Raw genomic sequence first — 42434 nt, forward strand, 5'->3', positions numbered from 1 at the left:
CCGCCCGACCCCGCCCAGCCGGCCTGGAACACCCAGCGCGGCTCGGCGATGCCGGCCTACCGGTACCGGCCGTTCGCCGAGGAGGTCGAGCCGATCCGGCTGCCCGACCGCACCTGGCCCGACACCGTGATCGAGCGCGCGCCGCTGTGGTGCGCGGTGGATCTGCGCGACGGCAACCAGGCGCTGATCGACCCGATGAGCCCGGCCCGCAAACGCCGGATGTTCGACCTGCTGGTCGCGATGGGTTACAAGGAGATCGAGGTCGGCTTCCCGTCGGCCAGCCAGACCGACTACGACTTCGTCCGCGAGATCATCGACGGTGACGCCATCCCCGCCGACGTCACCATCCAGGTGCTCACCCAGTGCCGCGACGAGCTGATCGAACGCACCTTCGCCGCGTGCGCCGGCGCGCCGAACGTCATCGTGCACTTCTACAACTCCACCTCGATCCTGCAGCGCCGCGTGGTGTTCCGCGCCGACCGGGCCGCGGTCACCGAGATCGCGGTGGCCGGGGCGCGAAAATGCCTGGTCGAGGCCGCCAAATATCCGCAGACGCGGTGGCGCTACGAGTACTCCCCGGAGTCCTACACCGGCACCGAACTCGAGTACGCCAAACAGGTGTGCGACGCGGTCGGCGAGGTGCTGCAGCCGAGCGTGGACAACCCGATGATCGTCAACCTGCCGGCCACGGTGGAGATGACCACCCCCAACGTCTACGCCGACTCGATCGAGTGGATGAGCCGCAACCTCGCCCGCCGCGAGGCGGTGATCTTGAGCCTGCACCCGCACAACGACCGCGGCACCGCGGTGGCCGCCGCCGAACTCGGCTACGCCGCCGGTGCGGACCGCATCGAGGGCTGCCTGTTCGGCAACGGTGAACGCACCGGCAACGTCTGCCTGGTCACCCTCGGGCTGAACCTGTTCTCCCGCGGGGTGGACCCGCAGATCGACTTCGCCAACATCGACGAGATCCGGCGCACCGTCGAATACTGCAACCAGCTGTCGGTGCCCGAACGGCACCCCTACGGCGGGGACCTGGTCTACACCGCGTTCTCCGGCAGCCACCAGGACGCCATCAACAAGGGCCTCGACCAGATGAAGGTCGATGCCGACGCCGCCGACGCCGACGTCGACGACATCCTGTGGCAGGTGCCCTACCTGCCGATCGACCCCCGCGACGTGGGCCGCACCTACGAGGCGGTGATCCGGGTCAACTCCCAGTCCGGCAAGGGCGGGGTGGCCTACATCATGAAGGCCGACCACGGGCTGGTGCTGCCGCGCCGCCTGCAGATCGAGTTCTCCCAAGTGATCCAGGCGCTCTCGGAGGGCACCGCCGGGGAAGGCGGGGAGGTCTCCCCGAAGGTCATGTGGGACGCCTTCGACCAGGAATACCTGGCACCGGTGACGCCGCTGGAGCGGATGCGCCAGAAGGTGGTCGCCGCGGAGACCGACGACGGCACCGACACCATCGAGGCGGTGGTCAAGGTCGACGGCGTCGAGACCACCATCACCGGGTCGGGCAACGGCCCGCTCGCGGCGTTCGTCGACGCGCTCACCGACGTCGGGTTCGACGTCGCGGTGCTCGACTACTCCGAGCACGCGATGAGCGCCGGGGAGGAGGCGCAGGCCGCCGCCTACGTGGAGGCCGACGTCGGCGGCGCCACCGTGTGGGGGGTCGGCATCGCCTCGTCGATCACCACCGCGTCGCTGCGCGCGGTCGTCTCGGCGGTCAACCGGGCCGCCCGCCGCTGAGCCGCGCCGGGACTGCTCAGAACAACGCGCCCTGCACCGCGGCGGGGGTGGTGTCGATGAACTCCTCGACCGCCACGCCGGGGCGCACCGCGGACAGCGCGGCGAGGAACTCCGCGTCGCCGAGCAGCGGCACACCGGACTCCACCGCGGTGAACCCCTTGCCCTGCGCGGGGCGCGGATCGTTGCACAGCACCAGCGAGGTCTGCGCGTCGACGGCGTCGCTGTAGGCCAGCCCGGCGTGCAACAGCCGTTCGACCAGCTCGTCGTGGCGGCGGGTGCACTCCGGCGCCAACGCCACCCGCATGCCCTGCACCAGCGGACGGCCCGGGACGTAGCGCCCCGGGTTGACGAACGGGCCGGGCTGGCGGGCCGCCCACTTCTTCAGCGGCTCCAACGCGGCGTGGGTGACGTGCCCGTTGGGCCAGCGCTGCCGGCTGACCGGCCGCACCGGCAGCCACACGTCGCGTTCGCGGGCACGGCGCAGCATCGGGTCGAGCACCCGGGAGAGCACCAGCGCGTCGTCCAGGGCGTCGTGCGCCTTGGACTGCGGCACCTGAAGGTGTGCGGCGAGGGTCTCCAACCGCAGGTTGTCGAGCCCCAGGTCCAGCCGACGCGCCAGGTCCACCGTGCACATCACCGTGTCGACCGGCAGCGCGGCGCCGACCAGTTCGGCCTCCGCGGTCACGAACGCGTAGTCGAACGCCGCATTGTGGGCGACCAGGGTGCGTCCGTGCAGCACCTCGGCGACCTCGCCGACGATGTCGGAGAACCGGGGCGCCCCGGCGAGCATCTCGGCGGTGAGCCCGTGCACGTGGGTGGGGCCGGGATCGACGCCGGGGTTGAGCAGGCTCACCACCGAGCGCTCCACCTGCCCGTCGACGTCGAGGGCGAGCACCGCGATGCTGAGCACCCGGGCCCGGTCCGGCCGGAACCCGGAGGTCTCCACGTCGAGAACCGCCCAGCCCGGCCAGCCCGCCGCGCTCTCGGACGGCGGACGGCCCCACCCGGTCACCGCGGCCACCTCATGGCTCGAGGATGGCACGCCCGGCCGACACCGGCCGGTATTACCGGTTCGTGCTCGGCTGTGTCGCGCCCTAAACTCAGCCGGGTGGTGAGCGTGCGTGGCCGACTGGCCCTGGCGGCCGGGTCGGCCGCCCGCTGGGCGTCGCGGGTCACCGGCCGCGGCGCCGGGTCGATGATCGGCGGACTCGTCGCGATGACGCTGGACCGCTCGCTGCTGGCGCAGCTGGGCCGTGACCGGCGCACCGTGATCATCACCGGAACCAACGGCAAATCCACCACCACCGGGATGGTGGCCGCCGCCCTGGCGGAACTCGGCGCGGTCGCCACCAACTCCGAGGGCGCCAACATGGACGCCGGGTTGATCGCGGCGCTGGCCGCCGAGCGCGCCGCCCCGGTCGCGGCCCTCGAGGTCGACGAGATGCACGTGCCGCACGTCGCCGACGCGGTGGACCCGGCGGTGATCGTGCTGCTCAACCTCTCCCGCGACCAACTCGACCGGGTGGGCGAGATCAACACCATCGAACGGGCCCTGCGGGCCGCGCTGGCCCGCCACCCCGACGCCGTGGTCGTCGCCAACTGCGACGACGTGCTGGTCACCTCCGCCGCCTACGACCACCCGCGGGTGGTGTGGGTGGCGGCCGGGGGCGCCTGGTCGGCCGATTCGGTGAGCTGCCCACGCAGCGGCGAGGTCATCGTGCGCGACACCGCCGGCTGGCACTCCACCGGTGCGGATTTCCGCCGGCCCGCCCCGCAGTGGTGGTTCGACGAGCAGAACCTGTACGGCCCGGGCGGCGTGGTGCTGCCGATGCGGCTGGCGCTGCCCGGCGCGGTCAACCGCGGCAACGCCGCGCAGGCGGTCGCCGCGGCGGTCGCCGTCGGGGCGCACGCCCCCGCCGCGGTCGCCGCGGCCGGCACCGTCGATCAGGTGGCCGGGCGCTACCGGAGCCTGCAGCGCGGCCCGCACACGGTGCGGATGCTGCTGGCGAAGAACCCGGCCGGCTGGCAGGAGGCACTGGCGATGGTCGACCCGCACGCCGTCGCGGTGGTGATCGCGGTCAACGGGCAGGTGCCCGACGGGGTCGACCTGTCCTGGCTGTGGGACGTGAACTTCGAACACTTCACCACCGCCGACACCACCGTGGTGGCCGCCGGGGAGCGCGGCACCGACCTGGCGGTGCGCCTCGGCTACGCGGAGGTCGCCCACACCCTGGTGCACGACCCGGTGGCCGCCATCGACTCCTGCCCGCCGGGAGCCGTCGAGGTCGTCGCCAACTACACCGCGTTCCTGCAACTCAACCGGGCCCTGGAGCGACATGGCTGACTCGACGACCGGGGCCGGCGGGCCCGACTCGACGGTGCGCATCGGGCTGGTGCTGCCCGACGTGATGGGCACCTACGGCGACAACGGCAACGCGGTGGTGCTGCGCCAGCGGCTGCGCCGCCGCGGCATCGCCGCGCAGATCGTGACGATCACCCTGGATGAGCCGGTCCCGGACTCGCTGGACCTCTACACCATCGGCGGCGCCGAGGATTATGCGCAGCGGCTGGCCACCCGCCATCTGCTGCGCCACCCCGGTCTGCAGCGCGCGGTCGCGCGGGGCGCACCGGTTCTGGCGATCTGCGCCGCCGTCCAGGTGCTGGGCCAGTGGTATGAGACCGCCGCCGGTGAGCGGGTCGACGGGGTGGGGCTGCTGGATCTGACCACCAGCCCGCAACCGGCCCGCAGCATCGGCGAGGTCCTCGCCCAACCACGCCTGCCGGGGCTCACCGAGACGCTCACCGGATTCGAAAACCACCGCGGCGGCACCGTGTTGGGCCCGCAGGCCACCGCCTTGGCCGCGGTGCTCCGCGGTGACGGCAACCGGGCGGGCCAGGGCGCCGAGGGCGTCGAAGGCGCGGTACAGGGCAGCGTCGTCGCCACCTATCTGCACGGTCCCTGCCTGGCCCGCAACCCGCAACTGGCCGACCTGCTGCTGAGCCGGGTGGTGGGGGAGTTGGCGCCGCTGAAGCTGCCGGAGGTGGCGTTGCTGCGCCAGGAACGGCTCAGCGCCCGCTAGCGATCGCCGTCGTCGTGCGCGGTGCGCTCGCCGGACACCGGAGCGAAACCCGCCGGGGGCGCAATCAAGGTGGCACCGAACAACTCCCGGGCCCGCTCGGCGAGGACGCGCACCTCGTCGAGTTGACGCTGCAGCAGCGAATCAGCCACGACGCCGACGCTACCGTCCGGGGCCGGGCGGAACAATTCAGCCGCGGTGGCGACCGGGCCGGGCGTGGGGGAAGAAAAGTCGCGGCGATGAATTGACGGCCCCGACCGGACGGTCGGATACTGAGACGATGCCGCGGCCGGCCAGGCGCACGCAGCTAGACGACACCGATCTCGTCGAGTCGGTTCTCCGCGACCTCCGCGACGCCGCCCACCGCTGGGAGGCGTTGGTCGCCGAGGCGCAAACCACCACCTACAGCGTCGATCTCGGGGACATCCAGGCCGTCGTCAACGCCGACGGCCGGCTGATCGACCTGACCCTGCATCCCGCGGTCACCACCACCTACACTCACACCGAACTCGCCGACCGCCTCAACGTCGCCTTCGACGCGCTGCGGCGCGAAGCCCAAGCCGACAACCGGGCACGCTACGGCGGGCCGCTGCGATGAGCACCGACCCGCTCAGCGAGGCGCTGGTGCTGCTCGCCCGCGGACACCGCCTCTACGCCGACCCGGTCGAGGCCGCTGAGCCCACCCTGCCCAACGTGCCCGCCGCGACCGCGCCGCCACCGGCGGTCGGCGAAACCCCGCGGCAGCGGCGACTGGCCGCGCTGGGAGCGCAGTCCCACGCCGCCGACCGGCGCCTGCGGACGCTGCTGCGTCGCGCGCACACCGAGCAGCGTGGCGGCTACCGCCAGAGCCGCGCGATGCTCGACGAGGCCCGCGGTGATGCGATGCCCGCCGTCGACACCCCGCTGGGGCGTCGGGAAGCGCTGCGCCGCATGGCCGCACGGCTACACGCCCAACGCCGGCGCATCGCAGCGTCGCGCCGCCGCGCCCACCGGCTGGCTCGTCATCTGCGGCGGCTGCACTACCCGGGAGGGCCGCGCCGCCGCACCGCGGCGCGCCGGCTGCCGACCTCGGCCGTCGACTACACCCGTCGGCCACGGCCCGGGCGCCTCGACCACCACATCGCGGCGGCACTGGACCGGTTGGGCATCGTCGACCCGGCGGCGCGGCGACGCTGGACGCACGGCTATCGCACCCTGATCGCGCGTGAATCGTCCGGGCGGGCCACCGCGGTGGCCGGTGCGCCCGCCGCCGCGCCCGGACCTCTGCAGGCCGACGGCTATCGCCTCGGCTACGCCCGGGGCCTGACCCAGACCCTGCCCGCCACCTTCGCCCACTACCACCAGCCCGGAACGCCCGCGTCCATCTACGACCCGGTCGCCAACATCTGCGCCTCGATGAACTACGTGATGGCCCGCTACGGGGTTCATCCCGACGCGGCCAACCTCGCCGCCCTGGTGCAGCAGGCCGACCCGAGCCGCCCGCCGAAGGGCTACTGACCGTGCCCCTGACCCTGTCCAACCGCGACCAGAACTCCGGTCACCTCTTCTATCACCGGCGGCTGGTCGCCGCGATCACCCGTTTCTCGGTGCGGATGCGGCACGACGACCGCAAACAGCAGGCCGCCGTCGCGCTGTCCCTGGTGTTCGTGATGATCGGGGTGGGCTGGATGACGCTGCTGCACTGGTTGAAACCGGCCGGGCTGATCGGTGATGCCGCCGTGCTCGGCAACCGGGACACCGGGCAGATCTACGCCCGCCTCGACGGGCGGCTCTACCCGGCGTTGAACCTGACATCGGCGCGGCTGGCGGTGGCCGCACCCACCGATCCGACCTGGGTCACCGCCGCGGAGATCGCCCGGTACCCCACCGGGCCGCTGATCGGGATCCCCGGCGCCCCCGACGAGTTGACGACCACCGCACCCGGCGTCGTCACCTGGAGTGTCTGCGACACCGCGCATCCGCAAAGTGCGCACCCGCCGACGGTGACCAGCATCGCCGGAGACCTGCCCGCCGGGGACCGGTCGCGGGTCCTGGGGGCCGATGAGGCGCTGCTGGTGGGCCACGGCGAGGACACCTATGTGCTGTGGGCGGGGCATCGGGCCCGACTGGATCCCGGCGACCGGGCGCTGACGTTCACCCTCGGCCTGGACCCCGACCACGTCGCCGCCGTCGCGCTGTCGACGGCGCTGTTCGACGCGATACCGGCCGCCGGAGCGCTGGTGGTGCCGACCGTCCCCGACGCGGGCGCCCCGAGCCGGTGGGTGCCCGGCGCTACGGTGGGCACCGTACTGGCCACCCGCGACGTCACCGACGCGGTGACCGGGTTGTATGTGCTGCTCGGTGACGGGGTCCAGCCGGTGAGCCGGTTCGTCGCCGACCTGCTGGCCACCGCGGCCGGCGGCTCCACCCCGCGGATGATCGACGCGGGTCTGCTGGTGCGGATCCCGACCGTCGAGGTGCTCGACGTGGCCGACTACCCGCCGAGCAGGCTGCAGTTCGTCGACCCGGACGCCAATCCGGTCACCTGCCTGTCGTGGCGCCGGGCGCCCGGCGACCCGGCCGCCACGGTGACCGTGCGCAGCGGGCGCGGCCTGCCGGCCGCCGCCGACGAGGACCGCCGGGTGGTGACCTTGGTGCGCAACGACCGCGCGCCGGGATCGGTGGAGGCCGATCGGACGCTGCTGCTGCCCGGTGCGGCCCGTTTCGTGGCGACCACCAGCGCCGCGGTCGGCGCCGACACCCGCGAGAGCCTGTACTGGCTTTCCCCGCAGGGGGTGCGGTTCGGGATCGGGTGGGATCCGGTCACGCTGCGGGCCCTCGCGCTGGACCCGGCCGATGCCGCACCGGCGCCCTGGCCGCTGCTGCGCACCTTCGCCGCCGGCCCCGCGCTCAGCCGTGCCGATGCGCTGGTCGCCCGCGACACCGTGCCGGCGTCGGCGGCGACCGCGGTGCGCACCGACGACGACGGCGGTGAGCGATGACCAAACGCGGCTTCGTGCGCGGTGAGCGTGCGGCGGTTCCGGTGGTGCCGCCGACCCGGGTGGCCGTCGCCGCGCCGCTGGCCCTGCCGGAGCGCGAACCCCGCAACATCCTGCTGATGATCGCGATCCCGGCGCTGCTGGTCGGCATCCTCGGCACGCTGGTCGTGATGTACGCCTCGGGCGTGCGCACGATGCGCTCGGGGTTCTTCCCGATGATGGGACTGGCCGGATTCGGCGCGTTGATGTTCAGCGGCCGGCTCGGCCGCGGGCGCCGGATCAGCTGGGGTGAACAGGAGAAGGCGCGCCGCAGCTATCTGCGGCAACTCGACGACGACCGCGACGAGGTTCACCGGGCCGCCGACCAGCAGCGTCGAGCCCAGCGGTTCGTCCACGCCGAACCGGCCGCCCTGCACCGGCTGATCGGCGGTCCGCGGATGTGGGAGCGCCGCCCCGGCGACCCGGACTTCCTCGACGTCCGCGTCGGGATCGGCGTCCAGCAGGCCGGCGACGCCGCGGTGTCACTGCAATGGCCGGAGATCCCGGTCGCCGAGGAACTCGAACCGGTCACCGGTGCGGCGCTGCGGGACTTCATCGTCGAACAGAGCACGATCCGCGGGATCGGCAAGGTCGTGAGCCTGCGCTCCCAACCGGGATTCAGCGTCCTCGGCGCCGACACCGAGCAGCAGCATCAGCTGCTGCGGGCGATCCTGTGCGCACTGGCGGTCTACCACAGCCCCGACGAGTGCAAGATCCTGGTCGTCACCCGCCGCCCGGAGCGCTGGCGCTGGCTGGTGTGGCTGCCGCACGCCTGGCACGACACGCTGGTCGACGGGTGCGGCCCGCGCCGACTGATCTTCACCGGCCCCGCCGACCTGGAGGACACCCTCGACGCGGAGCTGCACCGCAAGGGCCGCGGACCGTGGCAGCCGCCCAGCGCCGCCAGCCCGCTGACGGTCGGCACCGCGCTGGAGGCGTCCACCGAGGCGACGATCGGCCCGCACTGGCTGATCGTCGACGACAACACCGGCAACCCCGACCAGTGGGAGGCGGTGACCGGGCAGAAGGGGATGGTCGGGATCACCGTGGTGCGCCTGGCCGGCCGGGCCGGCCCCGGGGTCGGGTTCGGTGACGACCAGCGGTTCACCCTGCGGCAGGGCCGCCTGTACCGACGGGACGTGTTCTACGCCGTCGCCGATCTGCTCACCGCGACCGCCGCCGCCCGCTGCGCCCGCGCCCTGGCTCGCTGGGCCCCACAGGCCCCCGGCGTGCTGGCCACCCGTCGCCGCCCCGGCGGGGAACTGCTGCGGTCACTGGGCATCGACGACCCACGCCACCTCGACGTGCGACGGCTGTGGGCGCAGAGCCGCAGCCGCGGCGACCCCCAGTGGGCGATGGTGCCGGTAGGGGTGCGCCCCGACGGCGAGATCCAACACATCACGCTGCGGGCCAAGGACTTCGGTGGCTTCGGGTTCCACTCGGTGGTGATCGGCACCTCCGGGTCGGGCAAGTCGGAGTACTTCCTCTCACTGTGCAGCGGGATCGCTTTGACCCATGCTCCGGAGACGTTCATCGTGATCTTCGTCGACATGAAGTTCGAGTCCGCCGCCCAGGACCTGGAGGGGTTCCCGCACGTGGCGGCCTCGTTGTCGAACCTGGGCAACGACGAACGCCACCTGGCCGACCGGATGCGCAAAGCGGTCAACGGCGAGATCGTGCGCCGCTACCGGCTGTTCAAGGACGCCGGGGCCCGCGACGCCAACGAATACGAGGAGATGCGCCTCGCCGGCCGCGACCTGGAACCGGTGCCGATCCTGCTGGTCATCATCGACGAGTACCTGGAGTTGTTCATCCACCACCCGGACTGGATCGACCTGGTCATCCACATCGGCCAGGAGGGCCGCGGCTGCAACGTGTTCTTCACCCTCGGCGGGCAGCGCCTCGACCTGTCGTCGCTGAGCAAAGCCAAGAGCAACATCGCGTTCCGGGTGGCGCTGCGCGCCGAGACCGCCGAGGACTCCCGCGATGTGATCGGCAGCGACGCCGCGCTGCACCTGCCGTCGGCGGAGAACGGCCACGCCCTGCTGAAGGTGGGTCCGCGGGATCTGGAACCGTTCCGATGCTTTTATGTCTCCGCGCCGTTCGTGGTGCCCCGCACCCCGACAGCGCGCCCCGGCGACGCCGGCCCGGCCGATGCGCGCCCGCGGTTGCTCACCGCGACCGCTCAGCCCGGGCCGGCCGGCGTGGCGGCCGCAACGGCCGAGCCGGCAGAACCCGATCGGCCGGATGAGTTCCTGCTGCATGCCGACGGGTTTCGCCGCAAGAAGATCGTCGACGTAATCCGGGAGGCGCTCGCCGCGCAGCCCGCCCGTCCTCCGCACCGGATCTGGCTTCCGCCACTGGAACACAGCGCACCGGTCGATGCTCTGGTCGAGGCGTGGCGCGGGCGGCCGTGGCACGTCGACTACGGCGAGAACCCCGGGCTGGTGTTCCCGGTCGGCATCGTCGACATCCCCGAGGAACACGACCAACGGGTGCATGTGATCGACGCCGAGATGGACAACATCATGGTGGTCGCCACCGCGCAGCGCGGCAAATCCACCACGCTGATGACGCTGATGACCGCCGCAGCACTGCTGTACCCGCCGCGGCGTGTCACGTTCTTCTGCGTCGGGGCGGCCCTGTATGCCGTCGAGGATCTCCCGCAGGTCGCCGGCGTGGTCAGTCTCTCTGACACCGAAGGGATCTCGCGCACGATCGCCACTGTCGAAGGCATCATCCGTGCGCGGGAGATGGCGTTCAAACGCCACCAGATCGACATCGCCGAGTTCCGGGCCCGCCGGTTCGGGTCGCACCCCGGCGACACCGATCCCGACGACAAGTTCGGTGATGTCTTCCTGGTCATCGACAACTACGGCGACCTTTACGAGAAGGATGCGCTGCTGGGCGACCGTGCAATCGCCGTTGCGCGCCAAGGACTGTCCTACGGGGTTCATGTGATCACCAGTGCCACAGCCTGGTTCGTTGGGCAGAAGCAGGGGCTGCTGAACGTGTCGAACGCGCGCATCCAGCTGCGGCTGTCCAACCCCGATGAATCTCAGATGGGAAACGGGCTGGAACGACGCAAGGCCGCCCGCAACACCGTGGACCGTCCGGGCTTCGGGCTCACCGCCGCCGGCTGTGAACTGCTGGTCGGCGTCCCGGAACTGAGTGCTCCCGACGGTGCGACGGTGCCCACCCGGCAGATCGGCGCGGTGCTCACCGAACGCACCGGGGTGAGCAGGGTGGAGCGGCTCGCGCGGCTACCGCAGCGGATCACGTTGCGCCGCGTCCTCGCCGCCTTCACCGGTGCCCCCGCCGTCGATCCGCTGGCGGTGGCATTCGCGATCGGGGAGAGCGCGCTGCAGCCGGTGGCCCTGCCGCTGCGAACGCTGCCGAACCTGCTGGTCATGGGGCGGCAGGGGTGCGGCAAAACCACGACGCTGGCCGCGCTGGGTCACGCGATCATGAGCCGTTTCACCCCGGAGCAGGCGCAGATCACCATCATCGACCCCAAGACCGCGCTGATCGGGATGGTCCAGGGTCCGCACGTCGGCGGCTACGCCTACACCGCCGACGACATCGATGCTCTGCTCGACGACCTGGCCGCGACGGTGCGCCGCCGCTTGCCGCCGGCGGGGCTGAGCCAGCAGGAGTTGCTGGCGCGCCCGGACTGGCAGGGACCGCGGCAGTTCGTCCTCATCGACGACGAGCAGGAGCTGCGCCCGCACGGGGGGATCGGCAAACCTGCGGCCACCGCGCCGCTGTGGGGGGTGCTCGAACGCAGCCGGGAGATCGGACTGCACGTGATGGTGGCGCGTCTGCCCGGCAACTGGGTCGCCCAGGCGGTGATGAACCCGCTGCTGCAGAAGCTGACCGGCACCCGCGCCCCCACCCTGTTCATGGACAACGACCCGGCCACGGTGAAGGTGTTCGGCCGCATCAGCGCCCAGCAGCTGCCGCCGGGGCGCGGCCTGCTGGTCACCGCCGAGGGTGCGATGGAGGGGGTGCTGGTGGGCACCCCGCCGCGCTGAGGGACTCAGCGCGCACACGAACCGGGGTGTACCAACAGGGCCGGCCACAGCGCGGTCGCCAACCCGAACTCGACCAGGTCGAAGCCGCTGTTCTGCGGGGACCGCTCGGCTAAGAGGGTGTGCACCCGATCCAGGCTCTCCGGCTGGCTGAACGTCACCACCAGCCCGATCAGCATGTAGGGCACGACCAGCCAGACCAGCGCCTCGAGCACCGCGTCGACCCGCACCGGTCGCGCCAGCAGCGCCTGCAGCCGGGCCCTCCTGCCCGACGGGCTGGGCGCGCTCATCCGGGCCCGCACAGCGGGGGGAAGACCAACTGCACCGGCCAGGACGCGATCGCGGCGAGCAGCGACGTCGCCAACCGCGGCCCCGCCAGCCCGACGAAGAGTTCACCGTGCAGGATCGCCCACACCACGCCGAGACCCAGATACGGCAGCGCCACCGCCAACGCGCACACCACCCATTCGATGAGGCTGAGTTGCGCGGCGAGCAGCCGTCGCACCGCGGCGAGCAGGACGGCACCTCCTCCGGCGGGCGGGCGATACGCCCCCCAACCTACCCGCGGTCAGGTGGGCTGACCGTACTCGTCGAACCAGTAGGCCAGTTTGCCGCGGCGGCTGACGGCGCGCAGTCGTCGCTCGGCGGCCTCCCGGGTCGGCGGGTTGGTGACCACCAGCAGCTCGTCGCCGGCCTTGATGCGGGTGTCCGGTTGCGGCACAAAGCTGTGCCCGTCGCGGATGATCAGCGTGATCACGCTCGGATCGGGCAGCCGCAACTCCAGGATCGTGACGTTGCGCAGGCGCGACTCCGGCTGCACCGTCATCGTCAACAGCTCGGCCTCCAACACGTCCAGGGGCGCGGACTCCACGTGGATTTCGCGGGCGGCGTCGCGTGACATCAGTCCCAGTCGTCGCGCCACCACGCTCAGGCTGGGGCCCTGCACCAAGGTGAACACCACGACCAGGATGAACACGATATTGAGCAGCCGCTGGCTGTGATCGACGCCTTCGACGATCGGGAACGTCGCCAACACGATCGGTACCGCCCCGCGCAGCCCCGCCCACGACAGGAAGATCTGCTCGCGCCACGGCACTTTGAACCACACCAGACAACCCGCCACCGACAGCGGCCGCGCCACCAGCAACAGCACCAGACCCACCCCGAGCGCGGGCAGGATCTCGCCGGGCAGGTTGCGCGGCGTCGCCAACAGCCCCAGCAGCACGAACAGGCTGATCTGGGCGAGCCAGGCCAGGCCCTCGGCGAACGAACGGGTGGCCGAGCGGTGCGGCAACCGGAAATTGGCCAGGATCATCCCCGCGACGTAGGCGGCGAGAAACGAGCTGGCGTGCGCGGTTCCGGCGGCGGCGAACGCGACCATCCCCACCCCGAACGTGGCGATCGGGTAGAGCCCCGAGGCCGGCAGCGCGGCGTGGCGCAGTGCGAACGCGCCGACGAAACCGCAGCCGATGCCGATCGCCGCGCCGACGGCCAACTCGAAGACGATCTCGATGATGGTGTCGGCCACCGACACCGCGAACGGGGTGGCGGAGAACATCAACACCAGGATCGCGGCCGGCGGATCGTTGAACCCGGATTCGGCTTCCACCAGACCGGCCAGCCGCCGCGGCAAGGGCAGCAGCCGCAGCACCGAGAACACCGCCGCCGCGTCGGTGGAGGAGATGATCGCCCCCAGCAGCAGCGACAGCTGCCAGTCCATGCCCAGCAGCAGGTGCGCGCCGGTGGCGGTGATCGCCGTGGAGATGCCCACCCCGGCGGTGGCGAGCACCCCGGCGGGGGCGAGCACGCTGCGGACTTCGGCGAACCGGGTGGTCAACCCGCCCTCGACCAGGATGATGCCCAGCGCGGCCATCCCCAGGTCGCGGGCCAACTCGTAGTTGTCGAAGACCAGGCCCAGCCCGCCGTCGCCGATTCCCATGCCGACCGCCAGGAACAGCAGCAGGCTGGGCAGGCCCACCCGGCTGGCCACCCGGGTGCCCACGATGCTGGCCAACAGCACCAGACCGCCGGCCAGCAGCGCCAGGTACAGCTGCTCCATGGTCATGTCTATCCCCGCTCATGCCGGGCCCAGGGGTTCCCGCTGGCCGCGGGTGGCAAGGCCACCGGAGTTGTGTGGTGCCATAGGGTGAACGGCACCGCCCTTTGGTGGGGCTGCGGTGTCAACTCTAGCGGTCGGGTGGGGGCGTCGGCGAAGATGGGGCGGGATGAGTAAACGGGTGATGCGCATCGTCATCGGCGGGGCCGGCGCGGTCGGCCGCTCGGTGGCCCGCGAACTGGTCGACAACGGTCACAAGGTGCTGCTGATCGAGCAGAAGGCCGATCACTTCGACCCGCGGGCGGTGGCCGGCGCGGAGTGGCTGCTCGCCGACGCCTGCGAGTTGGCGACGCTGGAGGAGTGCGGACTGACCGCCTGCGACGCGCTGATCGCCGCCACCGGCGATGACCGGGCGAACCTGTCGATGGCGCTGATGGCCAAGACCGAGTTCGCGGTGCCGCTGGTGGTGGCCCGGGTCAACGACTCGCACAACGAGTGGCTGTTCACCGGGGTGTGGGGTGTCGACATCGCGGTGTCCACCCCGCGCGCGATCGTCGGCGGGGTGGAGGGCGCCATCGATGTCGGGCACCTGGTCCATGTGATGGGGCTGCGGCAAAGTCAGGCCAACCTCACCAAACTGACCCTGCCGCACACGAATTCGTGGGTGGGTCAGCGGGTGTGTGACGTGGTGTTGCCGGACAACACCGCGCTGGTGGTGGTGCTGCGCGACGACACCCCGATCCTGCCGAGCTCGACGGAGATGCTCGCCCCCGGCGATGAGCTGCTGTTCGCGGTGAACAGCGCCGCCGAGCACCGGATCCGCGCCATCATCGAAGGGCGGGCCGACCAGCGCCCGCAGGTGACGCCGGGCTGACGCGGGACGTCAGCGGGAGCGAGGCGCTCAGGCCTCGACGATGATCGGGTCGCCGAGGGTGACCTGATCGAAGTACCAGGCGGCGTTGGCCGGGCTGAGGTTGATGCAGCCGTGGCTGACATTGGAGTAGCCCTGCGAGTCCACCGACCACGGCGCGGAGTGCACGTAGACCCCGCTCCAGGTCACCCGCACCGCGTACTCGCCGTCGATGAGGTAGCCCTCCGGATCATCCAGCGGGATCCCGATGGTGCGGGAGTCGAACTTGATGGTCCGCTCCTTCGACAGTGCCGTGAACGAGCCGATCGGGGTGGGCCGGCTGGGTTTACCCAGCGAGGCCGGCATCTCGCGCAGGGTTTCGCCGTTGCGGCTCACCGTGAACGAGTGCCCGGAGATGCTGGCGACCGCCAAAAGCGCGTCACCGGTCTCGAACCCCGTCGACATGCCCTTGACCGTGACGTCGACCTTGGTGTGCGGCGGCCAGTAGCCGTCGGGAACCCACTGCACCTCGCGGTCGCTGACCCAGTCGAAGCTCCCGGTGGTGTCGCTGTCGGAGCGGATCGCGATGACCCGCTCGGCGGCAGCACGGTCGGTGACCGGCGCGACGAAGTGGACGATCACCGGGTGGGCCACCCCGACAACCGAATTCGGGGCGGGCTGGATCGCGGCGACGGTCAGTGCCGGGTCCGGCGGGGCGATCGACGCCCAGCTGGCGTTGCCGGAGCCCATCGCGACCATGGCGGTGACGGCCGAGACGACCATTACCCAGCGAACTACCCGGTGCACGGCTTCCCCCTTCGGCCCGTAACGGCCCTCACGTTAGGTAGCCATTCTATCGGTTGTCTGTCGAAGTCGCCCATAGCAAATCCCAACCAGCTCCCATTCTAGGATCAATAGAGGTCGGTATGCCCGCTGAACAACGCACAGCAAACATGTTGTCGGTGTTTTGGCGCGGATCCCTCGTGGCCGGCGGCCCCGGGTGCGATGATGACGATCAGACACAGTACGGCCGCCAATCGGCCCGAGATCGCAGACTCTCGTCGAGCCTGGAGAAAGGGGCACCGGTGTCGGTGATCGATGGGTTACCCGCCCACATTCTGATCAATCATTTCGTGGTGGTGCTCATGCCGCTGACCGCCCTGCTGGCGATCCTGTGCGCGGTGTGGCCGGCCGCGCGCCAGCGGCTGGTGTGGCTCGTGGTGGTGCTCGGTGTGGCGACCGCCGCGGCGACGGTCGTGACCGTCAAGTCGGGGGAGTGGCTCATCGACCATGCCGATCAGCAGTCGGCGATGATGGATCACCATGCCGAGTTGGGCGACACCATGGGCTATTTCGCGGCTGCGCTGCTCGTCGCGGTGATCCTGCTGGCGGTGCTGCACGTGCGCCGGAGCCGCGAGGCGCTGACGCCGGTCGTGCACGCGCTGATCGTGGTGGTGGTGCTCGCCGCCTCGGTCGCATCACTGGTGCAGGTGTATCGCACCGGTGACTCCGGGGCCCGCGCGGCGTGGGGGTCGTTCGTCCCGTCGATCGGTGGCTAGGGGTCGGGCCCGTCGCCGGCCGTCGAGGAACGACTATCGGCGCAGTTGACGAGCTGTTTCGTTCGACGATCGTCGTGGTGGCAGGTTTGAGAATTTTCGTCGAGACGGTGGGCAGGAATCCCCTAAACTCAGCGTGGCTAGGCAGTGGTGATCGCGGGTTGCGGGTAGATGAATCAGCCCGGCTGGCGCTATCGAGATCCGACGTACGAGGTGAGGGACATGAGCCGGCATCAGGCAGTGGAGGTTAGTGCTGAGCAGGCGTGGTTTTTGGCCGACCTGCTACGGGCCGGCAGCTATCCGTGGAAATTGGCCATCACCGCGCCGTACACCGATCCCGCAGCGTACACCGACTTCCGTGAGCGTTGCACGGCCGAATTGGTCGAGCAGGGGATCATCGATGACTACGAGGTCGTGGTACCCGCGGTCGCCGCCAGCGTCCGTGCAATATGCCAAGCGCGGCAGTGGTTGGAGTGGCTCACCGTCGTCGACGAGGACCAGGTGATGCGTGGGGTCCTCGTGCGCGACGGTGACTCGGGGGCCGCTGTGGTGGCCCTCCGGTATGCGCAGATGGTGACCTTCACCCCGATGCAACTCGATAGCAGTGAGGCATTGGTCCCGGTGGTCACCGTCGGGCTCGATGATCAGCAACCGGCTGTGTTCGCCGAGTTCTCACTGCCGATGGAGCTTGGCGTGACCTTGGACAAGCAGATCGCCGCGGGCGCCGACATCGGTGCCGTTTTGGCCCAGGCCGGGGTTCCCGAACCCGATGCGCAAGTGATGGAGATCGCCCGCTCCGGCGACCACCCGTTCGTCGAGATCACGGCCCACGAGCAGCTACCAGAGGGGTCGCGGCAGGCCACCGATGTCTGCGTCAACGTCATCAACACCGAGATCGGCCGCATTCTTGTCAGTCCGGACCCCGACGAGCCGCGGGCCAGCGGTGTATCGGTGTTCCGGCCGGCCGAGCCGTTCGCGGTGGCGGTCGCGTTGCGTGATCTCACCGAACGGCTGCCATCGCGAGCATGGTTTCCCGACGAATCATTCACCATCTGAACCCCGAATCGGAAAGCTTGGCAGGAGCTATGAGCACTCCCTCAGAACCCGGCGGTGATGCAGACCAAAACCCGCCCGACCCGGACCCCGGCCCGCAGCCCACTGAGGCGCAACCGCCGGAGCAGACGCGTCCGCTTCGCCCGCGTGACGAGCCCGGCGATGAAACGGCGCAACCCGGCGTTCCGGTGTGGAGTCGCCAACACCCTCCGCCGCCTCCCCGGGAGATGGCGTCGCTCGACGAGCAACCGCAACACCGGCCACCGTCGGGCACCGGGGCGGGCGGCGGTCCGGGGGCATGGCAGCCCTCCAATCCTGGCGAGCCCGGCGGCCGCGAACTGAGCCACACGCCCGCCGCTCCCGGCGCATACTCACAGGCAGGCTACGTACCGCCGCAGTCGGAGCGGACCGAAGTCATCGAGCCGTTCTTTACCGATCAGCCGCCGCAGGCGGCCGCACCTGCGCAGGCGGGGATATTCGGCGGACCCGGCCCTGCACCGCCCGCTCCGACACCGCAATTCCAGCCGTGGACCGGGGGGGAGGGTCACCGTCGCGACGACGGCGACGCCCTGGTGACACGCCGCCGCCGGCCGGCCGCATCAGGGGGGTGGCGCCGCTGGTTGTCCAAGCTCACCGGCGGCCGGATCAATCCGGGCCCGAGCGCCAAGCAAGAGAAGCACGAGGAGTTGCTCACCAAGGTCCGCAGTTCGTTGACCGGGGTCAACAAAGTCGCGTTCGTCTCCGCCAAGGGGGGCGTTGGCAAAACCACCATGACGGTCGCGCTGGGTAGTGTGATCGCCCGAGAGCGCGGTGACCGGGTGATCGCGGTCGACGTCAACACCGATCTTGGTGATCTCGCCGCGCGCTTCGACGAGGACGGTGGGCAAGGCGCCAACATCGAGCAGATGGCCAGCCTTCGGGACAGCGGCCGCTACGCGCGAGTTCGCGAGCATACTGTACAGAATCGCGCGCGACTGGAAGCTTTGAGTTCCCAAAACGATCCGCGCTCGACCTACACCTTGAACGTTCCGGACTATGCCGCCACGATGCGCATCCTGGAGACCCACTACAACGTGGTTCTGCTCGACTGCGGCACGTCCATCACCGCGCCGCTGTTCGCGGCGATCGCTGACGATGTCAATACGTTGGTCGTTGTCGCAGCACAGAACACCCGCGGTGTCGTCGGTGCGCGCAACACGTTGGAATGGTTGCACGCCCACGGCTTTGGACGTTTACTCCAGCACACGGTTGTCACTCTCAATGCGACCGATCGGGGTAAGCCGTTGATCGACCTCAAAGCGGCAGAGGAACTTTTCCGCCAAATGGTTCCTGAGGTGGTCGTCGTGCCCTACGACCCGCATCTCGCCGAGGGGAGCGCGGTCGACCACGAGGCGTTGCGCGCGCGGACCCGCAAAGCGCTTTTCCGACTGGCCGGAGCGGTCGCCGATCATTACCCGGTCCGCCACGGTCAAGGGCGAGTTCGGGTCTACTGACAGATGGATCCAGCAATCGCCACGGGTCTGGTGCGGGTCGCCGTCATCGGTGACGACTCAGCCGCTGATCTGGCACTGCCGACCAAAGTCTCGATCCGAGAATTGATACCGGTCGTCCGTAGAGTTCTGGCGAGTGGGCGCGACGACGACGACCTCTCGTCGGAGCAGGCTGCCGAGCCTGTGAGGCCGTACTCGCTGCGGCCCTTCGCCGGCACTCCGTTCAGCTTGGACGCGACATTGGAAACGATGGCGGTCAAAGACGGAGAGCAACTACTGCTGTGCGTGTTGCCGCCCGGGCCTGCCGCGCCGCCGGTCGTCGAGGACATCGCCGATGCGGCAGCCATTCACTCCTCACAACAGACCAGCGTGTTCGATCCGTCGACCATGCTGGGGCCCGCAGCCTTGGTCGTCGGGGTGGCTGCCCTCGTGTTGCTCTGTGGCTTGGCCGGATACGGCTGGTACTCGGGATATCCAGTATGGGCGCAGGGAACGTTCGGTGCCCTTGCCGTCACATCGGCCGTCGCGACCGCGCTTTTGGGGCGCCGTGATCATGGACAGGCGTCCGGCATCCTCGGGGTGGCAACCGTGTTGCCGCTGGGGTTGGCGCTGGCCGCCGCACTGCCGTCGGGCACCCCCGCCCCGCGCCTGGTGCTGGCCGCCGCCGGATTGTTCGCCTGGTCTCTGCTGCATGTGGCGATCTCGTCCCGGTGGGTCGCCACGCACGCCGCGGTCGTTTTGGTCAGCGCATCGGTTGGTCTGGCCGCGGCAGCCCGGATACTTTGGAATTTCCCGTATTTGACGTTGGGCTGTGCGCTGCTGACCGTGGCATTGATCGTCGCGATCCAGGCACCGACGTTCGCACCGGTGTTGGCTCGATTCCCGTTTTTCTACGTGCCGGCGCCCGGTGAGCGGGTTCCCGCGCCGCTGACGTTGGCCGAGATCGAGGATCTACCGCGCAGGGCAGCGCTGTCACAGTCGTTCCAGGCCGGCCTGGTCAGCGGTTCGGTCGTCCTTACCGTCATCGGCTCCGTCATGGTGGTGTGGTTGCCGGACGCGCCGTCGTTGCTGTGTTGGTGGTTGGTCGTCGCGGTCGGGATGGTGACAGTGTTGCGAATCCGATTGTTCGGCGCCGCCGTCCCGTCCCTGTGGTTTCTGGCATCACCGTTGCTGACGGCCGTTGCGCTGACGGCCTCCTTCGCCGCCACCGATCACATGGTCGCCGCGGTCTGGGCGGCAGGTGTGGTGGTCGGTTTGACCGCGCTGCTGATCATCGCCGGTGTCGCGACGCCGGGCGCCCTGTCGATCCCTCGGCGCGGCTATCTGGATATCTTCGAAAACGTCCTGCTGTACACGATTTTGCCGACAGTGGTTTGGCTCGTCGGCCTGATCAGCCTGATTCGCAACCGGAGTCCGCTATGACGGCTCGTCGGATTGGTGCAGTGACCACCGTGGTCATACTCCTGGCGCTGTGCGCCCCGGCGCCGGTGGCCGACGCACTCACTTATCCGGTAGCCGACCCCGCTGCGCTGCCGGATGACGGACCCCCGGGCCCCGACCGCGAGATGCGGCAAAATGGCACCTGCTCGTTCAACGGCGCGCTACCCGGATTCGATCCGGCCGCCGTTCCCGCCAGCCAAGCGATGCTCAACCTTCCCGACGCCTGGAAGCTGTCCCGGGGTGCGGGAGTGAGGGTGGCCCTCATCGATTCCGGCGTCACGCCCCAACCGCGCCTGCCGCAGTTGGAAGGGGGAGGCGATTACATCGATCCGGCGTCCGGGGACAACGGCCTGGTGGATTGCGACGGCCACGGCACGGCCGTTGCGGGGATCATCGCCGCGGCGCCCGGCGAAGACGGATTCAGTGGCGTAGCGCCCGAGGCGGCGTTGACCTCCATCAGGCAAACCTCGATCCAGTGGTCTCCCAAGGCGGTGACCGAAGGCGACCCGCAGCAGGCGAAGACCGCCGGAAACATCGCCACCCTGGCGCGGGCCGTACGCCACGCGGCCGACATCGACGGGGTGCGGGTCATCAACATCTCGATCACCGACTGCATCCCGGTGTACAAGGACGTCGACCAGTCGGCGCTGGGGGCCGCCCTGCGGTACGCCGCCATCGACAAAGACATCGTGGTGATTGCCGCGGCCGGCAATGCGGGAGACAGCAATTGCCAGAGCAACCCGTTGACCGACCCGAACCGGCCTGACGACCCCCGTAACTGGGCGGGTGCGGACACCATCTCCACCCCGTCGTATTGGCAGCCCTACGTCTTGTCGGTTGCGTCGCTGACGCCGGAGGGGCAGCCGTCGAACTTCACGATGGCCGGGCCCTGGATCGGGGTGGGCGCCCCCGGCGAGAACATCGTCTCGCTGGGGAACGCCCCCGGTTCGGGTCTGATCAATGGCCAGCCGTCCAGCAAAGAGCCATTGGTGCCGATCAACGGTACGAGTTTCGCGGCCGCGTACGTGTCGGGGGTGGCGGCACTGCTGCGCGCCCGTTTTCCGGAGCTGACCGCACACCAGATCCTCAATCGGATCACCGCATCGGCCCACAACCCGGCGCGGTCGCCGTCCAACGTGGTCGGTGCCGGTGTGATCGACCCGGTGGCGGCCTTGACCTGGGATATCCCCGATGGCGAGGAACTGCCTTCCCGGATGCCGGTGGTACGCGTGGAGGCGCCGAAACCGGTACCCCCAGAAGATCCGTGGCCCCGCCGAATAGCTTTGGGTGTCGGAGGGACCCTCGCGCTGGGCGCGTTACTTGCAGTGGCCGTCATCGGGAATCGGCGCGGGCGTGACCGGGTTTAGGCGGTTTCGGCCACGGCTCGCTCCGGTGGGGCCGGGCTGGGTCCGTCTGTCCGTTCTGACCACGGTGCTGCTGGGCGGATGGGCGTTCCTCGTCCCAGAGGGGACGCGCCCACACTGGTGGCACTGGACGATTGGCGGTGTGGTGCTCGTCGCATCGCTCGGCTCATGGCATGGGCAGCGCCTGGCGACGACGGCGCGTCGTTGGACGGCGATGATGTGGCGCAACCGTCGTCGCCGGCGCGGTGCACCACTGCCCGTCGCGGAAGCCGAGGAATGTGCCGACCCGGACACCGCGTTGCAGGCCCGCATTGTGATCCAACTGCGCCCCCAAGCCCACATGTTGAGCACACCTGGCGACGGGCGCGACCAGTTGCCGTGGGAGTTCGTCACGTCGTGGTTGGATCGCTACGGCGTGCGCATCGACGAACTGACCGTATGCTCGGTCACCGCTACGCCTCCGCCGAGCGCCTTACGCACCGCGGTCGCTGCGCTGGTGACGGCTCGGACACCGCAGCGCCGGGACACGTGGCTGACGTATCGGCTCAGTGCCGACAACAACGTCGCCGCGCTCCTGGCGCGCGGCACCACGGTCGGAGCCCATGGCGAGGGGGAGGGCGGCGATGTCCCCGGCCGTGCCGTGCTCGCCGAGGTCACCGCCCGCAGGCTCGTGGCAGAGTTCCGGGAGCGTGGCTGGTGGGCCACGGTGCATGACCGGCAGGCGCCACTCCCACGGTTTGTTGCGCCGTCGGCGCGGCGACGCCGCGAGTGCTGGACGGGGACCGAGCATTCCGACGGCTTCCGCGCCGTGTACACAGTTGACCCGCAGCGTGTGGCCGCGATCATCGACCAGTTGCCGACGTTGACCGCGAAGGCCACGTGGATGACGGTCACCATTCGTCCCCACCCGGGTCAGGCGTATGGCGTCGAAGCCTGCCTCGGAACGGTCACCCCCACCCGCCCGCCGCGGGTGCCACTGGCGGGGCTGCGTGGTTTTCACGGCCTGCACCATCTCGCAGCGAAGGCGCTCACCGTCCACGGATTCGAGGCGGGCGACGAGGTGCCGCGACCCGCAGGTACCGGATCGGCCGTGGTCGACCTGGGGAGCGTCGAGTGGCCGACTGCAGCCGCCGGGGTGCCCTTGGGGCGCAACCGCAGCCGTCAGCCGATCTACCTCGGGGTTCAATCGGCCGAACCCGTCCGCATCACCGTGACCGGCACCAGTGAGTTCCATGTCGGGATCGTTGGACGCTTGGCGTTGTCCGGACTTCCGATTGCGATCTACACCGCGATCCCGAACCGGTGGACCCAGCTGGCCAATCACGCTGCTCCTCAGCAGGTTTTGTTGAATCCATCGACCGCGACGGAGGACACCATCGTGGTCACCGATGGCAGCGTCGACCCGCCCATAGCGACGGGAGCCTTCACCGTGGCCCTGCGTCGCCCGCAGAATGCGCCTGCGCCGCCGACCACGGTCGTCATCACCCAGGACCGCCGCAAGGACTTGTTAACCGTCACGACGCCGCGAGGCGCCGAATGGCTGAGCACACAGCTGTAGGCCGGTCAACCCGTGCGAAACAGTCTTCCGCGGCCGCGCGTAGCGCCGTCTCATCGGTCGGACTCATTGACCTACCGGGACCCGAACAGGATCATCGGCAGGTCCGAGTTCCGCTGAGGGGTAAGGGATGATGATTCCCGATGGCGGCCGCGCCACCGGTCCGACAGCCCCCGGCGAGTCGAAGCCGGGGATCTGGCCGCCGGGTGCAGGCGTCCGTGCGGGGATTCCGGCGGGCGGGGGATACACCTGCTCGGGAAACTCGGTCATCAGTCCCGGGCCGATCTGTTGGGTGAACGGTAACCCCACCAGGGGGCCGAATTGACCGGTGTTCTCGGGCATGATCTTGCCGATCGCAGTGGTGTCGGCACCGCGGTCGCTGTAGATTTCGATCGCCGGGAAGTCGGATACCTGTCCACCGGTAATGGGGCCGACATCAGTCGGTTTCACGACGATCCGCCCGTTGACGTTCCACGGGGTGTCCTTCGCCAGGGCTTCCCCGCCGGGTGAGAACGGATCCGCCGCGTGGTACTCGATGAGCACTGACCCCGCGGGATTCTGGCTCACGCGGATGTCGGGTGTGCCCACGTCGACCTGGTCGTTCATCACCGACGGGTTCTGACGCGCCACGATGAAACCGTTGTCGAAATCGACGTAGATGCTGACCCGCGAGTCTTCGGGCCCGGCGGTCGGGCTGAAACCCCGGTTATCGCCGAGGTTGTCACCGGATGGTGTCCAGGCGCTCTCGCCGGGGATGAACAGGTTGGTGCGGACAATGCCTTGGCCTTCAACCGGGTCGATACGTCCGACCACCACATTGGGTGGTGCACCCTGATTTTTTGTGTTGTAACTGTGCGGGTCTAGTTGGGCAGCCATCCGCCAGTCGTTGGCGGTGACCGGAGCGCGACCGTAGACCTCGGTGAACGCGTCGATCTGGTTCTGTCGCCGGTTATCCTCGGGTTCCGGTTCGGCCTTTTCGGTTCGGTTGTCGACGGCTTGGATCTGCGGTTTGGACGGTTCACGGTCGTCGGAGTCGCCGCGTAGGCGATCCGCGGCGGCTCGGTCCTCATCCTGATAGGCGTCGGCGTGTTCGGTGAACAACTCGGCGTCGCGCTGGAAGTCGGCTGCCTTCACGGTCAGCGCGTCTTCGTGTGGCGTCAAACCCGCAGCAATGCCGACGGCCACCGGGAACCCCATGGTGCCGTGAGTGGCAAGGACACCGTGCAACTCCTCAGCGGCGCGCGGACCGAGTGCTGCTGTGCGCAGCGCTAATTCGTTGTAAACGTCGGCGACACGCAGCAGGTCGGCGGGATTGACCTGCAAGCCCATACTCAACCTCCACCGCGTTGGGGAGCAATTGTCGTCGTGTGCATCACCACCGGGCCGGAGGCCTACCAGCTCCGTGATGCGCGGGGAGCCGACCGTGTCTCGAAGACGCGGTCGTCTCGAACCGACGGCAGGTGAGACCGGCCAGCACCCCGCGCGGCGCGCGGTCTATCCGGGCGTATGGCGGTTTAGACCCACTTCGCTGCTTGCGCCTGGTCCCGGCTGAGCATATTGAGAGTGTTGGACTGATGGGTGCCGGCCATCGCGTTGTAGGCACTGACGAGGTCCGCCATCGCCGAGTTCCATTGGGTCTGCCAGGCTTGGTAGGTCATCCCCGTATCGCCTTGCCACGATGCCTGTAGCGCTGCTTGTTCGGTAGCGATGTCGACGCCGAGGGCGTGCAGGGTGCCGGCGTAGCCGGTCATCTCGCCGGCGTGGCCGAGCATCGCCGGGTAGTTGTACATGATCTGAGACATTGATCGGTCCTTTCGGTGGAGTGCGGGAGGGCGGCTTACAAGCTGGGGTTATAGGTGGCAGCGGCGGCCGCGTCAGAGGACACGTAGGTGGTGCCGGCTTCTCCGATGTTGGCCTGGGCGATGTCCAGCAAGGCGTTCACCTTGCTGGCGACCTCGATGAAGCGCATGTGTGCGCCCTGAAACGCCACCGAGGACTCACCCTGGTGGAATGCCTGCGATGCCAAGGCGGACTGCTCGGCTTGGGCGAGAGTGCTTCGCATCAGGGTCGTTTTGGTACCGAACGCCGACTCTGCAGTGAGCAATGCCGGGATATTAGCGTCGAGTAAACCCATGTCAGTCGATCCTTTCTGGGGAAAATTGCGGGGTTACAACCTTTGGCGGCGACAATTCTGGTCTGCCAGGCGCCGCCCTTTCAGCGGTTAGTCAAGGATTCACAGTGACGACCCCCTCCACGCCGGGTTGAACTCGATGCCGTCGTCCTCGGCATCGTCGGCATAGGTCGTGACCGCTCGGGAGGAGGCGCCGTTGCGTCGCTGACCGGCGCCGCCGAGCATCCCGGCGCCACCGCCGGTGGATCCGGCGCTGGCCCCGGGAACGCCGGCGGACGCGGAAAGATTCTGCACGGGGCGCGGAGTCTCGGGCTGCGTCGCAGTGCTCGGAGCGGAGCCCCAGGTAGAGGGTAAATTCGGACGGGTGGGCCCGGAACCGAAAGCCCCACCCGCCAAGCTGGTCAGGCCGGCGGGGTTGATGCCGCCGACGGGCGAGGTACCGGAAAAGCCGACAGGCATGACGTTTCCCGCGTTCCCGAGATCGTTGCCCAGGCCACTGCCGCCGAAACCGGTCAGCAACTGACCCAATTGCTGCGGTGCAGACGACAAAAGCTGTGGCGCGCTGGACAGGATCTCCTGGGGGCCGAACCCCTGCAGACTGGACAATGCCGACTGGGCGACCGAGGGCCCGGCAGAGGCGAACTGCTGAAACAGCCCGGACGCCATGGACTCCGGTTCCAGTCCCTGCCCCACCTCCTCGGGGTCGCCGAACTGTTGGGCGGGGGAAGTGGGCCAGCCGCCATCGGCGAGGGAAGCCGGGCCGCTTGCGGCCTTGCCGGCCAGAAGCTTGTTGCTCATCAGATCGGCACCGGTGACCGCTGTGCCAGCCAGTTCGCCTTCGGCCTGGGTACCGAAACCCGCTGCCGTCGCCACAGCGTCCCCGGCTTCGGAAACGCCGGGAACGACCAGAATCGGTGACGGTGGGGTGAGAGGGATGGAATCGGCCGCGGCGGTCGAGGCGGAATCCCACAGCGTCATGACATCCGCGGCGAGGACCCACATTCGCACGTAGTCCGCTTCGTTCATCCCGATCGGGACGGTGTTGCAGCCGAAAAAGTTGGTTCCGACAAGCACCCCGTGGATCACGTGGTTGGAAATGAGTTCACCCAGTGTGGGCATCGTGGCGACCGCGGAACCGTACTCCGCGGCGATCGTGTCGTGAGCGGCTGAGGCGATCGCCGCTTTTGCCCCGGCCGTACCCAGCCACACCAGATAGGGCTGGTGGGCCACGACAAATTGTTCGGCGGTTGGCCCCTGGTAGGTGGCCTGGATCTGTGCCAGGAGGGCTTCCAGTTCGGCGACCGCGGCGGTGTATTGGGCCGCCAGATCCTTCCAGGACGTGGCGGCGATCTCGATACCCACCGGCGTCCCGCCGAAGTTCAGCAGGGTGGAGTGGACTTCGGGGGGTGCGGCCATCCACACCGGCGGAAGGGGGAGGGTCATGGCGTTCGCAACCGTCGCCGGTCCTACAGGCCTAGGGTCGCCCCGTAGGCGGCGACGCCTTGGACGTCGCCGGCTAGATAGCTCACGCCCGACTCGGCGACGCCAAGCCCGGAGCGCAGCAACTCCTCGTTGCCCAAAATAGCCGAGACCTCGTGTGCAGCACCGTGACTGATCAGCGTGGCCGCCACCTTGGCCGAAACGGGATCGGAACCGGGGGGCAGAATCGCAGCGCTTGCCGCGGACTGCACGGCGTTGACGGCCGTCATCCGGGCCATCAGCGCCTCGACCTCCGCCGATGCGGCTAACAGGGCTTCGGGTGTTACGTCGAGGAATGGCATGGCCGGGGCCCCCTTGTCGGTCTCGTGCTTCTCCATATGTTCGCCGGATCACCGAATGCTCCCGCGGCCTAGGCGGACCGGCCAGAATGCTGCCGAGAGTAGACGATCATTGGCGTCGAAAAAAGCATAAACCGGACATCGGGAGGGTCCGCACACAAATTTTTTTGCGATCGCGACGACGACGTTAAATGTCAACTCGACACTGAGACTGTGGAACCGGGTGGCCGGCGCCCAACGCGGCGACGTCCGTCGGTCACCGCCCGATCGGTCCGTCGGCGGGCACCGCCAACTGCACATACCCCTCGTTCTCGCTGGTTGTGGCGATCAGATAACCGCGCCCGGCGGGCAGGGAGTCCTCGAACTTCATGCCTCCGATCTTGTCGCCGGTCGACCGGGACGACAGCAGGATGCGGTTGGCGCGCTGTGTGGCGATCTGGCCGGGGACCGAGTTCGGAGTGGTTTCGGCGAGATAGGAACCCGCGGCCTTGTGGGCGACGATAACCCGCAGGCCGATGTCACGGGCGTTGGCGAGATGCTGAGCCAGCGGCGCCCAGGTCGGCACCGTCAGCGACTGGCCCGACAGGGGGGCGGGGGCGTCCCCGGCCGTCGCTGGCTGCTGAATCTGGACCTGTGCCGGCACCACGTCCGCATCGTCGATGAACAAGTAGACCACCGGGCCGTGGAAACGCCAGTCGCGTTTGGCCTGCCAGCCGAGATCCCTGGGCGGCGTGCGTTGGCGCAGTAATGCGTCGAGGGCCATCAACCGCTCGGCGATGGAGCCGGGATCGGTCTCGTAGTAGTCCTCCCCCTCGATCAGCAGGTGCGTCTCGGCGCTGAGCCGGCGTTTAACGTCGCAGACCATCAGGATCGAACGGCTCGGGTCACCGGCGCGCCGGGCCAAGACTTCCCGCATGAGGTGCCGTACCAGGGTCGACTTACCGGTCTTGCTGTCGCCGTACACCGCCAGCAGGGGGTCCTCGGCGAAATCGATGATCACCGGATCCAGGTCGCGGCCGCGGAGCCCCAGCGCGAACCGTTCGCCGGTGAGATGCCCCCCGCCAAGTGTCGGTGCGTCGATGAACATCGGCAGCAGCTGCGGTGTCGGAGTCGGTCGCGAACCCGCGTGGTGCGCGCTGATCTGCGCCACGGCCTCGCGAACCTTGAGATCCAGGTCGGCGGTCGAGGACTGGCCATCCAGGCGACCGACAGCGAAACGGATGACATCGCCCACACTGTTGATCCCGCGTCCGGGTTCATTGGCCGGAATACGCTCTTGGGGGCGCAGCATGCCGTCTTCCATCCGGGGCCGGACCTGCGACGATGCCACACCCGCGAGCTTGAGTTCCCACCGGCAGCTCAGCCGGCTCTGCAAAGTCATGCCGAGCTTGAGCCAATCGGCGGAGGTCACCACGACGTGCACACCGTGTTCGCTGCCCAACATCTCTTCGACGTTCTGCATCTGTGGGTTCTTCGGGTTCAGAAGCGAGGTGTTGTCGGAAAGGAATTCCTCCCAGCCGTCGACGATCAGGAAGATGTCGGTGGGGTAGCCGTCATCGAGGTCCGCCTCACCGTCGTTGCGCCGCCGGCGGTACTCGTCCATTGAGGCGATGTCGTGGGCGTGAAACAGTCGGCGCCGATGGGCCAGCATCGCGTCCAGATCGCCGAAGATTCGAACCCCCAGCTCGTTGCGGTCGCGCCCGCCGATCGCTCCGACGTGTGGCAGGTCCTTGAGGGCGGTCAACTCCGGCCCGCCATAGGCGAGCACGTAGAAACCGATCTGTTGCGGGGTGTAGCGGTAAGCAGCCGACAAGATGAACGTCTGCATCACCATGGACAGCTCAGAGCTGCGCATCCCCATCAGCGACACGTTGCCCTGGTCGAGGCTGTAGGTGACCAGCCCGTGGCTGAGCTGACGAGGCCGGTCCACCTCTCCCAGCGGCCACCACGGTAGTCCGGAGGCCCCGGGTGCGCGCATGCCCTCGGCTTGACGCAGCACCGAATCCAGCGGGATCGGATCATCCAACGGGGGAGACCAGAGTTGTTCGGGAGGCCTGCCCCAGGCCGCGGCCAACTGTGGCCCCACGGTCAGGACCAACGACCGAGGGGGCCCCTGCAACACGGAATCGTCGGCAACCACCTCTTCGATGACGGTGTCGGCGTCACGCCGAACCTGCCCGGCGGTGAACAGACGGACCCGTGGCCGCGCCGTGATCACCTTCCGGTCGATCGTCACCGGAGGTTCGTACTTGTCGGGCAGCAGGAATCCACGGAACTTCGTGGGCTCGGCACCCGGTGCGCGGACGAAGTATCCGGTTCCCTTGTGCTGTTTCCCGTCCGGAATATGGTAGGCGTCCTCATTGCCGATGACCCGTCGCGAGATGGACGACGAGGCGACCTTCAGCCCGAACCGGTACTGGGTGTTATCGGGGATTTTCTTGATGACGCCTTCGTCGAGCGTCTGGCTGGCGAACAGGAAGAACACCCCGTATGAGCGGCCCTTGCGGGTGACGACGTCGAAGACCTCGGCCATGTTCGGGTGGTCCTTGAGCATCAGCGAGAACTCATCGAGGATGACGAACATCGTCGGAATCGGGGGCAGGTCGGCATTTGGGTTCGCCGCGCGCGCTTCGTTGTATTCACGCAAGCTCTCGAAGGCCGCCCCTTTGATTCGGTTACCGGCTTCCTTGAACGTTCTTCCGCGTTTATCCAGGATGCCGAACAGCGTCTCCCCGAATCGTTCGACCAGTGACCGCTTCTCCTCCATGTTCGACACGACCGCCACCGTGTGTGGATAACTGGAAAAGGCATCCATGCCGGCTTCGTCTTTGAAGTCTCCCAGGAATACCTGAACCACATCGGGGGAATGGCGCACCAGAAGGCCGAAAACGATGGCGGTGAGCAGCTTTGATTTCCCCGACCCGGTCATGCCGATCATCAGCCCGTGCGGCCCGTTGCCGCCGTCGGCCTCGTCCTTGAGGTCGATGATCAACGGGGCCCCGCCCGGTTGCAGTCCGACCGGGATGCGTAACTGGTCCTCGAAGGGCCGATCGCCCCACAGTGCTGCTACATCCAACCGCGCCGCATTCTCGATGTTCAGCAACCCCAATAAGCTTTGCACTGCCTGCGATTCGGAGTTTTGGCGGCCTGTCGCGCCGATGTCCCACTGTGAGAGCAACCGTGCCGTGTTCCTCGCGATCCCGACGTCGAGGAGGTCCAGTTCGTTGCAGAAGGCCCGCCAGCCGAAGTTGTGCCACTCCTGCATGCCAACGGTGCCGTCGCCGGAGCGCACCACTCGAACGATGAGTTCACGGGGGTGGCTGGCCTGGTCGCGGTCGGGGCCGTCGCCGCCGCGGCGGGCGACGACGGTCACCCCGTCGCGTGCGCCGATTCGCTTGAGCAGCGGCATCGGGGCCGCGGGGTCGTCGACGACGATCAGGATGTGCTTCTGTGTCTTCGACGGGCCCTCGGCGGTGGGGCTGCCCGTGGCGCTGACCAGCTCGGACCTTTCGTTGAGGAGCGGGGTGAGCATGCTTTCGGCTTCTCGCAGCGAGGTCGCAAGATAGCGGGCCGGTCCGGCCCCGTCGATGTCAGGGCTTTCGGTGTGGGGCAGCCACTTCGTCCAGGACCAGTGGGTCTCCAGCTGACCGGAGGCAACCACCACCGAGGCTGAGGTGGGAGTGTGCCAGCAGGCGAGCTGGCAGATCCATGCCCGTGTCGTTGCGGCGAACAGCTCGGGCTCCGCGTACATGCTGATCAGGCCGATTCCGGAGAGGTCGATCGCCTTCGGACAGTGAGGGATTGACTGCTGTACGGCTCGCATATGCTGCAGTGACGTTTTCGCCACGGGCTCGAGGTCGAGCTCGGAGTCGACCGGTTTCACCTTGACTTGGCTGGTCAGGGCGACTTCGGTGCGGCCGACGCGGATTCGCAGATAGTCCGGGTCGGTGGAGCCGCGCTCCCACATTCGCGGAGACCCGACGACGGCATCGAGCAGTTCTGGGTCGAGATGGGACCACTCGGCGCTCGCTCGCTGGTTGTCGGCGGCGGATCGGATCTTGAGTGCTGTCGCCGAAAGGTAGCGCAGATACTCTGCGCGTTCGGAATTCACTTCCGGTGTGGACATTTCGGCGTTTCCACCCTGGCCCTGCAGAGATTGGAACAGGCCGAGCGCCATCATGGCCATGAAAAACAGGTACATCGGGTTCATCTGCCGGAAACCGGAGACGAACATGATGATGATCATCCCGACGATCGCCACGCCGAACACGAACGGCAGGGCTTTACGGACAGCACCGACCTGAATGCTGCGCGGCAGTTCCGGGGGCGGATCGATCAGGAACTTCTCGTCGCGGCGGATCGGGCCCGCGATTCGGCGCCTGGGGGTGAACATCTCGCGCATGGACTACGGCTCTCTTCAGTGCGCCACGAGCGCATCGTCTTTGGACAGGGTGGGCCCGGCCTGGAACAAACTGACCACCGCCCACGGTGCGGGGACCGGATTGGCCGTCATTCCCAGAGCGGCGGCGTTTTTCCCCGGCTGTTCAGCGTCGTCGGCGATCCCGTACCGCACACCGAGATCCGATACCCAGAACAGTGATTCTGCGGTCTTGGACTGTGGGTGCTGGCCGGTCACCTGGACGAAGTAACCGCTGCCCTGTGGAAGTGCCACGCGAGTGGCAGTGGTCGGGCCCGCGCCGACCAGTGTCACCGGAGCGGTGTCAGCGCTCAACGGCAGGCGCTGGCCGACCGATAGCGTCAGACTCGAGGTGGGCGCACCGTCGAGTTTGACCCACTGGCCGCAGGTCACAGGCTCGGTGACCGGGTCGATGACGGTCAGAGGCGAGCTCGGATAATCCTCCACGGGAATCGGGCGCACAGCGGGAGCCTTGGCGACTTCGTCGGGGGTCAGTTCGGGTGGCTCCACCAGTCCGTAGGCGTTCGACGATCGCAGCATGGCGGCGACGACCGAGGGGATCGCCTGAAGCCCCTCGGCGGTCACGGCGTAGTGGCGGAGTCGATCCCCTTCGTGATCGACGACCACCGACCCGATCGGCGGTGCGGGTTTGGTGCTCGGCCAGACGAACCGCGGCGGGTCACCGGCATTGGCCAGGAACGGCACACCCAGCGGTTCGGACTCGGGAATCAGATTCAGAAGTTGACGATCGATGCGGCGCGGCGTAGGCGTGTCGAGGTTGATGCCCACGGCCGATGCCACGGCGGTGTCACTCAAATCGATGCGGGCGCGTTTGTTGTCCCAGATCAGCCAGGTGTTTTTGCCGCCGTTGGCGGTGGCCAGCAAGGCGTGGGAATCCGGCATCGAGGTCGCGTGGCCGGGCCCGGGCACCGGGTCACCGGCGATCACCGTCGTTCCTGACTCCGGTCCGGACACCGCGTCGCAGACGAGCCAGCGCGCATCCCGGTCGGGGCTCTGCACGATGCGTGACGGCGCACCGGGGATGCCCAACGTGTTACCGAGAGTGAAGCTGTCGATCTCCGCGGGTTTGACCGTGGTGGGCTCGGCGGCCTTGCCCAATATCAACCTGGCGCTGGCCAGATTGAGAACCGGATGTAGCTGGTCGTTGACGACGACGTAGAGCGCGTTGGTGGAGCGGTCGGCCAGCAACGGGCGGTTGCCGCCGGCCCCGGCGGGTTTGATGATCGATAGTACGAAGGCGCCCGCCAGCAACACGACCGCGATCAACACGCTGACGGTGAGCGACCGTGATTGGCGGCGCAGTGGATCCGCCAACATCCTGGTGTCCTGCAGAGCCACCCCGTTGCTCAGGCGCCGGATCTGGAAGCGCCAGCCCGAGATCTGGTGGCGGGTGACCGAGCCCCATCCCTTTTGAGCCGACGTGTCCGGTTCCGTGTTGGTCCCGAGGACGGGGCTTTTCGATTTGAAGCCGCGACGCGGACGGTCCTGCTGTCCGAGGTTTGTGCTCATCGCCGGGCCTCGGCCGCGGATTCAGCAGCGAGGGTGATGCGTTGTTTGCGGAGTAACAGTGTCGCAGCGGCGTCGATATCCGCTGCCGTGATCGTTTGCAGGGATTCCGCCGATGCGTCGGGGTCGTCGAGTGCCCCGGAGATGTCGAGGCGGTGGTCCCGTTCTTCTTCGGCGCGTTCCAGAAGCGTATTGGCGAATCGGCCGTTACCCGCGACGTCGAGCGCGCAGCGTTGCCGCCCCCCGGTGTCAGAAACAATCGCGGTCGAGAGCTGGTGGTAGATCGTGGTCAGGGCGGCAGAATCGGCGACAACACTGCCGCGTCGCGCGGCTGCGCGCTCGGTGATCTCGACCAATTCGGCCGCGGTGTAAGAAGGCAACTCGATCTCACGACCGAATCGTGAGCGCAGGCCTTCGTTGGAGTCGAGGAACTCGTCCATTTTGTCGGCGTATCCGGCGACGATCACCATCAACACGTCGGCGTAGTCGACCATGTAGCGAATCAGTTCCCCGATCACCAGCGGGCCGAAATCGTTTTTCGAACCCGAGTCGGTGAGCGTGTAGGCCTCGTCGATGAACAACACGCCGCCACCGGAGTCGATGATGCTGCGCATGATGTTCAAGATCTTGGCCTCAGAGCCGCCGATCACCTTGTCGAGGAGATCGCCGCGGCCAGCTTCGATGAAGGTATCGCTGGGAAGGACGTCCGCAGCGCACAGGAGCTTGCCGATCACCCGTGCGATCGTGGTCTTCCCAACCCCGGGTGGGCCTTTGAGGACCAAATGCAGCGAGCGGTTGTTGGCCGGCATCCCCAGGTCTTTGCGGCGCTTGGCGGCGCGCACGCTGGACTCCAGCTTCGCGATCTGGTCTTTGACGTCGACCATCCCGACGAAGGCGTCCAGTTCGCGGGTGGCTTCGGCTTTCAACTGTTCGCGACGTTCTGCGCCCAGTTGGCGGGTGTGCTCCCGTTCTCCGGGTTCGGTCGCCGGATCCCAGTAGTCACTGCGGGCGTCGATCCGAGCGGCGGTGGTCGCCAAAATACCGAAGTCGGGATCGGACAGAGCGTTGGCGATCCGGGAGCGAACGGCGTCGCTGACGTCGTTGACCGCGTACGCCTCGTTCAAGAGCGCCGCGGACTCCTGCTGGCGGTCCAGAACCCGCGCACACAACGCCGCGATCAGCAGCGCCTCTGCGGTGGCGGCGGGGACCGGACCGCGCCCCTCGCTGTGGAGCAGTTCGAAAGCCTGCTCCCACAGCCCCAGATAGGCGCCCGCGATCCCGTAGGCGACCGCCACCGCCTGGCGCAGGTACACATCGGAAGTGTCGAGACGGATCCCCGAAAGCACCCGCCGAACGTCGTGCCAGCGGGCCGCGCGCCAGTAGACCACCGCCAACACCCATCCTGCCCAAGCGGGGTGCGCGCTGAGCAGACGATTATCGAGAAGCGTGTGGGCGCTTTCGTATTCGCCCGCATGTGCGCGCGCGGCCGCGCACGCCAGCAAAACACCGTCGCTGCCGATTGCGGGAAGGTTGATGTACAGACCGCTGTCGAAGACGAAGTTGAGGGCGTCCTCGGCGACGTCGCTGGACGTCAACAACTCTCCGAAGGTTTCCAGGCTGCGGTAGGCGTTCTCCAAGACATCGCGGGAGGTCTCACCGGCGGCGGCCAGGCCGCGCCAGCCGTCGCATTGCTCGGCGTAGCGCCCGGTCAACCGCATGAATCCGTCACGGGCCATGCGCAAGTCGGGGATCTGCGTTCGTCCGAAGACCGTGGCGCCCAAATTGGCGCAGCTGCGGGTGAAGAGGTCGATGGCGTCGCGGTCGATCACCATGGCTCCCCACCGTCGTCGGGAAGCACCGTGGCGGTGACTGCGGCGGCATGGCGGGTCAACTGCGCGTACGCCTCCTGGCAGATTGCGGTGAGCACCTCAGCCAGGTCCTCACCCGGGTAGCGATCGATGAGGTCGTCGGGAAAATCGGCGTCGACCACCATGCCGTCGCCGCTGAACTCCACCCCGCCCTCGCCGTCGGGAAACGGGATTGTAATCCGGGTGTCCACGATGGCTTTTCTCGCATTGCGAACCTGGTCGAGAAACGCCGCGCCACGGTCCAGTTCGGCGACGAGCGCGGGATGAAGGGGGATGTCCATTGCTATCGGTCCAACAGGTGGGATCACTGGTCATCGTCGGCGGCGTGCAGTTTCCGTTTGGCGAGACGTTCCAACACCGCCTTCTTCGTTGACGGATCCACAGCGGGCTCGGGTTTCGTGGTTTCGCCGACGACGCCGGCAGTGCCGTGGTTCGGTACGTCGTCGAGCGGTTCACCCGGGTATTGAGGTACGGCCGAAGACTTTGCCTCGCTGCCCATTCCGCGGCTCATCGGCATCATCCCCATCCCGGACCCGCCGCCGCTGCTTGCGCTCGGCATGGCCGCTGCGGGCTTGCCCTGGGTGGGCGTCGGCGACGCCGATGGGGCCGGTGGTGCCGAGGAGGTGTGGGGTCCACCGGGGATGCCGCCGCCGGGAGTGACCCCCTTGCCGCCGCCGTGTGCGCCGCTGAGATGAGTGTTGGCCAGCGGATTCGCTTTGATCGGTGAGACCGGATGATGTTGGCCGAGTTTGCCGGCCTGCTGGAAGAGCTGACCGGCCTGCTGGCCGAATTGACCGACCTGCTGGCCGAGTTGTTCGCCGAGCTTTCCGATCGATTGCAACGGGTTGGCCTGACCCAGCGACCCCAGTGAACCCAACAGCGGTGAGAGCAGTTCCTCGATCCCCGTCGGCGCCTCATCCAGCGCCTCCAGCGGTGTGTCTTCGGCGGCGCCGAGTTCGCGGGCCGCCGCATCGTCGATGCCCTCGCCGAGATCGGGTGGTTCGGCATCGCCCTCATCGGGGCCCTCGTCGTCGCCGCCGCCGTCGGCCGGTTCGTCGCCACCGGCGCCGTCGGGGGCCAGTCCGGGGCCCGGCAGATCCCCGGGGTGGGTCCCCACCGTGTATCCGGTTTCCTGGTAGCCGCTGACCGCATCCGTGCTCTCGTTCTGCCAGGAGGTCAAGGTGGCATCGAGGGAGTCGGCTTTGGGTTGCGCGGCGCCCAGCGTTGCCGCGCTTTCCGCGAGGGCTTCCCGGTAGGCCAACTTGAGGCCCCGCCAGCCCGGCGAGGGGCCGACCGCGGCGTAGGTGGCGCTGAACGCGCCCGCAGCAGCGGTGAAAGAGGCGGACAGGTCCGCTGCATGCCCGGCAACCGCGGTGCTCCAGGTCAACGCCCTGGTCAACCGTGCCATCAACGGGGGGTGAACCGCGGATTCCCCCGAGGAGATCAGCAGTGCTTGCGCGGCCGCCAGTTCGCTGCTGGCGGCGCCTGCCTGGGTGGCCAGGGCGGTCAACCGCGCCGCCATCGCCAGAGCGGGACCGGGCCCGGCACCGGATTCCAGCGCCCGTGCCAGCTCCTCGCCGTCGGTTCCGCTGATATCGGGAATCGGCTGGGTGGCCGGGGCGCGGTCCGGGGCGCGCACAGGGCCGGGGGACACCGCCGAAGCGGGGGCGGTCGCGGCGGGGCCGGTTCCGGTGTAGGCCGCGGCGGCCACGGCGTCTTCGTGGCGGTAGGCGCGGGCGTTGTCGGTGACGATGTCGGCCGCTGCCGACGCCTGGTCGTGGCCGGCGTGGAAGTGGCTCACCAGCCAGCGCAGCCGTGCATTCAGGTTGGCCATGATCGCCTCGGACACGGCATCACCGCCGCACGGGCTCACGTCTTCATCGAGGCCGGTGGCAAGGAGGCGCCCGACCGTCGCGATCAGCTCGGCGACCGCGTCGAGGCCTTCGGGTTCCACGTCCAGGCCGGAGGTTGCCAACGCCATGTGGACCCCTTCCTCACGCGGACCTCGGACACGACGTCGGCCCAGCCTCATTGCCCCGGCGCCGTTACCGCCTCAGTTTGACACGGGCCCCCGGGGCCGTTGCACGGGAAATTTCATACCGACTGATCGGCGTCATCCGCGATGAGCGGATCGTAACGCTGCGCGAAGGCAGCCTGCGCGCAGGTGACGAAAATTTCCCGCAACTCCTCAACCGACAACGCCCCTTGCCGACCAGGGGCGAGGTGGACATCAAGGACCTCACCGGTCGTTCGGACCGACACCGCCATCACCTCTGGATCGGTGGCGGCGGTGGTGATGACCTCGCCGTCGATGTCGACCTGGCTGACCATGATTTCGTGCACTAGGGGGAGCGCCTCGCAGTTGGATTGCGACCGGCTAGGTCGACGCGGCGGATTCGGTCGCGGCGCTGTCGTCGTGGAGACCGGGCTCACGACGGTCCGAATCAGAGCTTCGCGACGCCGATACCACGCGTGTGGGGCTGCGTTTGGTCGGTCCGGCGCCGCCCGGGGCGGCAGGGGAGCTCCGGGCCGGCGACTCGTTGTGGCGCTGGTCGCGGTCACCGTCGTGCGCCGCGGCCGGCGCTGCGACGGTGGTCGGCTTGGCAGCGGGCGGTTGGGCGGTGGCCGAGGCCAAAGTCGTCGATGCACTGCCGGCAGCTCCGGCGGGCGGGGCTGCGGCCGGGCCCGCGATCAGAGTGTCGTCGCCGTCGGCTCCGGCGTCGTCGGCGACATCGGAGGCAGTCTCAAACGGCGACAATGCGTCGGGGTCGAGCGACGAGCCCAGCATCGAATTCAGCGGCAGCCCACCCAAAGCGGAGCTGAGCGGGTTACCGGCCCCCTCACTGCTGCCTCCGCCGCCGGTGAGCGAACCGAGCAACGAGGAGAGCAGCTGACCGATCTGCCCGAGCCCGCCCCCGCTGCCGCCGGTGCCGCCACTGCCGGAGGACGCGGCCTGCTGCCCGGCTTGTTGTTGGGCTGCCGCCGAGCGGGTCATGACCTGCGCCGCCTCGTTCTGGTACTTCTCGATGATCGACAGGATGGCCGCTTGTCCGGCAGGCGAATCCGGGTCGGGCACGGCAGCGATCTCGGCGGCTTCGCGCCGGGAGATCGCGGCAACCCGGTCAGCACCGGCGACGTTGATTCGGGCGCTGGCGTCGGTGGCATCTGCGGCGCGCTCGGCAGCCCACGCGGTGTTGTTGAGCGGCACGGTGTCTGAGGCCGTCGCCCGCAGGTAGGGCGGGACGACCCGGGTGGAGAAGTTCAACGCCGTGACCAAGCGACGGATGCCCTCGACATCGCCCTTGTCGAGACGGGCAAGTTCAGCGAGGAAACGGAACCCGCCACCGTCCAGGGGGTTGGTGCCGAACTGGCTGAAGTAGCGGCGATAGAGCTCTTGCGATGCCTGTTCTATGCCTGAAGTCATCGTCGTCCTCTAGTCGATGCCGACCGCCGATGGCGGCGGGTTTGATGCTGGCCACAGCATAAGCGCCCCACTCGAGGCCGACCAGCGCTTTTCAACCAGTGTGGCTGCGGTGGTGCCGCACGATCCACCAGAATTGAGCCGCCAAATATCTTCCGCATCGGAGTTTGCGCACGTTAGGCTGCGCTCACCACGGTGAGGGGTGCGCGTATGGGTTTGAATGTCGAGCCAACGGATCTGACGGCGGTGGCCGACCGGTATGCCGAGTTGAGCCAGCGGATGGAACGGTTGGGCCCGGAGTTTCTCGATCAGGTGCGGGCGGTGCAGGCCACCCACGGGACGATGGGATTCCCGGTGGTTGCCGGCACGTTGGCGGCCGCACTCGACTTTCAGGAGCCGTTGGAGGAAATGACGCAGCGGTTCTCCACCTACGCCCAGCGGTTCGATGAGGCGGCAGGGGAGTACCGGGCCGAAGACCGGGCTGCGGCGCTGAGTTGGCGGGAAGGGCCGTTCCTGTTCGGTGAGGACGGCCCCGGCGACGACGAGGACTCGCTCGATGACGATGATGGCGATGGTGCCGCCGACGATGACGTCGACCGGCGAGCCCAAGCCGAGCACGACGTGCACCAAGTGCTGGCCGGGGAGGCCAGCGACGAGGAGCTCGCGCGGGTACGGCAAGCGTTGACGCTTGATGATCAGCAACAGGCGGATCTGGACGCCGGTCGTCAGGTGCGGTTGACGCCGGCCCAAATGTCGTATCTGAGCCAGATGCAAGCCCAGCAGCACGGCATGAAGCTCCGCGATCTGCGCGACGTCGAACAGGGGCTGGGCGACGACAAGAACCTCATCGCCGATTCCTGGCAGTTGATGAGCAACCCGCAGGTCAGCTTCGATAAGACCGAGCTGACGGTGGGGGCGCTGGATAATCCCGAGGAAATCGTCAAAGGCGGGTTCGCACAGCTTCCCGAGAGCGTCCAACACGGGGATCTGCGTCTGACCGCCGCTATGGTCGAGGACGGAAGTGCGGCGTTGCAGCACAACACCGAACTCGATCGCCACCTGTTGGTCCGCGCGGATACTGCCACGGACGATGCACGATTCGAGGACGCGTCGCGCCATGCTATGGCGAACAAGTCCGGCGAGCGTTGGCACGAATCCCTTCACCGGTCATGTTATCTGCGAGAGACCGCAGAGCAGGTTTTTTCCGCGGTCACCCCCGACCACTATGCAATCCACGATGCGGTGACCGGCGAGATCGACGGCTTGCCCGATGACAAGTTCCTGTGGGACATCACCCACACAGTCTGGCCCGATCACGGCGATGCCGCCGGTGCACTGTTCAGTTGGACGCATGACGCCGCTACCGGTGCGGAAGCTCAGATCGCCGGGAAGACCGCGCACGATCTCAGCGCTTACCTGGGAGCGCATGGGAAGGAACTAAACCATCTGCCGATCGTCGGTTTCGGGCTGCACTCGCTTGGCGAGCTCAACCCCGAACTTGTGAGGGACATGGCGCACGGGCTGGTTCCGTATGTCAACAACATCAGCGGCGTCTCGGGCGGCCCGCCTGAATTCGGAGAACACCTCGACGACGGGACCCCTATAGAATCGGGAGTATCGCCTGTGGCTAAAGGGGTATTTTCGGTGCTCAACACCGACGAGTCGGCGGCGGAAGAGTTCAACGGAGCGGCGTACGCTCGGGCGATCCTCGAAGAGCGAGAATTTGCACTGCACCCCCACTCTGATTCGAAACCGGCCGAACTGTTCGATAGTGCAACCCTGCGTGGATTGGTAGATGTTGGCGTGCATAACGCGGTGGAAGCGAACACCGAGAACGGCTACTGGAACGATGTCAGCGAGTACGAGACCAAGAAAGCGGCGTATCAAGCCGGAGTCTCTATCCTTGGCGCTACCCCGTATATAGGGCCCGGTTTAGCAGCGCTGGGCGCAGTCCTTGAAAATGATATTGTAGGGCCTTCTCCGGAATTGGCTGCGGAACATAATATGGATACCTTCGCATCGAGTCGGGCTGATGCAGCAATGCTGAATACGCTCCGCATGTTAGGTTATGAAACCGAGATATCCGAGAAATATTTGGTGCCGGATACCAGATTCCCCTGGGAATTCTTACGCCCGAATCTTCCGGAACGCATGCTCACCGTGGATGAAGTGGTAGCAAGTAACGGCGAGGTCGGAGCGTATCAAGAGGAAATCGCCCGTGCTTTGAAGGAATCGTTGGGATTTGACTTTCAGAGCGATTTTATGAAAGAGGTGTACGACAATATTGTCAATGATCCCCGGCCAAGCCCTTAGGGAAAATAAAGCAACGTGCGAGCGTTAAAGCTGCTGGAAGCCCGCTATTCAGTGGACGTCTGTAGCGCATCAAGGGGTAATTCAGAATCGGTCTGTGCAAGTCGCCCGTCGATTTCGAGACCGGGGATAAGGGATTTAGCGCGTCTGGTAACCGTCGTGTCGGTGCTCATCGTGTTGATGAGCGGGTGTGCTCCGGTGCGCTGCACTGAGCCCAGCGGGCTTGCCGGGTGGCCGGGGGAGTTGGCTGATTTGACGATGAGGTGGAGTGCTGAGCCGGGCATCAGCGTAACTGGGCGTGCTGCGGTGGTGGCTCGCGCGTACGTGGAGTCTTATGTCCTGGCTAGCGCAATGCGCGATGATCGGTATCTGTATCCAGGGTTTGATCATGCGGTGGACCACAACACCGGTAACGGCGGAATCTCCGCCACGGAGGCGCTATGGCCTGACACCGAACAAGTCAAGTACGGGCCGATCGTTGGCACCTACCACAACCGCATCCTGACGGTCGATAAATCCGGCAGCGACCTCACCATGGTGGTCTGCACCTACCTTTACGCCACAGCAATGCCGGGCCACAGTAGTTTTGTGACAAATTGGCGTGCCATCTCCGATTCAGATGCCCACGCCGGCATCTACCCACTGAAAATCACCATGACCGTCCCGGAACGCTCCCAGCTGTCGCTACCGCCGCAGGAGGGGTGGGCGCGGACCCCCTCGGAGGATGTTTTCGGAGATTGGCGAGTGACCGGTTTCCTCTGGGACTACATGGGGGCGGGCTGGTTCCCGCGCGAGTGGCCCGACTACGACCAAACGCTCGACACCTGCGCGGAACGCGCCCCCGATCCCCTGGAGCGTCGCCGAGAGATCGACAATCTCACCGACCCAAAGCGCTCCGACTTCCCGACGCTGCCGGCGTATCCCGGCTGGCCGGAGGTAAGACCATGATCGGGCGGGTCGATTGTCTCGCAGCGCGGTGCTCGAAGTCTTTCGCCATCCGCTTCCGGGCGGATGTTGGCGGTAGCCGGTTGCTCCCTAGAGGATGCACAAAGTTTTTTGCCTGTCTGACGGTCATGCTGTCGACGGTCGTTTCGTTGGTGAGCGGGTGTGCTCCGGTGCGCTGCACTGAGCCCAGTGGGCTTGCGGGGTGGCCGGGGGAGTTGGCTGATTTGACGATGAGGTGGAGTGCTGAGCCGGGCATCAGCGTAACTGGGCGTGCTGCGGTGGTGGCTCGCGCGTACGTGGAGTCTTACGTTCTGGCTAGCGCAATGCGCGATGATCGGTATCTGTATCCAGGGTTTGATCATGCGGTGGACCACAACACCGGTAACGGCGGAATCTCCGCCACGGAGGCGCTATGGCCTGACACCGAACAGGTCAAGTACGGGCCGATCGTTGGCACCTATCACAACCGCATCCTGACGGTCGATAAATCCGGCAGCGACCTCACCATGGTGGTCTGCACCTACCTTTACGCCACAGCAACGCTGGCTCACAGTGGTTGGGTGACGAATTGGCGTGCCATCTCCGATTCAGATGCCCACGCCGGCATCTACCCACTGAAAATCAGCATGACCGTCCCGGAGCGGTCCCAGTTGTCGCTGCCGCCGCAGGAGGGGTGGGCGCGGACCCCTTCGGAGGATGTTTTCGGAGATTGGCGAGTCACGGGCTTCTTTTGGAGCTTTATGGGGGCGGGCTGGTTCCCGCGCGAGTGGCCCGACTACGACCAAACGCTCGACAC

The 42434-nt window shown here is 67.8% G+C and carries 34 protein-coding genes and 1 pseudogene; 17 read left to right on the forward strand and 18 right to left on the reverse strand.

The genetic code is table 11. The features are described from left to right. The coding region (gene leuA / locus B8W67_RS15420) for a 2-isopropylmalate synthase (protein WP_109561801.1) at positions 1 to 1752 on the forward strand (1752 nt) is incomplete at its 5' end. A gap of 16 nt (positions 1753 to 1768) precedes the next feature. Here the strand turns inward: leuA and B8W67_RS21145 are convergent. Next, positions 1769 to 2764 (reverse strand): DEDDh family exonuclease, encoded by a 996-nt coding sequence (locus B8W67_RS21145; protein WP_372507423.1) that lies wholly within the window; start codon positions 2762 to 2764, stop codon positions 1769 to 1771. A gap of 96 nt (positions 2765 to 2860) precedes the next feature. Here B8W67_RS21145 and B8W67_RS21150 point away from each other — a divergent pair, with 96 nt between their 5' ends. Continuing rightward, a complete protein-coding gene (locus B8W67_RS21150; RefSeq protein ID WP_069391758.1) occupies positions 2861 to 4096 on the forward strand; it encodes a Mur ligase family protein in 1236 nt (411 codons plus the stop codon). Next, positions 4089 to 4832 carry a type 1 glutamine amidotransferase gene (locus B8W67_RS15435; protein WP_069391703.1) on the forward strand — a complete coding sequence of 248 codons (744 nt, stop codon included), beginning with the start codon at positions 4089 to 4091 and terminating at the stop codon, positions 4830 to 4832. Before B8W67_RS21150 ends, B8W67_RS15435 begins: the two co-directional genes overlap by 8 nt. On the opposite strand, the gene B8W67_RS20935 is transcribed toward B8W67_RS15435, so the two are convergent. After that, on the reverse strand, positions 4829 to 4981 hold the full coding sequence (locus B8W67_RS20935; protein WP_165607776.1) for a hypothetical protein: 153 nt from the start codon (positions 4979 to 4981) through the stop codon (positions 4829 to 4831). The genes B8W67_RS15435 and B8W67_RS20935 overlap by 4 nt on opposite strands. 128 nt (positions 4982 to 5109) lie before the next feature. On the opposite strand from B8W67_RS20935, the gene B8W67_RS15440 reads away from it, so the two are divergent. Genes B8W67_RS15440 through eccCa (B8W67_RS15455) form a run of 4 tightly spaced genes read left to right on the forward strand, consistent with a single transcriptional unit; the run spans position 5110 to position 11880 of the window. Further along, positions 5110 to 5427, forward strand: coding sequence for a DUF2710 family protein (locus B8W67_RS15440; RefSeq protein ID WP_069391704.1), 318 nt, complete (start codon positions 5110 to 5112; stop codon positions 5425 to 5427). Next, entirely contained in the window at positions 5424 to 6326 is a 903-nt protein-coding gene (locus tag B8W67_RS15445; RefSeq protein WP_069391705.1) for a transglycosylase SLT domain-containing protein, read from the forward strand. The genes B8W67_RS15440 and B8W67_RS15445 overlap by 4 nt, the downstream gene beginning before the upstream one ends. Before the next feature lie 2 nt (positions 6327 to 6328). Then, positions 6329 to 7810 carry a type VII secretion protein EccB gene (gene eccB / locus B8W67_RS15450; protein WP_085304872.1) on the forward strand — a complete coding sequence of 494 codons (1482 nt, stop codon included), beginning with the start codon at positions 6329 to 6331 and terminating at the stop codon, positions 7808 to 7810. Then, a complete protein-coding gene (gene eccCa / locus B8W67_RS15455) occupies positions 7807 to 11880 on the forward strand; it encodes a type VII secretion protein EccCa (protein ID WP_085304873.1) in 4074 nt (1357 codons plus the stop codon). The genes eccB (B8W67_RS15450) and eccCa (B8W67_RS15455) overlap by 4 nt, the downstream gene beginning before the upstream one ends. A gap of 5 nt (positions 11881 to 11885) precedes the next feature. Here the strand turns inward: eccCa (B8W67_RS15455) and B8W67_RS15460 are convergent, their stop codons facing one another. The 3 genes from B8W67_RS15460 to B8W67_RS15470 all read right to left on the reverse strand — a co-directional run bounded on the left by B8W67_RS15460 (position 11886) and on the right by B8W67_RS15470 (position 13942). Then, positions 11886 to 12167, reverse strand: coding sequence for a hypothetical protein (locus B8W67_RS15460; RefSeq protein ID WP_069391708.1), 282 nt, complete (start codon positions 12165 to 12167; stop codon positions 11886 to 11888). After that, on the reverse strand, positions 12164 to 12382 hold the full coding sequence (locus B8W67_RS20940; RefSeq protein WP_084228617.1) for a hypothetical protein: 219 nt from the start codon (positions 12380 to 12382) through the stop codon (positions 12164 to 12166). The genes B8W67_RS15460 and B8W67_RS20940 overlap by 4 nt, the downstream gene beginning before the upstream one ends. A gap of 63 nt (positions 12383 to 12445) precedes the next feature. After that, the gene (locus B8W67_RS15470) at positions 12446 to 13942 is read right to left on the reverse strand and encodes a potassium/proton antiporter (protein ID WP_069391710.1); all 1497 of its coding nucleotides are present in this window, start codon (positions 13940 to 13942) and stop codon (positions 12446 to 12448) included. Between the two features lie 175 nt (positions 13943 to 14117). On the opposite strand from B8W67_RS15470, the gene B8W67_RS15475 reads away from it, so the two are divergent. Further along, on the forward strand, positions 14118 to 14807 hold the full coding sequence (locus B8W67_RS15475; RefSeq protein ID WP_069391759.1) for a potassium channel family protein: 690 nt from the start codon (positions 14118 to 14120) through the stop codon (positions 14805 to 14807). Positions 14808 to 14834: 27 nt separating this feature from the next. On the opposite strand, the gene B8W67_RS15480 is transcribed toward B8W67_RS15475, so the two are convergent. Continuing rightward, positions 14835 to 15590, reverse strand: a complete 756-nt coding sequence (locus B8W67_RS15480) for a L,D-transpeptidase (protein WP_069391711.1) — start codon at positions 15588 to 15590, stop codon at positions 14835 to 14837. 278 nt (positions 15591 to 15868) lie between these two features. On the opposite strand from B8W67_RS15480, the gene B8W67_RS15485 reads away from it, so the two are divergent. The 6 genes from B8W67_RS15485 (at position 15869) to B8W67_RS15510 (ending at position 23244) form a co-directional block, all read left to right on the forward strand. Beyond that, positions 15869 to 16342 (forward strand): DUF2231 domain-containing protein, encoded by a 474-nt coding sequence (locus tag B8W67_RS15485; protein ID WP_069391760.1) that lies wholly within the window; start codon positions 15869 to 15871, stop codon positions 16340 to 16342. 219 nt (positions 16343 to 16561) lie between these two features. Continuing rightward, positions 16562 to 17395: an ESX secretion-associated protein EspG gene (locus B8W67_RS15490; RefSeq protein ID WP_085304874.1), complete on the forward strand. Its 834-nt coding sequence runs from the start codon at positions 16562 to 16564 to the stop codon at positions 17393 to 17395. A gap of 224 nt (positions 17396 to 17619) precedes the next feature. Further along, positions 17620 to 18885: a MinD/ParA family ATP-binding protein gene (locus tag B8W67_RS15495; protein WP_163797258.1), complete on the forward strand. Its 1266-nt coding sequence runs from the start codon at positions 17620 to 17622 to the stop codon at positions 18883 to 18885. A gap of 3 nt (positions 18886 to 18888) precedes the next feature. After that, positions 18889 to 20304, forward strand: a complete 1416-nt coding sequence (gene eccD, locus B8W67_RS15500; protein WP_069391714.1) for a type VII secretion integral membrane protein EccD — start codon at positions 18889 to 18891, stop codon at positions 20302 to 20304. Continuing rightward, a complete protein-coding gene (gene mycP / locus B8W67_RS15505) occupies positions 20301 to 21689 on the forward strand; it encodes a type VII secretion-associated serine protease mycosin (protein ID WP_069391715.1) in 1389 nt (462 codons plus the stop codon). Before eccD ends, mycP begins: the two co-directional genes overlap by 4 nt. A 139-nt stretch (positions 21690 to 21828) precedes the next feature. Next, the gene (locus tag B8W67_RS15510; RefSeq protein WP_234793851.1) at positions 21829 to 23244 is read left to right on the forward strand and encodes a type VII secretion EccE family protein; all 1416 of its coding nucleotides are present in this window, start codon (positions 21829 to 21831) and stop codon (positions 23242 to 23244) included. Positions 23245 to 23307: 63 nt separating this feature from the next. Here the strand turns inward: B8W67_RS15510 and B8W67_RS15515 are convergent, their stop codons facing one another. The 12 genes from B8W67_RS15515 to B8W67_RS15570 all read right to left on the reverse strand — a co-directional run bounded on the left by B8W67_RS15515 (position 23308) and on the right by B8W67_RS15570 (position 38386). Continuing rightward, complete coding sequence (locus B8W67_RS15515; RefSeq protein ID WP_069391717.1) at positions 23308 to 24570, reverse strand: type VII secretion target; 1263 nt, start codon at positions 24568 to 24570, stop codon at positions 23308 to 23310. Between the two features lie 185 nt (positions 24571 to 24755). Continuing rightward, positions 24756 to 25043: a WXG100 family type VII secretion target gene (locus B8W67_RS15520; RefSeq protein WP_069391718.1), complete on the reverse strand. Its 288-nt coding sequence runs from the start codon at positions 25041 to 25043 to the stop codon at positions 24756 to 24758. Positions 25044 to 25078: 35 nt separating this feature from the next. Further along, positions 25079 to 25375 (reverse strand): WXG100 family type VII secretion target, encoded by a 297-nt coding sequence (locus tag B8W67_RS15525; protein WP_069391719.1) that lies wholly within the window; start codon positions 25373 to 25375, stop codon positions 25079 to 25081. A gap of 99 nt (positions 25376 to 25474) precedes the next feature. Next, entirely contained in the window at positions 25475 to 26815 is a 1341-nt protein-coding gene (locus tag B8W67_RS15530) for a PPE family protein (protein WP_069391720.1), read from the reverse strand. Between the two features lie 23 nt (positions 26816 to 26838). Further along, complete coding sequence (locus B8W67_RS15535; RefSeq protein WP_234793852.1) at positions 26839 to 27189, reverse strand: PE family protein; 351 nt, start codon at positions 27187 to 27189, stop codon at positions 26839 to 26841. A gap of 217 nt (positions 27190 to 27406) precedes the next feature. Then, on the reverse strand, positions 27407 to 31552 hold the full coding sequence (gene eccCa, locus B8W67_RS15540; RefSeq protein ID WP_069391721.1) for a type VII secretion protein EccCa: 4146 nt from the start codon (positions 31550 to 31552) through the stop codon (positions 27407 to 27409). A 15-nt stretch (positions 31553 to 31567) separates the two neighbouring features. Continuing rightward, positions 31568 to 33097, reverse strand: coding sequence for a type VII secretion protein EccB (gene eccB / locus B8W67_RS15545; RefSeq protein WP_069391722.1), 1530 nt, complete (start codon positions 33095 to 33097; stop codon positions 31568 to 31570). After that, entirely contained in the window at positions 33094 to 34926 is a 1833-nt protein-coding gene (gene eccA / locus B8W67_RS15550) for a type VII secretion AAA-ATPase EccA (RefSeq protein ID WP_069391723.1), read from the reverse strand. Before eccA ends, eccB (B8W67_RS15545) begins: the two co-directional genes overlap by 4 nt. Further along, positions 34920 to 35243: a hypothetical protein gene (locus B8W67_RS15555; RefSeq protein WP_069391724.1), complete on the reverse strand. Its 324-nt coding sequence runs from the start codon at positions 35241 to 35243 to the stop codon at positions 34920 to 34922. The genes eccA and B8W67_RS15555 overlap by 7 nt, the downstream gene beginning before the upstream one ends. Before the next feature lie 23 nt (positions 35244 to 35266). After that, positions 35267 to 36943, reverse strand: a complete 1677-nt coding sequence (locus tag B8W67_RS15560; protein WP_069391725.1) for a PPE domain-containing protein — start codon at positions 36941 to 36943, stop codon at positions 35267 to 35269. 113 nt (positions 36944 to 37056) lie between these two features. Continuing rightward, the gene (locus tag B8W67_RS15565; RefSeq protein ID WP_069391726.1) at positions 37057 to 37305 is read right to left on the reverse strand and encodes a hypothetical protein; all 249 of its coding nucleotides are present in this window, start codon (positions 37303 to 37305) and stop codon (positions 37057 to 37059) included. Between the two features lie 34 nt (positions 37306 to 37339). After that, on the reverse strand, positions 37340 to 38386 hold the full coding sequence (locus B8W67_RS15570) for a hypothetical protein (protein WP_069391727.1): 1047 nt from the start codon (positions 38384 to 38386) through the stop codon (positions 37340 to 37342). A gap of 207 nt (positions 38387 to 38593) precedes the next feature. On the opposite strand from B8W67_RS15570, the gene B8W67_RS15575 reads away from it, so the two are divergent. From B8W67_RS15575 to B8W67_RS20600, 3 genes and pseudogenes are all read left to right on the forward strand, one after another. Continuing rightward, positions 38594 to 40696, forward strand: a complete 2103-nt coding sequence (locus tag B8W67_RS15575; RefSeq protein ID WP_069391728.1) for a TPR repeat domain-containing protein — start codon at positions 38594 to 38596, stop codon at positions 40694 to 40696. Between the two features lie 390 nt (positions 40697 to 41086). After that, a complete protein-coding gene (locus B8W67_RS15580; protein ID WP_131814657.1) occupies positions 41087 to 41641 on the forward strand; it encodes a hypothetical protein in 555 nt (184 codons plus the stop codon). Between the two features lie 362 nt (positions 41642 to 42003). After that, positions 42004 to 42434, forward strand: a pseudogene (locus tag B8W67_RS20600) (hypothetical protein); the annotation flags it as partial.

This window comes from Mycolicibacillus koreensis (assembly GCF_002104795.1).
GTDB lineage: Bacteria > Actinomycetota > Actinomycetes > Mycobacteriales > Mycobacteriaceae > Mycobacterium > Mycobacterium koreense.

Bases quoted from the DNA above. Each gene is read 5' to 3' on its own strand.
- B8W67_RS15445 (WP_069391705.1), top strand. From the start codon at position 5,424: ATGAGCACCGACCCGCTCAGCGAGGCGCTGGTGCTGCTCGCCCGCGGA.
- B8W67_RS15515 (WP_069391717.1), bottom strand. From the start codon at position 24,570: ATGGGCTTGCAGGTCAATCCCGCCGACCTGCTGCGTGTCGCCGACGTT.
- eccA (WP_069391723.1), bottom strand. From the start codon at position 34,926: ATGGTGATCGACCGCGACGCCATCGACCTCTTCACCCGCAGCTGCGCC.
- B8W67_RS15470 (WP_069391710.1), bottom strand. From the start codon at position 13,942: ATGACCATGGAGCAGCTGTACCTGGCGCTGCTGGCCGGCGGTCTGGTG.
- B8W67_RS15560 (WP_069391725.1), bottom strand. From the start codon at position 36,943: ATGGCGTTGGCAACCTCCGGCCTGGACGTGGAACCCGAAGGCCTCGAC.
- B8W67_RS15495 (WP_163797258.1), top strand. From the start codon at position 17,620: ATGGCGTCGCTCGACGAGCAACCGCAACACCGGCCACCGTCGGGCACC.
- B8W67_RS15475 (WP_069391759.1), top strand. From the start codon at position 14,118: ATGCGCATCGTCATCGGCGGGGCCGGCGCGGTCGGCCGCTCGGTGGCC.
- mycP (WP_069391715.1), top strand. From the start codon at position 20,301: ATGACGGCTCGTCGGATTGGTGCAGTGACCACCGTGGTCATACTCCTG.
- B8W67_RS15530 (WP_069391720.1), bottom strand. From the start codon at position 26,815: ATGACCCTCCCCCTTCCGCCGGTGTGGATGGCCGCACCCCCCGAAGTC.
- B8W67_RS15520 (WP_069391718.1), bottom strand. From the start codon at position 25,043: ATGTCTCAGATCATGTACAACTACCCGGCGATGCTCGGCCACGCCGGC.
- B8W67_RS15435 (WP_069391703.1), top strand. From the start codon at position 4,089: ATGGCTGACTCGACGACCGGGGCCGGCGGGCCCGACTCGACGGTGCGC.
- B8W67_RS15570 (WP_069391727.1), bottom strand. From the start codon at position 38,386: ATGACTTCAGGCATAGAACAGGCATCGCAAGAGCTCTATCGCCGCTAC.
- B8W67_RS15525 (WP_069391719.1), bottom strand. From the start codon at position 25,375: ATGGGTTTACTCGACGCTAATATCCCGGCATTGCTCACTGCAGAGTCG.
- eccCa (WP_069391721.1), bottom strand. From the start codon at position 31,552: ATGCGCGAGATGTTCACCCCCAGGCGCCGAATCGCGGGCCCGATCCGC.
- B8W67_RS15460 (WP_069391708.1), bottom strand. From the start codon at position 12,167: ATGAGCGCGCCCAGCCCGTCGGGCAGGAGGGCCCGGCTGCAGGCGCTG.
- B8W67_RS15555 (WP_069391724.1), bottom strand. From the start codon at position 35,243: ATGGACATCCCCCTTCATCCCGCGCTCGTCGCCGAACTGGACCGTGGC.
- B8W67_RS15440 (WP_069391704.1), top strand. From the start codon at position 5,110: ATGCCGCGGCCGGCCAGGCGCACGCAGCTAGACGACACCGATCTCGTC.
- B8W67_RS15490 (WP_085304874.1), top strand. From the start codon at position 16,562: ATGAGCCGGCATCAGGCAGTGGAGGTTAGTGCTGAGCAGGCGTGGTTT.
- B8W67_RS15535 (WP_234793852.1), bottom strand. From the start codon at position 27,189: ATGGAGAAGCACGAGACCGACAAGGGGGCCCCGGCCATGCCATTCCTC.
- B8W67_RS15575 (WP_069391728.1), top strand. From the start codon at position 38,594: ATGGGTTTGAATGTCGAGCCAACGGATCTGACGGCGGTGGCCGACCGG.
- eccD (WP_069391714.1), top strand. From the start codon at position 18,889: ATGGATCCAGCAATCGCCACGGGTCTGGTGCGGGTCGCCGTCATCGGT.
- eccCa (WP_085304873.1), top strand. From the start codon at position 7,807: ATGACCAAACGCGGCTTCGTGCGCGGTGAGCGTGCGGCGGTTCCGGTG.
- eccB (WP_069391722.1), bottom strand. From the start codon at position 33,097: ATGAGCACAAACCTCGGACAGCAGGACCGTCCGCGTCGCGGCTTCAAA.